This is a genomic window from Ornithinibacillus halotolerans (assembly GCF_014637405.1).
GTDB lineage: Bacteria > Bacillota > Bacilli > Bacillales > Amphibacillaceae > Ornithinibacillus > Ornithinibacillus halotolerans.
In genome coordinates this window covers 1-45,226 of record NZ_BMEY01000025.1, presented here as the reverse complement: position 1 = coordinate 45,226, position 45,226 = coordinate 1, and the positions used below count along the sequence as shown (strand labels likewise).

Below are 45,226 nucleotides of genomic sequence, written 5' to 3'. Positions count from 1 at the left end.
TGAAATGAAGTTGATGCGCGTTCTCGAGTTTAATTTGCTGAGAAAAATGCATGAAATGAAGTTGATGCGCGTTCTCGAGTTTAATTTGCTGAGAAAAATGCATGAAATGAAGTTGATGCGCGTTCTCAAGTTTAATTTGCTGAGAAAAATGTTTGAAATGAAGTTGATACACGTTTTCAAGTTCATTTCACCAGAAAAAATGCATGAAATGAAGTTGATACACACTCTCAAAATTATTACATCAAGAATACAACAAGAAATACAGTTGGCTCGCATGGGAAGGAGTTTAATTAAACTATGGACATTAATTGGTTAGAATGGTTAGGGTATTTAGCTTCCTTAATAGTCCTTATTTCTTTATTAATGAGCTCTATTTTAAAACTTAGATGGATCAATATGATTGGATCTGGTCTGTTCTCGTTATATGGTTTTTTAATTGGGGCATTACCAGTTGGGATTATGAACTTAGGTATTGTTTTCATTAACCTCTATTATCTTGTGAAATTATATCGTGCTAAGTCCGATGAAGCTCTACAGTAAAAAGAAGTACTTGATTATCTTCCACTTGTACGAAAAAATACATAACAATGAAAATGACTACCAAAACAAAATGGTAGTCATTTTCATTGTTAAGTCAACTCAATCTTATATACCCCACGCTCTGTAGTAATAAATAATTTCTCCCCATCAAATTCATACATCGTATTATTTTCTAGAGGAATTTCGTAAACAGATGAGGGTAATGGTTGATTACTCATTGCAGCTAATGTTTCAATTTGTCCGTCCCCATGTAATAGCAAATTGTGCATCGGAACATAATCATCAATTCGTCTAGTGTTTTGTTCATAGGACACTTGATTTAACGTCATTTCCGTTTGGTCCACATCATCCATTTCATGCTTGGTTACTTTAATTCGTCTTCCGCTCCATGACTGAATTAGTTCGTTAAAATCCTCAATTGCCAAGAATCGGTGGCTCATAGCATCCCTCCTCCCTTTAAATTTTCCTATTTCAGATGGAATTATTCGAAGATAATCATGCTAATTGACATAGCTAATAGAAATATGATATTTATTTGTTAGAAAAATTAGCACTCTCATGCTTAGAGTGCTAAAATAAAAATGTCCTTTTAATAATCCCTATTAAAATTTAAAAAGGAGATGTTCAGAATGGGAAAAAAAGAGTTTAAAGCAGAATCCAAACGATTATTAGAACTAATGATTAACTCCATCTACTCACAACGCGAAGTTTTTCTTCGGGAATTAATTTCGAATGCAAGTGATGCGATTGATAAGATTTACTATAAAGCACTGACGGATGAGAATTTAACATTTAATCAAAGTGATTACTATATAAAGCTAGAAGCGGATAAAGAATCTCGTACATTGAAGATTGTGGATACGGGGATTGGGATGACAGAAGAAGAGCTAGAAACAAATCTAGGTACTATCGCCAAAAGTGGATCTCTAGCATTTAAAACTGAAAATGAAATTAAAGATGGCCATGATATTATTGGTCAATTTGGTGTTGGTTTTTATGCTGCATTTATGGTTGCTGATAATGTAACGGTAATAAGTAAGGCGCTTGGGTCAGACCAAGCTTATAAATGGGAATCTACTGGAACAGAAGGATATACAATTGAACCTACTGAAAAAGAAAAAGTTGGTACAGAAATCATCCTGAAGCTAAAAGAAAATACGGAAGATGAAAATTATGATGAGTACTTAGAAGAATATCGCTTAAAACAAATTATCAAGAAGTATTCTGACTTCATCCGTTATCCAATTAAAATGGATGTAACGAAAAGTAAAAAAGAAGATGATAGTGACGAATATGTGGAGTATACAGAAGAAGAAACCATCAATAGTATGGTTCCTATTTGGAAGAAAAATAAAAGCGAATTAAAAGATGAAGACTATGAAAACTTTTATCGTGAAAAGCATTATGGCTTTGACAAACCATTAAAACATATTCACATTAGTGTTGATGGAACCATTCGCTATAATTCCATTTTATTTATTCCAGAGAATCGTCCATTTGATTATTACTCCCAAGAGTATGAAAAAGGTTTGGAGCTATATTCTAACGGCGTATTAATCATGGAGAAATGTGCAGACTTAATTCCAGATCATTTTAGTTTTGTTAAAGGACTAGTTGATTCAGAGGATCTGTCACTTAATATATCTCGTGAAATGCTACAGCATGATAGACAGCTAAAGCTTATTGAGAAAAACCTAAATAAGAAAATTAAGCAACAACTAATAAGTTTACAAAGAGATGACCGTGAAAAATATGAGAAGTTCTTTGACGCATTTGGTCGCCAGTTAAAATTTGGTGTTTATAATGAATTCGGTGCAAATAAAGATACATTAAAAGATTTACTCCTATTCTATTCATCGAAAGAGAAGAAGCTAGTTACGCTTAAAGAGTATGTATCTAGAATGCCAGAAGAACAAAAATACATTTACTATGCGACAGGTGAATCCATCGAGCGCATTGATAAGCTTCCGCAAACAGAACTTGTTGCGGATAAAGGATATGAAATTCTTTATTTCACAGAGGAAATTGATGAATTTGCTATCCGTGTGTTAATGAGCTATGAAGAAAAGGAATTCAAATCTGTATCTAGCAATGATCTTGGAATTGATTCTGAAGAGGAAAAAGCCTCCGAAGAAGAAACAGCTCAGAATAAAGACCTATTTGATTATATGAAAGATAAATTAGCTGGGAAAGTAAAAGAAGTCCGAGTTTCCAAACGCTTAAGGTCTCACCCTGTTTGTTTAACAGCAGATGGCGAAATTTCTATTGAGATGGAAAAAGTAATTAATGCCATGCCTGATAATCAAAATATTAAGGCAGAAAAAGTATTAGAAATTAATCCGAACCATGAAGTATTCCAAACGTTGAAGGAAGCTTTTGACAATGATAAGGAAAAACTTGACCTATATACAAATATACTGTTTAATCAAGCTCTCCTAATTGAAGGACTACCTGTTGAGGACCCAGTTGAGCTAGCGAATAATATGTGTAAAGTGATGGTTAGTTCTAAATAGATGGGGAATAAAAACACTTGGCGATTTCAAATGCCAAGTGTTTTTAATACTTTTTGATTTTCATATTAAAATAGGTCATTCGTGTTTATTCTAAAACCAATAAATAGCTTCGAGGTAACAACTTCACCAAGGTTAACCAGACTAAATTGAATTTCCATACCTTCGTCCAAGAAATAAACCATAATTCGATTATCTATTGGGTCTACTATCCAGTATTCTTTAACACCGAAATTCATATATAAATTCAACTTCGTAACCATATCGTACGACTTATTAGAAGGACTCAAGATTTCAATAATAAAATCAGGGGCGCCAATATATTCATTTTCAGTAAAGTTATCTGGGTTACAGGCTACAAATAGATCAGGTATAACCCTCTTTTTTTCATCCTTACTTTCATTGTTAAAGACGACATCTGTGGGTGCTGCAAATACTTTACATTTACTGCCCTTAAAGTAATTGTATAGCTGCCCGTGCAGGTATGATGATATCTCTTGATGTTTGATGTTAGGGGATGGGGACATATATATAATTCCATCGATAAACTCTAGTCTCTTATCCGTCTTTTTTCGTTCTAATTCAAATTCTTCATAAGTGCTAAACCCTTCATTTAGTAAACTCAAGTTAATCACCACCTTACATAAATTATATTTGAATCATTGCCAAAAAGGAAGATTCTTAGCCAGATTCATCAAAGACTATCTTCTAAATTAGCAATAGTGTTCATGATTATTAGATTAAAATTACTTGTTCATCATTTTCACTCCCTCCTCATAAACTGTATAAAGCACATATGGAGGGATCATCATTGACGGATTCAAAAGAGCTTCATAAAGCGATTGCAGAAATTACAGAGATTGCAGAGGGATTTGGCCTAGACTTCTATCCGATGCGTTATGAGATTTGCCCAGCAGAAATTATCTATACATTTGGTGCATATGGAATGCCGACACGATTCTCTCATTGGAGTTTTGGAAAACAATTTCATCGGATGAAGTTACAATATGATTTAGGACTAAGTCAAATTTACGAGCTTGTCATTAATTCGGACCCTTGCTATGCCTTTTTACTAAATACCAATAGTCTAATCCAAAATAAACTAATCATTGCCCATGTTCTAGCTCATTGTGATTTCTTCAAAAATAATGTTCGCTTCTCCAATACGAGAAGGGATATGGTCGAAAGTATGACAGCTACAGCGGAACGGATTGCGCAATATGAATTGATACATGGTAAGGACGAGGTAGAAAAATTTCTAGACGCAGTTCTAGCGATCCAAGAGCATATTGATCCATCTATTGTTCGTCCGAAGTTACCAGAATATAAATGGGAAGAAGAGGAATCGCCAGTTAAAAAAACAAAATCGCCGTACGATGACCTATGGGATTTAGATGAGTCTTCGGAGGAAATTAAACCGAGAGTGAAGCGGAGAAAGAAATTTCCGCCTAAACCAGAAAAGGACTTACTGTTGTTTATTGAGGAATACAGTACAGAACTAGAGGACTGGCAGCGAGATATACTTACGATGATGCGTGAAGAAATGCTTTATTTCTGGCCACAACTGGAAACGAAAATCATGAACGAAGGCTGGGCTTCCTACTGGCATCAACGCATCATGCGAGAACTAGACTTAACCTCCGATGAGACAATCGAATTTGCCAAACTAAACTCCGCCGTCGTACAGCCATCCAAACAACAAATTAATCCATATTATCTTGGACTAAAAATATTCGAGGATATAGAAGAACGCTACAATAACCCAACAGATGAAATGAAAGAACGTGGTGTAAAAGTAGGCTCGGGTCGAGAGAAAATCTTTGAAGTGCGTGAAATTGAATCCGATATATCCTTTATCCGTAACTACCTTACGAAGGATTTGGTTGAAAGAGAAGATTTGTATCTATTTGAAAAACAAGGTCCATATTACCGGATTTCAGATAAGGATTATGAAAATATCCGTGACCAGTTAGTCTCGATGCGGGTAAATGGTGGGTTTCCATATATTACGGTTGTAGATGGAGATTATATGCGAAATGGCGAATTATACTTGGTGCATGGCTATGAGGGGACAGAACTTGATCTTCACTACCTTGAAAATGTACTACCATATATACACCAATTGTGGGGTCGGAAGGTTTATATGGAAACGTATGTGGATGATAAGTTGACGGTGTATTCGTATGACGGGGATCGGGTGTTTAAAAGATAATACTTCATTATTAATTATTGAGGTTCCTATCTGTATAAATGAAAAAATTCCATTTATAACGTGTTAAACTAAAAATAGTTTAACACGTTTTTTAATGTTTAAAAGTTTTTGAAACTTTTCATATGAGAACTCTATCTAATGGACAGGAAGGTGAGGAAGCATGCACAATTTAAAACTTGTCAAGAAGGCAAAGTCAAATGATATAGAAGCATTCGAGGAACTTCTAACATTACATAGTGAGCAATTATATCGTACAGCATTTCTTTATGTTGGTAATCGAGAAGATGCTTTAGATATTGTCCAAGAGACTAGTTATAAAGCATTTTTAGCAATCAAGACATTAAAAAAGAATAAATATTTTTCTACTTGGCTAACTAAAATTCTTATCAATACTGCTTATGAGTTCTTAAATAAAAGAAAAAGGGAAGTTCCCCTTGAAAATATAGATCAATACCTAGCAAAACAAGATGAATTTAATGTAGAACAAATTGATCTATTAAGAGCGGTTAATAACTTAAAAGGTACATATCGGGATGCTATTATTTTGTTTTACTTTCGTGACCTTCCAATAAAAGAAATAGCTATTATTATGGGCGTTCCGGAAAATACGGTGAAAACATATCTACATAGGGGAAAAGAGCAGTTGAAAAAGAAATTGAAGGAGGCTGAGTTAAGTGAAGGAAAAATACTTTCAGGATTTATATGAGCAAATTGATATTCCACATGAAGATGTCCAACAATCGATTCGCACTGGATTACAAAAGGCAGGGATAAAAGAGAAAAAGAAAACTCACTTTTTTAGAAATGTATCAGTTGTTGCAATTATAGTTATCTCTGCGATTACTACATTAAGTTTTTCTTTTCCTTCATTTGCAACAAACTTACCTTTTGTAGGAAGTATTTATGAGTTATTTAAAAATAATAGCCAGGAATCAGTATTTGAACGATATGGAGATCACTCTACTCTTATCGGTCAAACGAAGGAGAGTAACGGGATAACAATAACCTTAATAGATGCTGTATATGACGGAGAGGATATTACTGTTGCCTATTTGATTGATAGTACAAAGGATTTAGGTAAAAGACCCGTTTTAGGTGGAGATTTTGCTGTTGAGGGATTAAATGACAAATATAAAAACTTATATTCATCAGACTATATTGTAGAAAAGATAAATGCCCATCAGTATGCTGTTGTATCCATATATCAATTTATGGATGGACCTAAGCCAAGTGAGCTTCGTGTTAACTGGGAAGGGGTGTCCATTACAGATTTATATAATGCTAACAATACAACTACAGGCAACTGGTCTTTTGAGTTTTCATTAAGTGAACTTGAGCAGGAGTCCAAACTTTTTGCTAATAAAAATGTAAATACGGAGGAAGAAGGTATTAAAATATCTGCTGTAAAGATGACGGAAACGCCTATTTCTACAACCTATTATTTATCCGAAAAGATAGATATACGTACGATTTCTATGGAGGAAGAGGAGTGGCGTGGTGTACAGGTGGATTATATAGTAGCTGATAATTTAGGGAATGAGTACGAAACAATTCTTCATAGGGAGGGCGTACATAGTACAGATTTCGACGAGAGGGGACGTAGCAAAACTAGGATAACAACTACAGTTATCCATAAAGAGGCAACATCAATTATAATCACACCAATAATTAATATTTATAGAATGGCAAACAGTGATGGTTGGTTAGAACTTGTTAAACAACCTTATACAATCAAACCAATTGAAGTACCATTATCTAACTAATTTTTGCATAAATAGTAAAAGGCTATGAATCTAAAAGAGGGGGATACTTTTGTCAATTTTATCTATAAGTAATCTTTCAAAGAGCTATAAAAAGCAGAAAGTATTAAATAGAATTAGCCTTACAATTGATACTCCAGGAATATGGGCATTGGTGGGCCCAAATGGCGTGGGAAAAACAACCTTTTTAAATGTACTTACCAATCTAATACCAGCAGATTCAGGAGATGTAGAGCTTTTAGGAAATTCAAATAAGAGTTTTCAAGTGTTTAAAGAAATAGCATATCTTCAGGATAATACTATTCTATTTGACTACTTAACTGGTTATGATCATCTTAAATACCTCTGTGATATACATAAACTAAGTAAAAAAAGAGTACCGGAAGTAGCTGGGTATGTTGGGATGGAGAATTACTTGAAGAAAACAGTAGGGAGTTACTCGTTAGGAATGAAGCAACATCTATTGTTAGCGATGGCTATGGTAAATAAGCCAAAACTAATATTCCTTGATGAACCTTTAAATGGCTTGGATCCAACTAGTGCAATTTTAATCCGTAAGATTTTGTTAGAGTTGGCAGAGCAAGGAACAACCATTATTCTTTCCTCCCATAATTTAGCAGAAATCGACCGGGTAACGAAGCGGATTTTATTCTTAAAGAATGGCAAGTTAATTGAAGTCGATATGAACGATCATGAATTAGTAAATTATCATTTAGTTTTATCCGAACCTAGTAAGGCTATTACAATTCTCAATGAGAAAGGCTTTCAAGTAGAGGAGTTAGACAATGGAATAAAAGTTCGGTTGCAAAACCAATCATTGAATAATCTTATTGATTCTATTAAAGAACATGCTATTGAGATAGTAGATATCCAAAAAGTCATATCTGGTTCGGAGAAGTTATATGAATCATTATATGAAGTGTGAGGTTTCCCAAAATGAAGCAACTACTATTTGAAATGAAAAAGCTAACCAGGACAAGAACCTTCTTTGTTTTTTTGCTTCTTACTGTATTGTTCATTGGTGGAATGTTTGTAAAGAATGTCGTTCAGCAAGACAAGATAATCACACAGAAAGTAGAACATTTTTCGAAATATTTACGTGATGTATCCCAAGAAATTGAGGGTGATCGGGAGCAACTAAAAAAAGCAGATGATCCTGAGTTAGAAGCTAAAGTGGAAGTAGGGGTAGAACTGTATCGCCAATTAAGTGAGTTGATTCATTTCATTCGTAATAATAATTGGAAAGCTGAACTAGAAGCGGAAATTGCTGTTTATAATGTGGGGATGCGTTACAAAGAGATGAAGGGTAGCTTTAATATGGGTATTTCGGATATGCAGGATACGATTAAGTTAAATGAGCGATTACTAGCCTTAGAATTACCCAAAGAGAATATGGACCTGTCGATACAAACATCTATTTTTATGAAAAAAACGATTACTACGATACTGAATACCTTTGGGTTTCTATTTATCCTGCTTGTACTTGGAACAGTCATCACCAAAGAGTTTGAGGATAAGAATATGCAGTTGGTCTATACGTTACCAATTTCAAGGAGTAGCTATATTATAGTAAAGTTTATTAGTTTATTATTTTCCGGAATAGTATGGCTAGCTACAGTGTTTTTGATCTCTTATATTCTACCAACTTTATTTGGGAAAAATAAGGGTGATATATTTACCTATCCACTATTTACTGATCAAGAAATGTTTATTAGTACTGATATTTACATAAAGGAGTCGATACTTTATAGCTTATCTTTCATGATTTTCTCTATTGCTCTAGTGGTATTTTGGGGGTTTTTATTAAGAAGTACAATTCTAACTTATTTAGTTGTACTATTATTATTTATTAGTAGTTTTATCTTGATAACGAATGGATTTACTTTATTCGAAAACCCTTTTACCTATCAATCTATTGATTTAGTCATTTTAAAAGAACAACTCTATTTTCCTACTGGGATAATCGTTCCATTCTTGTCAGCTGTGTTACTTATCGTTATAACCATGGCTATCAATAAGAGGCGGGGGATCTAATATGATGGCTACATTATTATTCGAATGTAAGAAATACATGAAAAAAAGGACAACATGGGCAGCATTGTTTTTATCACTAATTGCTTCCATAGCATTATATTATTTTAATGTCTCCGTCGCGGAAGATATCCATCGAGGAAACATTACTAAAGTTGAAAATAATATTGCAGACTTTGCAGGTTATGTTAGCGAACTTGAGGTTGAAATAGAAAAAACCGAGGGAGGAAAAAACAGTGAAAAGGTAGAAGAAATCGCTGCTGAGGTTGACTATTTTAAAGAGAGGTTAAATAATTATGAAGTGCTAAAAAATCTTTACGTAAACGAGAGTTGGAATGCAATTTTGCAAAAAGAAATAGATTCACTAACATATCTTGTTGAAAATCCCGATATTAGCTCCTATTCCATAGAAGAACAAGCAATATCGCATTTTACTATACGGGCTAGTTTTGAGGAGAAACAGCTTTTAATGGAAAATGAGATTGTTCCTTTTATCCAAAATGACATTCATGTTGGGTTTCTTCCAACTGTTTATGATAATTTTACTGGAAATTCACTAGAACAGTGGGAATCAATGACTAGGCGTTATGGGACAACTGGTTTGTCATTCTTATATCAACTCATACAGATCCTTTATATACCTATCGTTGTACTAAACGGATGCTTTATTTTTGGAAATAATATTTCAACAGAAACGACTAATAAGAAAAAGGGTATTAATTTTTATTTAACATTGCCCAACCAGAAATGGAAATTGTTCACTGCGAAATATTTTAGTGGATTATTATTAACACTTGGATATTCCGTGTTCATGCTATTAATTCCTTTCCTTTGTGGCGTAATTACAAAAGGAATGGGAAGTTTAAAATATCCTGTTCTCGTATATGAAGGCTCCGAGCCAAATCCTTATGGGAGCGAGTATAACGAATTAAATCCAATGGAGGATCTATTTCATTTCATTGAATTACAAGATTACTTGGTAAAGGTATTATTGTTTTCTGTTGTCTTTGTTATATTTTTATATTCCTTCTATTATTTTTTATCTTTACTTATTAAAAATCCAGGAGTTTCCCTGTTCCTATTAGGTGCAATAACATATGCGGGAATGAATTTCTTGCAGAGCCCTTATAATCCATTTGCTTATGTAGATATTCATAAAGTAGTTACTAGAGAGACTGCAACATTGCTCTTCAATCCTTCTATACAACTACAGACAGGTATGGTCGTATTATTAGCTGCCAGTGGATTGATGGTATCGTTGAGTTTCTTGAAGTTTAGATTTAGTAATATAAGTGGATAGATTATATAGAGTCCATTTGTACGAAGGTGTTTACAGCGTTTATTTTTATCTAGAGGAATATTAGTTGGTTTTTACAAGTTGATTTTAAGATTTACATGCAAGTACCACGAGCGTGATGGGCTATCAGTAAACCCGTCACGCTTCCCTTTTTTCTATGATACAATGTTTACCTTAAAGTTATTAATCAATGTCCCGTTTTAATGGATTTTCATAAAAGAAGAAAATTAAAAACTGTACAATGAGATTATTTTACATTCATAAGCAAATAGTTATATACTTATAAAGCGATTATTGAGGTGGTGAATAAAATTGCTAAAAACAACTATGAAAATAGATGATACAGTAACTATTTTGAAACTATTAGGTGACAAAACTCGCCTTACTATGATGAAAATTATGGATCATTATGATTGCTGTGTGTGTGAACTTGTGGAAATCTTTAAAGTAAGTCAGCCAGCTATTAGTCAACACCTACGAAAGTTAAGAGACTTAGGACTGGTAAAAGAAGAACGTAGAGGACAATGGATATTTTACTCGATAAACAAGACACATGAATATTATCCGTTCATTGAACAAATTCTTCAACAACTACCAAGTCAAGCCGATAAATTAAAAGCGTTAGAAGAACAAGGAACCCGAATTTCTTGTTGTTAGCATTTAAGGGGGAACAACTTTGACAGCAACGATTTTACTAGCAATTCTTATCTTTTTGGCCACCATTGTATTAGTCATTTGGCAGCCGAAAGGATTAAATATCGGTTGGTCTGCCTGTGGTGGAGCAATCTTGGCACTATTAGTTGGTGTTGTTGATTTTCATGATGTTATGGAAGTAACAAGTATTGTCTGGAACGCAACATTGGCTTTTGTAGCTATTATACTTATTTCTTTAATATTAGATGAGATTGGATTTTTCGAATGGGCATCACTCCATATGGCTAGGGCTGCAAAAGGTAATGGCATCAAGATGTTTATTTATGTAAGTTTACTAGGTGCTATCGTTGCAGCATTCTTTGCTAATGACGGTGCAGCACTAATTCTTACACCAATCGTTCTAGCGATGGTTCGTAATTTAAACTTTAAAGAAAAAATGGTCCTTCCATTTATTATGGCAAGTGGATTCATAGCAGATACTACTTCGTTACCACTTGTCGTGAGTAACTTAGTAAACATTGTATCAGCAGACTTCTTCAATATTGGATTTGTAGAATATGCGATGAGAATGATTCTACCGAATATCTTCTCTCTAGTTGCAACAATTACGGTACTATTAATCTATTTTAGAAAAAGTATTCCGAGGAGTTATGATACTTCCCAATTGAAACACCCATCAGAAGCAATCCGGGATAAAAAGCTCTTCCATATCTCATGGTATGTATTAGGAGTCTTATTAGTAGGCTACTTCGTGAGTGAATTTATTAATCTCCCTGTTTCCATCGTTGCAGGAGTAATAGCCATTGTTTTCTTGGTTGTTGCTAGAAGAAGTGAAGAAGTGAATACGAGGGCAGTCATTAAAGGTGCGCCATGGAATATCGTATTCTTCTCGATTGGAATGTATGTCGTTGTCTTTGGATTGAGAAATGCAGGGTTAACGGATTTATTAGCAGATGTTATTCAATTGGCTGCGGAGCAAGGGTTATTTGTTGCAACTATTTCTATGGGATTCATTGCAGCAATTCTATCATCCATTATGAATAACATGCCAACTGTGATGATTGATGCAATTGCGATTGCAGAAACTAATACAACCGGGGTAATTAGAGAAGCGTTAATTTATGCAAATGTAATTGGTTCAGATTTAGGTCCGAAAATCACTCCAATAGGTTCCCTGGCTACTTTGTTATGGCTTCATGTCCTATCTAAAAAGGGAGTAAAAATCTCCTGGGGAACTTATTTTAAAACAGGTATTATCTTAACTATTCCAATCTTATTCATTACTTTATTAGGTCTATATCTAACACTAATTACAATCTAAAAAGGAGACGGAAAATGACTAAAAAGACAATTTACTTTTTATGTACTGGTAACTCTTGCAGAAGCCAAATGGCGGAAGGATGGGCAAAAAAAATTCTCGGTGACGAGTGGGAAGTAAAGAGTGCAGGTATTGAAGCACATGGTCTAAATCCGAATGCTGTAAAAGCAATGCAAGAAGTAGGGATTGATATCTCTAATCAAGCATCTGAAATCATTGATAATGACTATTTAAACAATGCAACAATGGCAGTTACACTATGTGGGGATGCATCAGATCGTTGCCCAATGACACCATCGCATGTAAGAAGAGAACATTGGGGATTTGATGATCCAGCAAAAGCAGAAGGAACCGATGAGGAAAAATGGTTAGTGTTCCAACGTGTTCGTGATGAAATAGGGGAACGGATAAAGAGATTTGCGGAGACTGGCGAATAATGATAAGGCCATGGAGAGTATCCATGGTCTTTTTTTATGGGTAAGAGCTTCTCATGAACATTGTAAGGAGAATTTGATTAAAAGAGTATATGAGAGAGGTTGTCATGAACATTTCAGTCAGATAAAGCGTTGAAAAGTATATGAGAGAGCTTCTCATGAACAAATCATTCAGAAAACGCTATGAAAAGTATATGAGAAAGGCTCTCATGAACATATTGAAAATAAAACGAGCAGAAAAGTACATGAGTATAGAATCCAAGTAAAGCTGCTTTGCTCTTCTCTTTTACCTTGTATTAACTCACTTCACCTTTACTTCCAAATAATGATGCACTGTTCCATTGTCATACTTCCCATAGATCTCAAACATATAAGTCCCCGACTTATTAGGGGCATTAAACGTATTCTTAGTTAGACTAACTTCTTCCATCCTTTCAAGATCCTTATCTAGGAAATACACTTCCAGATGCTCAGGAACCTTATTGATATAATCAAGCATAATGTCTCCATTACTAGTTACCTCTAACGTATCAAGATATTCATCAATCTCTCCAAAAAAGTCTCCATGTGTCATTCGTATTTGCCCATTTTCATTTTCAATTTCAAGCACTGATGTACCACTAAATACTCTTACAGCATGATTAGCAGTTACCGCGTTGATACATGGATCATCCGTGTCTGGACAGTCATCTTTTGAAAAAACATCCTTTTGTTTCTTTCCATAATTAACCGTAAACTCAAGCTTGGAAATCAATTGTTTTTCTGGCTCATAGTAATCTTCTTGACTAGTTATTTCATCTAGCAAAATTAAGGTGCTAATTAAGTATTCTCCTTGACCAGTATTAATAGTTTGCTGACTTGCTTGGTCTATTAGTTCCTTATTCCAGTAAAATTTCTGTTCAATCGTTTCATTAACAGCTAATGTTACTTTAACATAGTCATAGAAGGAACGCCCTTGTATATTCGGTAATGCTTCATTTGAATGAGGCGGTAGGATACGCCATAGCAATTGCTCTTTCTTTTCGACCATCACAGCGGAAATAGTATCTTCTACATCAATTGGAGTGGGTACATAAACTACTCTTTCGGTGTCATTGTGGTTGGTTATCTTAACTGTTGCAATAAACTCTTCATCCAAAGAATATGTTTTCTTTTCAAGAGATATTTCCAACTCAATTCCGTCCATCATATTAGATGCTGACTGAGGAGTTGCTTGCTGAAATTCCGGGCTCAATACGTCATACAAAAACCACCCAACCACTAATAAGACAATTACCGTGGAAAAAGCAGCCATAGTTTTACTGAAATAGAAGCGGACCTTTTCTCGATTCTTATCTTTTCGTACTCTTGTTTGTATTGCTTGAAAGGATTCAGAGGTTTCTTGTTCAGACAGTTTGAAATCACGTAAGCTACGTAAATCTTTATCCAAGTGATTGTCATCATACGGTTTCATTAGTGTATCCCTCCTTTACTAATTCCTTTCGTAGTGCTTCAAGCCCACGATGAAGCATCGTTTTCACACGACTTTCTTTCCAATTTAAAATCGATGCAGTCTCTTTTATAGAAAACTCATTGACTTTGCGTAGTACAATTACATCCCTATATCCTTTCTTTAACTTGAAAAGCGCTAAATATAAATACTCTACGTTCTCTTTCTTTTGAAGAACTTCGTCAGGTGTAGGTTGCTTAGAGAGAATAGGTGAATAATAGTCTAAATAATAGGCGACGGGCTTTTTCTTTCGCAGGTAGTCAATCGACACATTACGAGCAATTTGATATAGCCAAGTTTTAGGACTGGCATCTCCTCTAAAACGATCATGATTCATAAATGCCTTTACAAATGTATCTTGCATTAAATCCCTTGCTTGTTGCCAGTCACCAATCATGATGAAAATATAGCTGAAAATTTCATGATGGTGTTGTTCATATAGCTCTTTTATCTGTTTTTCCAAGTCCATGAAGCACACCCCCTTTGGAACATTTAGATTTAGACGGAAAACTTTTATAAAAGTTTCAAAAAAATGAAAATTCATTTGTTAATTCTTAATGTAAACTTTCAAATAAAATGAAACAATAAAAATCCCCTATCTAAGAGTAAAGATAGGGGATTTTATTAGAATTTCTTTTCTTCATCTGTTATTTCATACAACTTAAAGGACTCGGCAACTTTTATTATTTCCTCTAATGAGATTGGATTATCTTCTGGTGATAGCGTAGTAATAGTTATATGATATCCTTCCTCTATCCAAGAAAAGTGAGATACTTCGTTAGATGGAGTGTAATATTCTGCTTGTAATCCATTTTCAAATTCTACAATCTCATTATATTCTCCTTCACCGATATCCTCATATAAATGGTCGTGATCTGTACTTGTTAAATAAACAGTCATTAATTTATTGTCAGGATTGTCACTGGAAAAGTAAGTAATCTGAGGTAAGAGGAATTCTGCTTTAGCCTCTAAAATATCATCAATCCCATTAACAAAAAGTTCCTGATAATATACCTCTCCCACGGTGAACGGTGCATACGTAGGAAGCTGAATCATCCCACTAAACTTCCACAACTTTTGAATACTTGCCAGCTCCTCCTCTGCCACGTATTCAGCTTGTGGCGTAGTTGTATCGAAGTTCGGAATTACGATAATCCATACTAACATCGCAACGACAATGGTTCCGCCAATTGGAGCTAGCCAGCCAAACCAATTTTTCTTGCCTTGTGGTTGTTTACTTTCCCTCTGCTGTATAATTGTTTGCAACATTTTATCTTTCTTTTCATGGGATAGTTTTGTTTGTGGCATGGTCTCCAGCTTCCTTTCAATACTATCTTTATTCATGGAGATGGCCCCCTAACTTATTCTTTAATGCCTTTTTAGACCGGTGATAAGTAGAACGTACTTTGTTCTCTGTCCAACCTAGTATTTCAGCTGTTTCAGCAACGGAAAAAAGTTTGATGCCTCGTAAAATGAGAACTTCTTTATATCCAGATTTTAAAGATAAGATGGCATCATATAGTTCTTTGTTTTCTTCATTCAAATTAAGTAATTTCTCTGGTGTGGCATCGGTACTCGGTTCGTGAAAAGATTGAAATGGTATAATTGATTTCCACTTTTTTCGATTTCTCCTCCGTATTTCATCAATGGCCATATTTTTAGCAATACTATATAACCAAGTTTTCGGACTAGCATTCTCTTGGAACTGGTCCATTCCGTTCATTGCTCGTATGAAAACTTCTTGTACTAAGTCCTCGACATCTGCCGTGCCAAGGCGGTAAATCAAGAAGTTATATATGTCATCACTATATTGATAAAACCATTCAGTGATGATTTTCTCTTTATCCATAGCGCTTTAATCCCCTTTGTTTTGTCTCTATCTATTTAGACGATGTACCTATTAACATTATCGCACTTTATGTGGGAAAATTTATAAAAAGGGTTCTAGATAACAGAAATTTGATATATAAAAAGCCGACTGATATAAAACCAGTCGGCTAGATTCTTCATATTTATTATTATGCATTTGCTGTTTTTCTTGCTTGACTTGCATGTAATTGTTTCATCGCGAATCGTGCGATAGGTTGAGCAATCAATACTTCTACCCAAAAGGCAATGAAAAAGTTACGGGGCCAAGCATAAAAGAAATTGCGAATAGGATCCATACTAATTTCACCCATGCCAATCCAAGAACCAATTACAGTTAAAAGAATGGATAAGATTGTTACACTAAACAAGATGGTAAATAACACTCTTGCATTAAAACCATCTGTTGGTTGAACAAACTTCGGAACAAGCTTACTAACGATAGGATTTGCTACTAGTGTTACAAGTAAAATAACACAAATCCAGACGAATGGAAGGATCTGTAAAGTGTCAACGTAAACGTCCTTACTGAATCCAAATTCAAATCCCATAATAATTGGTGCGATAATATTCACTGAAAGAAGGGATATAATCGCTAAAAATAAAGCAAATTCTTTTCCGTTCCGAGGTAATCGAGTTTCCTCATGCATCATGTTTATCTCCAAATAGATATTTCAGATGGCAGACGTATCATGCGACATATATTTTTGGTTTGTAAGGAAACCAATATCTCTACACACTGATTTATATATCCTACCATGTAGGCTATGAATCTTTCAATCGTTTTTGTAAAGGGCTAATAGAAAAGGAGTTAGTATATAAGATTATGCAGAATTAGCTGCTATTTTTTTGTTCTTTAAATAAAAATATCCACCTACCGCAGTTAGGCAAATGATACTCCCAATGATGATGTAAATCGTACGAATATGGACAAATGGAGCTGTAACCGTTGCGAATAATATTCCTAGAGGCATCATTGTTCTCATGATTAGTAAACGTACAGATGTTACTTTGCCCATTAACTGATTCGGGATTACTTGTTGAATGAGTGTGATGTTGTAAATATTAAAAATCGCAATAACTATACCAGCTATAATTTCGGTGCCAACAGCCAATGTGTACCATGGCGTAAAGCCTAGTGAAAGGTATGTGCATCCACCAATGAAGAGAGAACTGAATAGTATCCCTAGTCCTTGAATGTTTCCAAGTCTTTGCTTAATAAATGCACCAATTAGATAACCAACAGGAAATCCAGCTAAAAACACCCCAAATGCAGTTCTAGACTGGTAGAGTACTTCTGTAATAAAGGGAAGTGTCGTTACGATCGTCACTCCAACACCAAATTGAACAAAACCAAAAAATACTCCAAGCCATACAAGTATTCTATGATGGAAGTAGGTTTGCATCCCCTCTCGAAATTCTTGTATCCACGGTTTTCTAATCTTTTTTCTTTTATAATCTTCTTGAACGGTTAATAGCATGATAGCACTAATGAGAAAAGCAATAGCAATAATGACTAGTACCCATTCAACAGCTACAAAATCAGCGAATAGACCTGAAATAATTGGCCCCATAATCACCATGACTTGTCTAACACTATCAAGTGATGCGTTTGCTTTTACAAGTTGATCCTTTTCCAATATTGTCGGTAGAATTGCTTGATTGGCTGGAGCAAATATAGGCATAACCACCCCGATGATAATTTGAACAATGTAAATAAAAGCTAACGAGAAACTATCTAAAAATAGTGTAATAACAAGAAGAGAAATGATACTCATTCTAGTAAGTTGGCAATAAATCATCGTCCATTTTCGACTCCACCTGTCGATGTATGGACCAATGAAAAGTTGCATGAAGAAGGAGGAAATATAATAAATTAGCCAGACTAATCCGAGTGCTGTTGTCGAACCAGTTAATTGATAGATTAATATCGAGTTACAGGCAGTAAAAAGCGCACCACCAAGTTCGGATGTGGCGTTACTGAGCCAGATCGAGCGATAGCTGGAATTATTCATTATTTTTAAACCCCTTCAGGTAGAGATGGTAAAGATTATAATAAGTTTATACTTGTTTGAATAATTAAACAACTATTGGTTGTGGTATATTATTCTGTTTTTTATAGTGGTGGGAGTTGGATCACGGTAATAAGTGAGTGGGATTTGAGTGATAACTACTGAGAGAAATCTTCTTACGGAAGAAAAGAGTAAAGCCCCGAGTAATACTACCGAGAGGAGTCGTCTCACGGAAGAAAAGAGTAGAGCCCCGAGCAATAACTACCGAGAGGAGTCGTCTCACGGAAGAAAAGAGTAGAGCCCCGAGTAATAACTACCGAGAGAAGCCGTCTCACGGAAGATAAGATTGAAACCCCAAGTAACATCTACCAAGAGAAGCCATATCACGGTTAAAAATGTAGATTCCAAACATTAACTACCTTGAAGCAGATATATCACGATCGACTAATAGAGCTCCCAAGTACCTAACACGAGAGCATTCATTCTAACGAGAATAAAAAAAATGCACCTAAAAAGATGCTTTTAGGTACACTAGTCACTTAATTGGATAATAGTTTCTAACTCCTCCACATAATCAAGAGGAGTTAACTCAGCCGTGCCTATAAAATACTCCTCTATCTTGTCTTTTATAGTAAAGGTCAGCTGAAATGTCCCTTTGCTAAGCTGTTTTGGCGGGAAGTTTTCTGGTAAGTGGTCTCCAGCACGATTCTCAACCCACAATGTTGCAGCTTGTTGGAAATTTTGCTCTCCACTCACTTCATAAGTAACTGTAAGTAGGTTATCGTTCACACTGACATTTTGAATGGTTAAGGTTCCTGCCTCCCCTTGGGATAAGGTAAAGCTTTTTCCTTTCCATTGTTTACGTACAGTGTGAGGTTTGTAAGTATTAAACTGACGTTCATATGGATTTAGATGAAGGGAATCTGGAATAGTTTCGAATGGTTCAAAGTAATATCTAGAAACAATTTTTATTTTGCCGTTGACGATTGGTTCCCCAGTACTACTTCCTTTTAGTGGCTGAAGGAGGTAGCCATTTTCATCCGTTACTTTCAAACCGATATTCAAATGTTTATCTCTCTCATCCACTAAAGTCTCCGTTCGTATTTCTGTTATTGTTGGGTAAAATGTAATTTCTTGAAAGGAGAATGGTTTTCCATTCCATTCTTTCGACTGATTGATTGGAAAAGTTTTGCTTTCTCCCTTTAACTCAATTGGAATGTTTATATCAATAGACTTATCTTTACTGGACTGGATACCTAACATAAATGATGTGGGAATCGGTTCGTGAAAACTAATATCAATGATTTCTGCATAGACCCCATCATCTATAAAGTCTCCACTAGCACTCATGCCGCTGACCATTAATGGTTCGCCGTTTTTAGTAAAGATAACATCGTCTACTAGTCGATTGGAAAAAGATTGTCCCTTTTTTCGAGTAGTCTCAATTATATAGGCTAGACGTATGCTAGAACCATCATAAAGACTTTCTGTAAATAGAATTGTTTCATTTTCTAGCTTTATTGATTGATTCACGGGAGTAGTTAATTCAAGTTTATTAGCCCTTTTTTCTCCTATATCTCCAACCTGTTCAAAAATGGAATTTTCACCTAGATAATCTTCTTTTGCGGATGTTGTATTCGTTATCAAGAGTAGAGTAAAGAGAAAGAGCATCGTTAAAGATAGTTTAATAATAAATTTCATGTACTTCCCTCCATAAACGGGGTTATACATGTTAGTTTTTACCAAATGTCAGGAAATTATGTAAGGATGTGATTTTTTAATTTTCCATTTCGATATATTCTCTGACCAATTTCCATTTATCATTTTCTAATCGCCAGACATACATGCATTTGGCTGAATGGATAGCTCCTGTGATCTTACTAGTTTCTGTTCCAATAATTAAAAAGTTTTTGCCTTCTTTCCGCTCAATTTTAGAAATAACATTAAATTCTTTAATTGTATTTCCGTCATATTGATTTAACACATTGATAATATCATAATGATAGTCATATACTTCAGGCTTTTCAATGTCTGAGAATGCCCAATATCCTGTAAAGCTACTAGACATAAAACTTCTAATTTTACTATCATCCTTCGTTTTGAAACCATCATTCCAACTTTGATAGTACTCTTTTAATATTTCCTCTATTAGTCTCATATTTCATCATCCCCCCTAGGTTATTTAAATCTACCTATTTTTCTCGTTTCGATAATAAAATATCTAGCTTTTCTTCAATTCTATCAAGTTGTTCCTTGTTCTTTTTGGATGAGGAGCGGAATAATCGAATAACTAGTGTAATGATAAATAAAATAAGTAAGAAAAAGAATAATTGGAAAAACATATCCCCGATATTTAACCTAACTGTTCCTAATATAAGTTCCAATAGAATCCCCCCAAGACTAATTGTTATTAAAAGTGTATCACTCTATTTATTAGATTGGAATATGTTGGTAAATTATAGTGGTTTATTAGAAACGCTGGCCAGGTTATTTAAGTAGATTGGCTTGAAAATAATGGTGCATCAAAAAATGGCGTAATTTTGACTCCTTTTTGACTTATTGGCTATCATGAATGTTTTAGTGACATTTTTAACAAGCAAAAAACCTTCCCACATATAAAATGATGGCAAAATTAGTTAATCGGGAGGTTAGTAGATTGGATTATATTAAGCCAAATGAAGTTATTCAATCAGTTGCAAAAGCTGGAGAAAAGAAATCGTCTTTATCTGTCGTACATATTTTACTTAAAGGAATATTATCAGGAGCCTTTTTAGGATATGCAACAACCCTTGCGTATCAAGCATCTACACAAACAGGAATGGATATTGTTGGCGCCATTATCTTTCCAACTGGGTTTGTCATGATATTGCTGTTGAACTTAGAATTAGTAACTGGATCATTTGCTATGCTTCCGATTGCAAAATTCCGTGGGCTTGTCACAACACCAAAGATATTGCGTAATTTTACGTGGGCTTTTACTGGGAATTTAATTGGAAGTATCTTTTATGCCATACTCTTCACGATTGCGATAACAAAGTTTGGTCATCTTTCAGAATCACTTGTCATTGATAAAATTATCGCAGTTGCTGAAAGTAAGACAGTAGACTATAAAGCAATAGGAGCCGGTGGGTATGTCGTTGTTTTCGTAAAAGCACTACTATGTAACTGGATGGTTACGATGGGGGCAATTATGGCATTTACGTCCCATTCAACAATCGGAAAAATTGCAGCGATGTGGATACCTGTATTTATCTTCTTTGGGCAAGGATTTGAACATGCTGTTGTCAATATGTTCGTTATTCCAGCAGCGATGATGCTTGGGGCAGATATTACAGTTGGTGACTGGTGGTTGTGGAATCAAATACCTGTAACAATCGGTAACTTCATTGCAGGTTTTGTTTTCACTGCAATTTGTTTCCATATTATTACGAAGGAGAAATCTCCGTCGATAGAGTTAGTAACAAAGGATAAAGCATCATAATATAAGTAATCCCGCAAATTATCATTGCGGGATTATATTTACTCTTTATTAAGTTCAAACCATACCGATTGATTATTAACCTTCACTAGATAGGATAAATTTTCAACGGTAATATCAATTCTTTCCGAGGATTGTACAAAACTCTTTATTAGTTGCAGTGCATAGGAAGAATCTTCGTATATACTTCTAGTACCGAAAATGTCAGAACCATCAGAGGGTTCTCCTAGTTCATTTACAACTGTTATTAAATTAGGTATATCTTGACCTATATTACCTTGATAAGTATTGATAGAACCAGGTATGAGTTGGATTGATTGGTTTTTATTTTTAGGTTCAAATAAAATGAAAAATCTTAATCCATCTTCATCAACATATAATTTATCTAGGAAGATAGAAGTATCTTTAATTTCCGTTATTTTTTCATGAACTTTTATATCTTGGTTTTCGTAATTCTTAAAATATCCGTAATCCGCCAAATCTATGGAAAACTTAAAGGCATCTTGCCCATATAAACTTAGACTATTAATTTTTACATTAACTTCTTCAGGCACATGATTAAATGCATCTGTTTCCATCACGATAGCGGTGGAATCTGGATCTTCCTTATAAAAGTACAGGTATAAAGGATCCTCTGTACCAATATCAATTGTCCCATCACCATACATCAGATGTATCCCTTCATCCAAATAAATATCTCCGTGAATATAATTTTTAGAAACTCCCATCTCAAACTGATCGACTACTATTCTTCCCCCTGGGAATATAAACGTTTCATTGATAGGGGTAGTTATTACGGTTTCCTTTATTTTATCCTCATTGTATTTTAATGGGATTTCTATTTCCTCTAAATCATAATAGTCCTTGTATGCCAGTTCTGTTGTAACCTGAATGGATACAAACTCCTCTATTTGATCAATAGATTCAAAGTTATGATTTTCAAGAGGAGATAATGATATATGGTTGTAAATACGCTTGTTAAATATTGGTATACTTTCGTTAATCCCAGATGGTCCAGATTCTTGTGAAAGGAAACGGCCATCTTCGTCTCCTAAGATTTTAAGATTAGAAATCGCTGGAATCGAATTTTGATAGACGGTCTTTATTTCCGGAATACCAATACTATAGTAAACATGAATGTTTTCAGAGTTGTACCATATTTTGTCTATATGCAAATCGTAACCTTCTTTAATGGCGAGTGTTTTATCTACCTCTGTTACTAGTCCTAAATCTTCTGCTCTCCCTAATCCAGGCGTCAATTGGTAGTAGTATTCTTTTATTTTTTCTAATGAGTCTACCTCGGTGAGTTCGATTCTCGTCTCAGGCCCCACATTGTCATTAGAAGAAAGAAATACTGTATTTTGAATGAAGTTGGCACCTACAATAAAGATTCCCAAAATGAAAGCTACTGTTAATAGTTGAGGAATAAGGTGCTTTCGGCGTTTCGTTTTACCTGACTGATTAAAGAATCGTTCTTTATCTTCTTCGGTATAGAAAGAGTCCTTTCCAATGTATTTATCAAAATCCCTTTTTGAAAGATTATTCATGAAGAAAATCCTCCTTTAACAAAAGCTTCAACTTTTCTTTTGCCCGCATAATTCGCGTTTTAATCGTTGATGGATTTGTCTTTAATAAGTCACTCATTTCTTGAATACTAAATTCCATATAATATTGTAATATCAACACTTCACGATATTTAACTGGTAGTTCTAATATAGCCTCAATCACAGCTCGTTTTCTTTCATCCAAAAGGTACTCTCTTTCAGGTGTAGAATCCGTCCCTTTTTCTAGCAAATCTTCTTTCCAAATAAATAGTCGATGAAAAGGGGAACGCAAATAGTCTTTACACTTATTTGCTGTAATCTGGTAAAGCCAATTTTTAAGTAATGCCCGACCTTCATAGGTATCGAGTTTTTGATAGACTACAAGAAGAATATCTTGAAATAAGTCATCTGTCTGTGTTCGATTTTTTACATACATATATATGAATCGTTTTAGACCTTCTCCGTACTCATCCATAATCCACTCGATTGCCTCGTCGCGACTCAAGGAGTGGATAGAGATGGGCATTTCTAAATTTCCGTCCAAGGCTTTCACCTCTCTTAATCTCTTACAATCGATTGTACTAGTAATGACGATTGTAAATCAAAAAAGTCCCAAATATTTTAAAGGAAATAAAAAAACAGCCAGTGACGAACTGGCTGTCGAGTTATTATTTTAATTTAGTAATTAACTTCACTAAAGTTTCCTGATTTAAAAATGGGGCGAGATTTGCTAAGCCCTGAGGCTTTATATTTGTTAAATCAGTATCTTCTATAAGTTTCCCTAATTCTTCACCCCCGAGAAAAGGCGCAACTCCCATGATGCTTTGACTATCTAAAGGGATTGCCTTTACAAGTTCACCTAAAGTCCATTTACTTACAAATGGCGCGATAGCAGTTAAATGATGGGATAATGCTTCATCCTTGCTTACACGTAATGCAAGATTATCAGTTGTTTCTTGGTCTAAAAATGGTGCAATCGCCACCACCTTATTAAAGGATAATTCACTATCTAGCGCTTTTTCTACTAGGTGTTGAAGTGTTTCAAGTTCAACAAAAGGTGCAAGACCGACAATGAAATTCCAAGGAACATCCTTTATGTCCATCTCCTTAATTAATGTGTTGATTTCTTCGCCAATAAATGGCCCAAGGTGAGCAATGTCTCCAATACTGATGGAATCACGCTTTTCCATTAATAAATTGGTAAGATGTTCACTTTTTAAAAATGGTGCGAGATGAACAATATCCCGAACGGAATAATCGTTATCATCCTTTACTTTAGTGAAAAGTACTTCTAAAGACTCTTCATCTAAAAACGGTGCTAGCTGAACAATATGTGAGAATGCTAGTTTTTGATCATCTATATTTTTAGTTATATCTCCTAATGAACTTGATTTAAGAACAGGTGCGATCGATATAAGTTCATCAATACTGGAATCCCCTTGATTTAACGCTTCTGCTGCCTTCGTTGTATTTTGTTTAACGACGTTATGAATGATTGGCCCAACATTATGAAAGGATTTTACTTCTTTTTTTCCACCATTTAATAAATCATCTACTGATACTTGAAATTCCTCTGCTAGTAAAATAAGTGTTCCGACGTCCGGAATGGAGTCTCCCTTTTCCCATTTGGAAACTGCCTGGTGGCTGACGTTAATTTTTTCTGCAAGTTCAACTTGTGTATAGTCTTTCTCTTTTCTTAGTTTAGAAATATAAGAACCAATAACGATACTATTTAACATAATGATGTACCCTCCAATATAAATTAAACAGTGCGCTCTGTTAATTTGAGAATAGCATAGGTTCGCCTAGAAACCTATCAACCATTAGTTGAATGGAGGGATAATCTATATTCAACTGCTAATAGAACTAAGTATAATAATGGCGCATTCTTATACATTATCCCACTGGTCGGGTGTTTTCAAAATGAAAAATGGCGCACCCTCATACATCATTCCACCCAATATTCTAGAACAAAATGAAAAATGAACAAAATTCAACTCACTGACACCATCAAAAGACATTAAAAAGGTGCCATTCACCAGTGATGGCACCCTAACTAAACTTCTATTTACGAATAAACATCTGTGTCCATTGTCTTCCTTCTGGATTATATCCAACCCCAATATGAGTAAAGTTGCCATTTAGAATGTTCTCACGGTGGCCTTGGCTGTTCATCCATGCTTGTACTACTTCTGCTGGTGTTTGTTGTCCGGCTGCAATATTTTCACCTGCAGATTGATAAGTAATCCCGAAATCACGCATCATATCGAACGGTGAACCATATGTTGGGCTTGTGTGAGAGAAGTAATTATTTCGATGCATATCATTCGACTTCTCTCGAGCAACATTGCTTAGGGCAGTATCTACTTCAAGTGGTGCTAATCCAGCCTGTGTTCTTTCTCGATTTGTTAATGTAACAACCTCACTTTCGAATTCACTTAAACCATGATTTTCTGCCTGCTGAGTTGGTTGTTGTTGCTGAGTTTGTGGCTGTTGATTATTTTGTGGTGCCCGAAGTGGTTCGTTAGCAATGTTGTTTGTATTGGGTACTCGGTCACCATTAGGTAAATTCTCTTTGCCTTCAGGTACAGGCTTAAAATCATATTTTGCTTCTTGCTTTTTAATTGGTTGGGTATGCGGATAATCTTTACTTGATGTATCCGTGCTAATACTTGAAATATTGTCATTCGTGTTACCAGTACCTGTATTTGTATTTCCTGTGTCGCCAGCATTATCATTATCATTTCCACATGCGGTTAGAATGGTAGCAACGAACAGGATACCAACCATAAACTTCATTAACTTTCCTAACATATAAACACCCCTTTATATTATTTGGACATAGTATTTGTTTTTATATGGAAAAATATTGATGATAAATTATGTTTTTTTAAAGGAGTTAGTAATTTACGCTAGAGGTTTACTAAGCTAAACTAACAGTAGATACTATATGGGAAGTGAGTAGGCGATGAATACGATATTAGTTGTTGATGATGATGCACATATTCGAAAATTAATTCGATTATATTTGGAGAATAGTCAATATCAAGTAGTGGAGGCGGAAGATGGCCAAGTTGCTATAGATTTATTAGGGAAGCACCCTATAGATTTAGCTATCATTGATGTTATGATGCCCCATGTAGACGGTTATGAACTAACACAAGATATACGTAATTATTTAGATATACCGATCTTAATGGTTACCGCTAAAGGAGAGTCACAAGATAAAGTAAAAGGTTTTCGCTCAGGCACGGATGACTATTTAGTTAAACCATTTGATCCCGTTGAATTAATTCTCCGTGTAGAAGCTTTATTAAAGCGATATAACATTCGTGTGGAGGATAAGATCAATATCGGATCCGTTACTATAGATAAAGAGCGATTAACAGTACACAATGAAGTTCATTCCGTCTTACTAAAAAAGAAAGAAAGTGAACTTTTATTTGTTTTAGCGAGTTCCCCGGGGAAGATATTTACACGTAATCAATTAATCGAAAAAATATGGGGATACGATTATCAAGGAGACGAACGAACTGTTGATGTTCACATTAAACGTCTCAGAGAACAATTAGCTGAATTTGATGAAATTAATATTACTACTGTACGAGGGCTTGGATATCGTTTGGAGGAAGTAAATGGTTAGAAGCTTGTACTTAAAAATCGTTGGTACATTTATTGGAGTGGTATTAGTTAGTATCTGTTTATCGTACTTATTAACTCCATATTCGTTAGACAAAGAAAAAATCTTTAAAGAAGAACTATCGAAGATTTCAATTGTCCTGGCAGAAGTCATTCAGATGTCTGGACCAGAAAATATCTCTAATTTAATCGAGGAATTTGATGATCTTGATTTTGAAGTACTCATTACCGACGGAGATCATATTATTTATAAAATGGAGGGAGACTCCTCTATTCCAATTCATCAAGCGGATATTGATGAGATCTTAGAACACTCTTTTGATGATCCGGTAGTTCGCGTCGATCAAAACAATCCTTCTGCACGAATAATTGGTATTCCAATCGATGTTTCAGGGGAGAATTATGCTTTAATAACAAGAATAGATTATGAAGATGAATTTGAAGATCTTCAACAAGGGATATTTGTCTCTCTTGTAATCGTGTTATTGATAGGTAGTTTATTAATCTTCTTAGCTTCTACTTATTTAGTTAAACCAATTCGAAAAATGACACATGCGGCAAGGAAAATAGCAAAAGGAGATTTCTCTGTTCGAATTGAGAAAAAGAATCGGAGAAACCAAGATGAAGTAGGCGAGTTAATTGATAGCTTTAACCACATGACTGCTGAGTTAGAAAAAATTGATGCGATGCGAGCTGATTTTGTAAGTAATGTGTCCCATGAAATACAATCTCCGCTAACATCCATCAAAGGATTTACAAAGGCGATTATGGATGACGTTGTTCCGAGAGAAAACCAAAAAGAATACTTGCAAATCATTTATCAAGAGATCGAACGCATGTCGCGGTTAAGTGATAACTTACTCAGGATTGCCTCCCTTGATTCAGAACATCATCCATATAATCCAAGTTCCTATCGATTAGATGAACAAATTAGAAATTCCATTTTAACAACAGAACCACAATGGAATAGTAAGAATATTGATATTCAGTTAGATTTAGAACCAGTGGAAATATATGCGGATAAGGATTTAATGGATCAGGTTTGGTTGAATCTCATTACGAATGCAATAAAGTATTCTAATGAAAATGAAATTATACAAATCGGTATTAGTATTCAAAGTGGCCAAATTAAAGTAGCTGTTAGAGACTATGGTATAGGTATTCCGAAGGATGAGCTCGCAAGTGTATTTGGCAGATTTTATAAAGTTGACCGTTCAAGAAATCGGTCTATAGATGGAAATGGCCTCGGTTTATCCATCGTGAAGAAAATACTAACCATCCACAAATTTAGCATTGATGTGGAAAGTGAAGAAGACGTAGGTTCTACCTTCACTGTCAATATTCCAATAAATCAATAAGACATGAAAAAGGACTATGAACAAAAAAATTGTTTATAGTCCTTTTTAGTTCATATTCAGTTCATATTCTTTTTTTATACTTATGTCATAACCCAGAAATGTAAAAATATTTTCTAATATGTGCAACAAAATACAAAGTTATCTCGTATATATTATGAGAAGGTATAAATCTGGGAGGATATTGTCAAGTCTTTATAAAGAATTGCTACATCAGGAGGATATGACATGTTCTTTCATCCAATGGATATTTTAATTATTATTGCTTTCGGACTTGCAATGTGGGCACAAACAAACGTGCAAGGGACTTTTCGAAAGGGAACAAAATATAGAGCATCATCTGCATTGACAGGTTTAGAAGTAGCTAGAAAAATCTTGGACAGTGAGGGGCTTTCTCATGTGAGAATTGAGTTATCACGAAAAGGAGCATTATCTGACCATTATGATCCTACAGCTAAGGTAATTCGTTTATCAGAAACTGTATATCGTGGAAATTCCATATCATCTCTTGCAGTAGCGGCTCATGAGGTCGGTCACGCCATTCAACATGCTAATCATTATTCTATGTTAGTGATGCGGCATAAACTGTTTCCATTAGCAAATATCGGATCACAAATGGCACCGTTTTTATTAATAACTGGATTTATCTTACGAGCAACTAATTTAATAGGAATTGGAATCGTTTTATTCTCGTTAGCTGTTTTATTCCAACTAATAACGTTACCAGTAGAATTCGATGCTTCAAGGCGTGCAAAAAATAAACTAGTTGAACTTGGTATGATTACAAATGAAGAAGAACGTGGTGTTGGGAAGGTATTGAATGCTGCAGCATTAACCTATGTCGCAAGCACTCTCATCGCCGTACTGGAATTAATAAAATATATTATGATTTTCCGTGAAAGACAATCTTAGTGTAAAGGTGGAATATTGATGAATTTACCCATGACAAATATGCCAAGCTTTATTAAAAAGGAAGTGGATAAATTGAATGAAACAATTTCTCCTTTCCTGAAAAAAGTATCTAAATATTCTTTCTGGTCATTTCCGTTAATTGCTTTCTCTCTTATCAATTTATTTTTTGAGTTAGTCATCATGCCTGAAACGAGAACAATAATTACACTAATTTTATACGCAGTATTGGGTGCTTTTGGTTTTGCCTTATCTAAGGAGGCAAAACATCAGCGCAAAGAAATTTTAAAGATGAGTGAAGAATTTATCGTAAAACGAATTAAGAAAAGCAATGTCATCGGAGACCTTGCGAAAGACCGATACATTAAAAAAGTTAGAGAACAACCAGCATTTGCAATGAATCACTTTATTCGTTTCTTAGAAGAAGAGAATAGATTAATGGATTAAAAAGCAGGAGGATTTTATGATACTTGCAGAACAGGAATATGTAAAGGTTGAAAGAACTGTTAACAGCCTGGAACAAGTAGATGTAGAACATAAACGGATCCTTACTTTGTATGACGATAAGATTACAAGTAAGCACCGTGAGTTTCCGATAAAAGAAGTGATGGATATTTCTTATCGTGAAATTGGTGGTAAAGGAGCTGGGCTTCTTTATTTACATACCACTCATGGTGTCTATTCCTATACTGTAAAATCATCTCCTAAACATTTTATTCATGTATATAAACAGTTAACTAATAAGTAAAGATAGATGTAGTTTAGAATTGGAGGAATGGTATATGACTGTAATGATATACGGAGCATCTTGTTCATCAACTAGAAAGGCAAAAGAATGGTTTAGAAAGAATAATATCGCTTTTATTGAACGCAATATTTTAAAAGAGCCATTAACAGTGAAGGAATTACAACAAATATTAAGTAGAACGGTAGAAGGAACGGAAGAGATTATATCTACTCGATCCAAAGTTTATAAAGAACTTGATGTCGATATTGATTCACTACCTTTACAAGCGTTGCTTGAATTAATTCATAAGCATCCAAGGTTGTTAAGAAGTCCGATTATGTTAGATGAGAAGCGTCTACAAGTTGGTTTCCATATAGATGATATTCGACAATTTCTTCCGAGAAAAACAAGGGAAAGACAATGGTTACAATGGCGCATGAATTACCTTCCTATGACAGAAATTGTGAAGTAGTCTTTCTACTATGTAGTCTGGGGTACTCCAGAGCATATTAAATAAGGAGTGCCCTATAATAAAATTGAATATGCAAGTTTAGCGTTCCCACCAGGGTGCGTTTTTTTCTTCTTTACAAAATTATTCAAATTTATACCAAACTAGTTTATTATTAATTTATATGCTAGATAAAAGGAAGGTAAAAAATGTCGGAAGAGAATATATCCCGTTTACAAATAGACGGAAAAGAAATTATCTTAATAGGAACTGCACACGTATCCAAACATAGTGCTGAACAAGTAAAAGAAGTAATTACTTCCGAGAATCCAGATTCTGTCTGTATTGAATTAGATGAAGGACGGTATAAATCAATTACAGAAGGGAATAAATGGAAGGAAACAGATATCTTTCAGGTCATTAAAGATAAAAAAGCAAGTTTACTACTTATGAATTTGGCAATCTCTTCATTTCAAAAAAGAATGGCAAACCAGTTTGGTATTAACCCTGGGCAAGAAATGATTCAGGGAATTGAATCAGCGGAAGAAGTCGGCGCTAGTTTAGTACTTGCTGATCGAAATATCCAAACGACATTCTCGCGTATATGGAGCAGTATTGGGTTAAAAGGTAAATTAATGTTACTGACACAAGTTATCTTCAGTATCTTTACAAGGGAATCGATTACAGAAGAAGAGCTTGAAAAGATGAAATCACAAGATATGATTGACTCGATGTTAGATGAATTTACAGAAACTTTTCCGAAATTAAAAACACCTCTAATCGATGAAAGAGACCAATACCTTGCGCAAAAAATTAAAGAAGCTCCAGGAGAAAAAGTAGTTGCTGTTCTTGGTGCTGCCCATGTTCCTGGAATAAAAAAACAGATTTATAATGACCATAATATTGAGAAGTTGTCGCAGGTCCCACCTAAGTCGAAAATTCCCAAAATTATCGGTTGGACTATTCCGATATTTATTATTGCATTAATTGTATTCACCTTCGTAACGAACAAAGATGCTGCACTCGCTCAAGTAATGAGTTGGATACTGTGGAACGGGTCACTAGCTGCACTCGGTACTTTAATTGCATTTGGTCACCCACTTGCAGTTCTCACTGCATTTGTGGCAGCCCCTATAACCTCTTTAGAGCCATTTCTGGCTGCCGGTTGGTTTGCTGGTTTTGTACAAGCTTATTTTAAACGGCCAAGTGTAGAGGACTTTGAGAAGCTTTCTGATGATGTTCATAGTATTAAAGGCTTTTGGAATAACAGGGTTACTCGAGTATTATTAGTTGTCATTTTTGCCAATATTGGTAGTTCATTGGGTACCTTTATTGGTGGAGCCGATGTTATTCGTTTATTCTTTGAAAATTTATAATATGATATAAGTTGTTCTAAATAAAATATTGGATAAGTAATTATTTATAAATAGGGATTGTATTTTTAAGGGGGAACTTTCTTGTGATCATTGCGATCATCATTTTATTGTTTGTATCCTTCTTCTTTTCAGGAAGTGAAACTGCACTTACCGCAGCGAATAAGATGAAGTTACAAACAAAAGCAAGTAATAATGATAAAAAATCAGAAAAATTATTGGATTTAGTTTCAAAACCAAGTGAGTTTATAACTGCGATTCTTATTGGAAACAATATTGCAAACATTTTACTTCCTACACTAGTGACAATGCTCGCTTATCAGTATGGATTTAATGTTGCAATTGGATCTGCGGTCTTAACAGTCACCATAATAGTCTTTTCAGAAGTATTACCAAAGTCTATTGCTGCAGCCTTTCCAGATAGAATTGCTTATGTTGTTTATCCAGTAATACGATTTTTTACTATTATTTTCAAACCATTAACATTCTTGTTAAACAGATTAACAGGTTTAATTATTAAAGTATTATCTAAGAATGATAATGAAGATGTATCTATCTCTAAAGAGGACTTACGTGCCATGGTTGATATTGCTGGAACAGAAGGGACATTTAAACGGGAAGAATCGTACCGAATAAAAGGTGTTCTTGACTTCCAAGATTTAAACGTAAAGGATGTATTGAAAACACCTCGTATTGATATTGTTGCTGTTCCACATGATGCTACGTATGAAGAAGTGCGAGATATTGTTATACAAAATCAATATACAAGATATCCTGTTTATGAGGGAGATATAGATAACATTATAGGTGTGTTTCATTCGAAATATTTGTTAAGTTGGTCCATTGAACCAGAGAAAAAATTAGAAGAATATTGTGACCTCGACCCTATGGTATTCTTTGAGTTTCATTCTATTGAACTTGTCTTTCGTCAAATGACACGTGAGAGGAAACACCTTGCAATTGTTTTAGATGAATATGGTGGAACAGAGGGTGTCGTTACACATGAAGATATTATCGAGGCGATGATTGGTTTAGAAATCGAAGATGAGATGGATTTAGAAAGTGAAAAGTTAGTAGAAAAATTAACTGATACAGAAATTATTTGTGATGGAAAAATTACACTCCATCGATTAAATTCAATTTTTAACACAGACATTCCAGAAGAAGAAGACGTGCTTTCTGGATATTTATTAACTGAATTCAATCAATTTCCACAACAAGGGGACGTACTAGAGAAAGATAATCTTATGTTTAAGATTTTAGAAGTCGATGGAAGAACTTTAAAACAAGTACAGATCGTAAAAGAAGACCTAGTTGAAGTTGAGGAGTGATTATCAGATGAACTGTCCAGTTTGTGATAATGTAAGGATGAAGGAAGTTCAAAAAGAGAACGTTCTAATCGACATTTGCCCTAACTGTAAAGGAGTATGGTTAGATCGTGGAGAATTAGAAAAGATTACGACTGGTTTGAAAGAAGACCGTAAATATTATGAAGAAACCTTTGATTCCTATGAAAAGGAATTCCGTAAATATCCTGATTACAAAAAGGAATATCACAAAGGATACGATGGATATAAGAAAAAGAAAAAGAAAACAATGCTAGATTTATTTGATTTATTTTAGTTAATAAGTGGAGCGCTTTGCCTATAGCAGAGCGCTTCTTTTTATGTATAATTTTTCCATATCTATACACATGAAACATAATATAAAAGGGAATACTAAATAAAAAATGTTAAGGAGGGTTTGCCTTGGAAGATACTTCAGCATTTGTGACAAAATTTAATGAACGAAAACGAAAAGATGAACAAATTAGAAAGCGACAAGGTGGTGGAAATAAAGCGAACTTACCGAGTAAACGACATTAATTCTGTCATATAAATACAAAAAAGGTGCAGCATACGATAAGTATGTTGCACCTTTTACAATTATTATCTTAGTTCTTTAAAAGCACGACCCCAAGTAATAACTTGATTTAACATTTCATTAGCATTATCAGCATGGTAATCTGCTGGTTTAAATACACTCATGTTCTCAAAGTCAGAAATAAGTGAGAAAGTAACAGCAGTACGAACATCAGCAACTTGAAGCTCACCTAGGATTAGACGAAGGTTTTCATGTGCACGAGTACCGCCAAGACTTCCGTATCCAACAAATCCCGCTACTTTATTATTCACTTCAGGATTCAAGTAATCTAATGCATTTTTCAATGCGCCCCCAATTGCATGGTTATACTCTGGAGTTACAAAAATATAGCCATCATATGAAGCCATTTTTTCAGACCAAGCTTTAGCATTTGCTTGTGCTTCTTCTGTTTGAGATTTTTTTGAACCTAAGAATGCAATATTGTAGTTAGCTAAGTCGACTAATTCGTAAACTACACTTTCATCATTACGGTTTTTAGCAAAGTTAAGCATCCAGTTAGCAACTGCTGCACCGTTGCGCCCTTCGCGAACACTACCAAGTACGACTGCAACCTTTAATGGTTCAACAACTGGTTTAACCGCATCTTCCTGTGTTGATTTTCCGAATAAATTTTTCCAAAATCCCATATTTATTTACCTCTATTCTAATTAGCGAACTGTTTTAAGAGCACGGCTCCATGCAATAACTTGATCTAACATTCCGTTAGCATTGTCAGCATGGTAATCAGCTGGTTTGAAAACAGAGAAGTTTTCGAAGTCAGCCATTAATGAGAAAGTAACAGCCGTACGAACGTCAGCAACTTGTAATTCACCTAAGATTAAACGAAGGTTTTCATGTGCACGAGTACCACCAAGGCTACCGTAACCAACAAAACCAGCAGCTTTATTGTTAACTTCTGGGTTTAAATAATCTAAAGCATTTTTTAATGCGCCACCTACAGCGTGGTTGTATTCTGGAGTGATGAATACATAGCCATCAAATGAAGCCATTTTTTCAGACCATGCTTTTGCAGCAGCCCCTGCTTCTTCTGTTTGAGATTCTTTAGAACCTAAGAAAGCAAGATCGTAATCAGCTAGGTCTACTAGTTCATATTCTACACCTTCATCATTACGATTTTTTGCGAAGTTTAATGTCCAGTCTGCAACTGCAGCACCATTACGACCTTCACGTACACTACCTTGAACAATACCAATTCTTAACATAATTAATTTCCTCCTCTTGGATGTGTTTTTATTATTTGAATTAAAGGAAGTATGAATTAATTTATCTTTAATTCAATATATTTGAATTCAACATTAATAATCTTAACATGCATATAAATTAATTGCAACTATAAAGAATGATTATTTATTATTTAGTTACAAATAGTAATTATAGAAATGTAGAGTGGCATAAAGTGACGAATTTTTCTATCTTTAAGAAAATGAATAACCAATGTTAGTGCACATAACTCGCCCCGGAAATATACTGCGCTTTCACTTTCGAGTACAGGGGCGACATCCGCTCGAAAGAACCATCGCGGTGTCTACCTTGCCGTGGGCGGCTGGTGAGCCAGGCTACTACTTGAAAAAGCTTCCTCGCTGCCTTGCACCGAGGAAGCTTTCTTCATAGCATGACTTGCAGACGCAGGTGCATCTGCGGGGTCTCACCTATGCCTTTTCTCCCACTGGAGTCTTCGTATATTTCCGGGGCTAATGTGGAGTTTGTTCATTTATCAAATACATTTTAAATAGCATCCAAAACGATATATTAAAATTCATGTTTGGCTAATTCGGTTGCTATTGCATCTTCAATGGCCCTTATGGCGCTGGAGGATCCTAAAAAGTTGTTTACCATGATGGAGAAGGTAAGTTTTTCACCATCTTTAGTCGTTACATAACCTGATAAAGTGGAGACTCCTGTTAGAGATCCTGTTTTTGCAAGTACATTATTTGCTGCAGGAGTGTCTGCCATTCGATAACGTAATGTTCCACCGACAAGACGTTCTGGATGACCAGCAACTGGTAGTGAATTCTCAAAAGCTGGATACCATTCTTCACCTTGAACTTCAAACAGTAATTGTGAAAGTTCATTCGCAGGAATCATATTTTTATGTGACATCCCAGAGCCATCTCGCAGTAGAATGGTATTGTTATTAACACCGAATTGAGAGATAACATCTTCCATTACATCCAAGCCTTTATCCCAGCTTCCTTCATCATGGACAACTCTGCCCATTTCTTTAGTTAATGTTTCTCCATGTCCATTATTACTTAACTTCATAAATGGAATAAGTAGTTCTTCTAATTTCATCGATTCTTTTGAAGTTAATAAGGTAGCATCAGATGGCGTAGGACCAGTAGATGTTCGGGTATTTTCAATAAGCTTAATTTCATTAGCTTCTAGTGCCTTCTTAAATACATCTACGGCATATCCTGTTGGTTCCCATACCGAAACCCATGACCTAGCATTCGACCCCCCTATTGGTATAACTCCTTCAATGACAATATCGTTGGAGCCGTGTTCTCTTTCAATGGTAATAGTACGGCTATGGTCGGATTGAGTAGTTTCTGCTTTATTAATGATATTTACATAGTCTGTATGTGGAGTAAGTTTAACAATTGGTTTGTCCCCAATTTCTTCAGCAGGAAATACCTCTACAATTACAGTACTTGCGTCATAATCTTCATTTGGCGAAAGGGTAAGAGCTGAAATTGGTGCACCTGTATAAAATGGTTCATCTGACCAATTTAAATCTTGGGATAGACGTACATCATCGTACCAAGTGTCATCACCAATTATTCCACCACGAATTAGTTGGATTCCCTGTTGCTTTAAGTCTATAGCAAACTGCTCTAAATCTTCTTTCATGAGAGTAGGGTCACCTTTTCCTTTTAAATAGAGGTTTCCTTGAAGCACACTTCCTGTTAATTTTCCGTCCGTTAATACTTCCGTGGAAAAGCGGTAATCTGGCCCTAATGTGTCTAGTGCTGCAATAGTAGTTAATATTTTCATATTAGAGGCAGGATGCAGTCTGTGATCTCCGTAATAAGAAAATAGTAGTTCACCTGAATCTGCATGACGTACACTGACCCCTGTTGTTGTGCCATCAAGTGCCTGATTATTTAGTATTTGATTCAGTTTATCAGCAAGTGATTGAGCAGCAACTTCAGTCGATGCATTCACAGGTTGAGATTGATCTTGTGAAACAAAAAGTAAGACAGCTGTAAGTATGACAAACAAAGTAGCAATAAGTCCACTCTTCCAATATTTAGATGGATGCATGTTTTCACACTCCTATTCATTTTTTACATATATATGAAATGTTTAAGTAGCTTATCCTAGGTCTTTTCTAGTATTTACCAGTAGAAGGGTGGACATTGCTTTTAAGTTTTAGCTAATCTTGTTAACAGCAATGCATATATTAGATTCCCCGTTTTTATTCCAAACTTCCATATCATATCCTAAAGGAACACATCGATTTTGATGCAACCAGTTATTATACAAATAATCGTATGTTTTATAAATATCCGTTCTATTACCTCTATGCTTACATTTAACATACATATTTTCTTCAATGGTGTAAAGGTTTGTATTTTGGGGGATTTGATCTAATTTACTTACTTCAAATCCGATAATAAGCCTTTCTTTCTTTATAAAAGGATTAAACTGCTCCATTTGTGGATAAATTTGAAGAACTAATATGTCATCACGGACTTTATTTGGTATTTCCCCCTCAACTGATTTCAATTGCATAATCGACTGATTGATGACTTCCCTTTCCTCTTCGTCATGTAAGTTTGTAGGTAGGCTATATCCAATAAGGTGAAAAGACTCCTTTTTAATGATGTTAGGACTCATTGACATACCTCCATATATTTTTCCTCAATCATATTCCGTTATGATTATAAATATGTATTATTTTCTCCTAACTGTTTGTCCTATTTTTGGAATGATGTCCTCCACTTTCACATAGTTATAGATAAAAGGGAAATATTGGAGGGGAGAATATGAAAGAAGTAATAGACATAACAGAAGAAGAAATAAAACGATATTTTGACTTGAATAAACAGAAAAAGGAAATAGAAACAACAATGAATGAACTAAAGAAAAAGTTTCACGACGTGTTGGATAACTCTTTTGGTAAAAAGGAAAAGGGAGAAATACAACGTGGGCGGTATAAATTGCAGCGTCAAATACGTTCAAGCGTAAATTACGATGAAGAAGGTACTGTAAAAAAATTAGAAGAACTTAACTTAAAAGAGTTTATCGTGGAAAGAAAAGTTCCAGATACAGATAAATTGGAATCTGCTTTGAAATTAGGTCTTGTTGAAGAAAACGATTTTATAGAGCAGAAGAAAGTAAGGATTACCCAATCTATCGTTGTGAAAGAGACATTCTCAAGTGAAGGCTAATCAAAACAACTAGCTAGACTACTGGCTAGTTGTTTTTTTATGTCTAAAAAGCGTATATAGGATAGATGAATTTACAGAAAGTTCACACTAAATTTGTATTAAATTAATCTTCCTACTTTACACTGATGGTAGAAGTATTCTTTGTAGGGAGGTGGAAGAATGAAACTTGTTAGTAAAGTGATTGTCTCTCTTAGTGTAATTTTACTTTATCTTACCTTTTAAAAGACGGAAGGTGGTATTAAACAGTGAGATATGTTGAAACAATGTATGCCTTAGATTGCAAATCCTTTCATTATATAAATAGTTATTTTGACCACAAAATCTTAAATCGTTTTTTTCGTAATATAACTCATTTGGGTGGAGCAACTACAACTATCATGACCGTCTTAATATTTATTGTATTAACAACAGGTTTCATTCGCCAAACCGCAATTGCAAGTGGTTTGTCTCTATTATGTAGTCATCTTCCAGTTGCATTAGTGAAGAAATTATTACCGCGCAAAAGACCTTATTTAGTCCTCGAAAACAGTCAAGTATTGGAGAATCCTTTAACAGATTGCTCTTTTCCCTCTGGACATACAACAGCAATATTCTCGATTATTATTCCATTTATTCTTTTGTATCCAATACTTGGATTAATTTTACTGCCGATCGGATTTAGCGTCGCCATCTCACGTGTATACCTAGGATTGCATTACCCTTCTGATATTTTGGTCGGGAGTTTACTTGGTACGTTTACTGGAAATTTATTTTATCAACTATTAATGAATGGTTTATTCCTTTAAATGACATTGATGGAGGGTCAAACATGAAAATAGCTATATTTACGGATACATTTGCTCCTGACGTTAACGGTGTGGCAAAAACATTGAAACGATTTACCAACTACTTGGAACAAAAGGGACATGAATATAGAGTATATGCCCCAACTAGTTCAATTGGAAGTCTGTATTCTAATGATGTTCATCGGTTTAAAAGCTTACCCTTCTTCTTATATCCTGAATGTAGGCTAGCACTGCCGAATATGTTACAAGTTAAAGAAGAGTTAATCCAATTTCAGCCGGATATGATCCATGTGGCAACACCTTTTAATGTAGGGCTTTGTGGGCTACATTATGCCAAAAAGCTAAATATTCCACTAGTAGGTTCTTATCATACTGATTTTGATAAGTATTTGGAATATTATGATTTACAATTTTTAACGAAAATATTATGGCGTTATATGCGCTGGTTTCATCGTCCCATGCAAAAGATATTTGTACCCTCCATAGATACAAAGGAACATTTAAGTAGAAGAGGATTTACTAAACTTGATATTTGGCCAAGAGGTATTGATTGTTCCTTATTTCACCCGAACTATAATAAACAATTGGTACGAGATACGTATCACATTAAGGAAGATTATATTCTTTTATATGTAGGGCGTTTAGCTCCTGAGAAGGATGTCCTGCTTCTACCAGAAATTCACGCCCAACTACCTGAGAGAATGAAGAGTCAAGTGCATTGGTTAGTTGTTGGAGAAGGACCTGAACAAGAAAAGTTGAGAAAAAAAGCACCCAAACAAATGACTTTTACTGGTTTTTTAACAGGCACAGAGTTAGCGCATGTCTATGTAGCAGCAGATTTATTTGTTTTCCCATCACCAACAGAAACTTTCGGGAATGTCGTTTTAGAATCTTTAGCTAGTAGTACTCCAGCCATTTGTGCGAATTCTGGTGGTGTTCGAACGATAGTTATAGATCAAGAAACAGGAATATTGTGTGAAAAGAATAATAGTACAGACTTTGCGAAAGCAATTGAATCGTTAATAACTAATGAAGTAAAACGTAAACAGATGGGGGTAAAAGGTAGGCAATATGCTGTAACACAATCGTGGGATCGAATATTCGATGAGTTAATAATTAACTATGAAGCTGTCTTAAAGAAAAAGCAAATGGTTTTAGCTTAATTTACGTCTATTCCTTATTGAAATGGTAATTAATTTCAAAATCACCCAATATACCCTTACATAAATCAATATGAAATGTGAAAAATATAGGTGCAATGAGGAATAGGAGGAGAGTAATTTGGATCTTCATCGAGCAGAACAAATCATTAATTCAGATGTATTTGTTAATGTCCATTATCATGGTATCCCAGTATATATTCAAAAAGTAAATGAAGATAAAGCACAAATCTTTCCACTTGATGCAATGAATCAAGAGCAAGAAGTTGATTTAAAAGGATTAAATGAAACAGGTCCAATCTTTATTTAATGGAGGATAATTCGATGCATCGTTTGCGAGTAGAAGAAATAGCACAATCTCCCGATATGAAAAATGTTATTTATAATGGAAAACAAGTATATATACAACAAGTGAATGAAAATAATACGGCTAGAATTTTTCCACTTGATGACCCACAACAAGAAATGGAAGTACAGCTAACGAATTTATATGAGCAACAATAAAAAACCTCCTAATACTAGGAGGTTTTTTTAGCTACGACATCCATTTTGGTGGGGTGTTTTTATCCCAATAAATCTCACCTAGTAGATGATGTGCTTCAAAATTATCTTCTTTTAAGTGGTAATGAAAGTTAAACCAGAATCCATCTTGTGGTCGATTGTCACGTCTAACATGGAATTTCGCAATATCTTCTTTAGTAAGTTCATTATATACATTAAAGATTCTTTCCCCATAACCTTTAGCAGGTTGCTCTGTAATGGAAACATACATAAGGTCGGAGTCTTCAAGGATTGAATGAAGTGCTTTTTCTATATTAGGTAAGATAATCTGATTAAATTCATTTTCAACTTTTTTAGTTATTTTCGGACCGAATTTAGCAAAGCTTTGTTCCTTTGCCTTCTCAGTTAGGAATTCTATACTGTTCGATTCTTCTTCTGATTCAGAATGTACTTCAACAGCAACAATTTCTTGGTTATCATTTTCTTTAGGAGTGATAACTTCATTATTTTCTTCATCAGCTATTAAATAAGTAGGCGTATATAAACCTAACGTTAAAATAGCTATTAATGCAACGGCTAGTTTTCTCATCCACAGGTTCATAATAATAATTCCCCTTTTTATTTCTTATATAAAGTTTATCATGACATTTTGAATCATGTCCACTGAATTTAAGGTGCTTACATACAAAATAGGAGAAAAGACTTAATATTAAAACATTTTTAATCAAGCTTAAATTTACAAACCCTTTACATTTTCAACATATCTGCTTAATATTCATCTCCTATACTTAGAAATGTGAGAGGGGATAGCCCTTCAAAATATAAATTGACACTTTGGGGAGGACAATTTAGATGAAATTCAAAAAGTACTTAATGTTTCTAGTAGTTGCAGCTTTAGCAGTAGTGCTAGTTGCATGTGGCGGAGACAAGGAAGAAAACAATGATGCATCTGGTAACAATGGTTCAGATGTAGAGAATACAAATAACGGTTCAGATAACAATGCTAATGAAGGTGATTCTCAAGAATTAGAAGGTGAAGTTGCAATTGATGGATCAGGTACTGTTTATCCATTAATGTCAAGAATTGCTGAAGAGTATATGACTAATGAACAAGAAGGAGTTTCAGTTACAGTGGCTCGTGCAGGAACTTCTGCTGGATTTGAAAAGTTCTTACAAGAAAACGGTACAGACTTTAACGATGCTTCTCGTTACATCAAAGATGAAGAACAAGCAAAAGCAGACGAGCTTGGAATTGAAGTTAAAGAATTAAAAGTAGCACTTGATGGATTAACTATCGTAACACATCCTGATAATGATTGGGCTACTGAATTAACACCTGAACAAGTTATCTCTATTTTCAAAGGTGACTATGTAAACTGGTCTGACATAAATGCTGACTGGCCAAATGAAAAAATTCAAACTTATGGTCCAAACGAAAACCACGGAACATATGAATTCTTCTACGAAACAATCATGGAAGAGCAAGATTTAGTAAGTGATATTAACCTACAACAAGAATATTCTACTCTAGTAACACTTGTAGGTGAAGATGTTAATTCTATCGGTTTCTTCGGATTCGGATACTATGACAGCAACAAAGAAAAGCTTAACGCTGTATCTATTGACTTTGGCGATGGTCCAGTTGAACCATCTCTTGACACAATCGCTGAAGATGGTGACTATGCAGGCTTCACTCGTCCTGTATTCACTTACCTAAACGTGAACAATGCAAAAGAAAAACCAGAAGTTCTTGACTTTGCTATCTATGTAATGGAGAACAATAACAGACTCGCTGGGGAAACTGGATTTGCTCCAATTCCTGAGGAAGAAGCAAAATCACTTGCTGATGAGTTAAAAGCATTACAATAATTGAATAAACTAACATAGAATTTTTCAGGATCAATATATCATAAGATGAGGGCACAACTTTTGCTCTCATCTTATTGTGACTTTATGATTTGGAAGGAGAGCTGCAGATTATGGCAGCAAACAGTAAACTAAACCGTGAGACGTTAGATGTCAAAGGGATGATACAGAAGAATAAACAGTCGAAAAGTTTATCATCTATTACTGAAAAGCTTATACCGATGCTATTGTTTTTGTTTGCAATTATTACTATCTTAACAACTGTTGGAATTGTGTTAACTTTATTGTCTGAGACGATCGAATTCTTTAAACGAGTTCCTATATGGGAATTCTTTACTGGTACTGTACTAAAACCAATGAGTCAGAATCCAGAGTTTGGTGTATTACCTCTAATTAATGGAACGATTATATCTTCTGTAATTGCGATGTTGGTGGCAGGACCAATTGGACTGATGGCGGCAATTTATTTAAGTGAATATGCGTCGGATCGTGTCCGAAAAGTATTGAAACCAATGCTAGAAATTTTAGCGGGTATTCCTACGATTGTTTACGGATTCTTTGCTTTTACTTTTGTTACTCCATTAATTCGCTCTATATGGCCGGATGTTGCGGCAACGAATATCTTAAGCCCAGGTATTGTGATGGGAATTATGATTATTCCAATGATTGCATCACTTTCTGAAGATGCAATGTCATCTGTTCCTAAGTCCATCCGTGAAGGTGCATTAGGATTAGGTGCGACTAAGTTAGAAACCACTTTTAAAGTTGTTATGCCAGCAGCGTTATCTGGAATTATTGCTTCTTTTGTACTAGGAATTTCTAGAGCAATTGGAGAAACGATGATTGTTACGATTGCTAGTGGTAGTTCCAAAAACTTTACATTCGATATTACACAGTCCATGCAGACAATGACAGCATATATTGTTGAGGTTTCTGGTGGAGAAGCTGCAGCAGGAACAACAATCTATTATAGTCTGTATGCAGTAGCGATGACATTATTTGTATTTACGTTAATTATGAATCTACTTGCAAGATATGTCTCTCGTAAGTTTAGGGAGGAATACTAAAATGAAATATATTGATACGGAGCAAGTTTCCAAACGAATGGGGACGCGAATTGCTAAAAATAATATTCTAAAGTCATTATTCCTTGCAGCAACTTTATTTGGACTAATTGTTTTAGTAGTTTTAATATATCGTGTTGTTGTTGATAGTGTTGGATGGATTGATTGGAACTTCTTAACTGGTAAGCTATCGACTAGTGCTGAACGTGCAGGGATTATGGGTGCTATTTTAGGTACGGTTTGGATGATGCTTGTTGTTGCACCTGTAACGCTAATATTAGGTATTGGTACGGCTATTTATTTAGAACTTTACGCGAAGAAAGGTCGTTTTCAATCTATTATTCAAACTAATATTTCAAACCTAGCCGGTGTACCATCTATTGTTTATGGAATCTTAGGTTTAACTATATTTGTTCGTGCGATGGAAATGGGAAATATTATTTTAGCTGGAGGGTTAACATTATCTCTACTAATCTTACCGATTGTAATTGTAGCGGCTCAAGAAGCAATTCGAGCAGTTCCAGGCTATTTGAGTGAAGCATCTTACGGTATGGGAGCTACGAAGTGGCAAACGATTAAGAATGTAATATTACCTGCGGCGTTGCCGGGAATGTTAACTGGTGCAATACTAGCATTATCCCGTGCTATTGGTGAAACTGCCCCATTAACCGTTATCGGAATTCCTGCGCTGATTATTCCATTTCCTGAAGGGATATTTGATAAATTTACAGCACTTCCAATGCAAATTTATTATTGGACATTAGATTCATCTTTAGTGGCAGAATACGCAAACCTTGCAGCAGCAACAATTGTTGTGTTATTAGTCTTGTTATTTGTATTGAATTCCGCTGCAATCTTTATCCGAAATAAGTTCCAACAACGTTTCTAATCGGAGGAGGAAAAAGTTTTGAGTCTTTTAACAGTTAAGGAGAATATAAGTATGGTAAATAATGATACAAGTGTAGTATCTGCTGCACGTAGAGATGAACAAATTGTATTTGATACGAAAGATTTAAATTTATGGTATGGTGAAACACATGCATTAAAGGATATTAATCTTAAAATAAATGAAAAAGAAGTCACAGCGATTATCGGTCCATCTGGTTGTGGGAAATCTACCTATTTAAAAACATTAAACCGCATGGTAGAATTAGTTCCAATTGTACGTACAACAGGTGAAATTATGTACAAAGGACGTAGTATTCTAGATAAATCATTTAAAGTAGAAGATCTACGTACACATGTAGGGATGGTTTTCCAAAAGCCAAATCCATTTCCAAAGTCTATTTATGATAATATTGCCTATGGTCCAAGAATCCATGGAATTCGTAATAAAAAAGTTCTTGATGAGATTGTAGAAAAGAGCCTTCGTGGAGCTTATATTTGGGATGAGGTAAAGGATCGACTTAAAGAGAATGCATATGGTTTATCTGGTGGGCAGCAGCAACGTTTATGTATTGCCCGTACGTTAGCAATAGAACCAGACGTTATCTTAATGGACGAACCTACTTCAGCATTAGATCCGAAATCAACATTGAAAATTGAAGATCTTGTACAAGAATTAAAGAAAGATTACTCAATTATTATTGTTACGCATAATATGCAACAAGCTGCTCGTATATCAGATCGTACAGCTTTCTTCCTAAATGGAGAAGTAGTTGAATTTGATAAAACGGATAAAATCTTTACAAAACCAGAAGATAACCGTACGGAAGATTATATTTCTGGTCGATTTGGATAAACTATATATTGAATTTCATCTTCCCCCCTTGATGAATATAGAAAGACTGGCTAATAGGCCAGTCTTTTAATTATGTCATTTGAAAACCCCTGGCTATGCCGGGGGTTCCGGAGAGCTTATAGCGTGGTATTAAAATTAAAAAAGGCCTCTCTTCGTGATAAGATATAGTTGGTTTCCCGACCACTACATCAAATAA

51 protein-coding genes are annotated in these 45,226 nt (G+C 34.9%); 31 read left to right on the top strand and 20 right to left on the bottom strand.

Translation table 11 applies throughout. From position 1 onward, the window contains the following. The first annotated feature begins 297 nt into the window (after positions 1-297). Positions 298-540, top strand: coding sequence for a YgjV family protein (locus IEV35_RS17940; protein WP_188386031.1), 243 nt, complete (start codon positions 298-300; stop codon positions 538-540). An 89-nt stretch (positions 541-629) separates the two neighbouring features. Here IEV35_RS17940 and ymzB read toward each other — a convergent pair whose 3' ends face one another. Beyond that, positions 630-980 (bottom strand): protein YmzB, encoded by a 351-nt coding sequence (ymzB, locus tag IEV35_RS17935; protein ID WP_188386030.1) that lies wholly within the window; start codon positions 978-980, stop codon positions 630-632. A gap of 189 nt (positions 981-1,169) precedes the next feature. On the opposite strand from ymzB, the gene htpG reads away from it, so the two are divergent. Then, positions 1,170-3,053 carry a molecular chaperone HtpG gene (gene htpG / locus IEV35_RS17930; protein WP_188386029.1) on the top strand — a complete coding sequence of 628 codons (1,884 nt, stop codon included), beginning with the start codon at positions 1,170-1,172 and terminating at the stop codon, positions 3,051-3,053. Between the two features lie 65 nt (positions 3,054-3,118). Here htpG and IEV35_RS17925 read toward each other — a convergent pair whose 3' ends face one another. Continuing rightward, entirely contained in the window at positions 3,119-3,676 is a 558-nt protein-coding gene (locus tag IEV35_RS17925; protein WP_188386028.1) for a Uma2 family endonuclease, read from the bottom strand. A 170-nt stretch (positions 3,677-3,846) separates the two neighbouring features. On the opposite strand from IEV35_RS17925, the gene IEV35_RS17920 reads away from it, so the two are divergent. The 9 genes from IEV35_RS17920 (at position 3,847) to arsC (ending at position 12,759) form a co-directional block, all read left to right on the top strand. Further along, complete coding sequence (locus IEV35_RS17920) at positions 3,847-5,262, top strand: SpoVR family protein (RefSeq protein ID WP_188386027.1); 1,416 nt, start codon at positions 3,847-3,849, stop codon at positions 5,260-5,262. A gap of 160 nt (positions 5,263-5,422) precedes the next feature. Then, positions 5,423-5,968 carry a sigma-70 family RNA polymerase sigma factor gene (locus tag IEV35_RS17915; RefSeq protein WP_188386026.1) on the top strand — a complete coding sequence of 182 codons (546 nt, stop codon included), beginning with the start codon at positions 5,423-5,425 and terminating at the stop codon, positions 5,966-5,968. Beyond that, positions 5,937-7,025, top strand: coding sequence for a DUF4179 domain-containing protein (locus IEV35_RS17910; RefSeq protein WP_188386025.1), 1,089 nt, complete (start codon positions 5,937-5,939; stop codon positions 7,023-7,025). Before IEV35_RS17915 ends, IEV35_RS17910 begins: the two co-directional genes overlap by 32 nt. A gap of 49 nt (positions 7,026-7,074) precedes the next feature. Further along, a complete protein-coding gene (locus IEV35_RS17905) occupies positions 7,075-7,947 on the top strand; it encodes an ABC transporter ATP-binding protein (protein WP_188386024.1) in 873 nt (290 codons plus the stop codon). Positions 7,948-7,958: 11 nt separating this feature from the next. Then, a complete protein-coding gene (locus tag IEV35_RS17900) occupies positions 7,959-9,056 on the top strand; it encodes an ABC transporter permease (protein WP_188386023.1) in 1,098 nt (365 codons plus the stop codon). Positions 9,057-9,060: 4 nt separating this feature from the next. After that, positions 9,061-10,353 (top strand): ABC-2 family transporter permease, encoded by a 1,293-nt coding sequence (locus IEV35_RS17895; RefSeq protein ID WP_188386022.1) that lies wholly within the window; start codon positions 9,061-9,063, stop codon positions 10,351-10,353. Positions 10,354-10,677: 324 nt separating this feature from the next. Beyond that, positions 10,678-11,007, top strand: coding sequence for an ArsR/SmtB family transcription factor (locus IEV35_RS17890; RefSeq protein WP_373284785.1), 330 nt, complete (start codon positions 10,678-10,680; stop codon positions 11,005-11,007). A 19-nt stretch (positions 11,008-11,026) separates the two neighbouring features. Then, entirely contained in the window at positions 11,027-12,325 is a 1,299-nt protein-coding gene (locus IEV35_RS17885; protein WP_308419805.1) for an arsenic transporter, read from the top strand. A gap of 14 nt (positions 12,326-12,339) precedes the next feature. After that, the gene (arsC, locus tag IEV35_RS17880) at positions 12,340-12,759 is read left to right on the top strand and encodes an arsenate reductase (thioredoxin) (protein ID WP_188386020.1); all 420 of its coding nucleotides are present in this window, start codon (positions 12,340-12,342) and stop codon (positions 12,757-12,759) included. Positions 12,760-13,057: 298 nt separating this feature from the next. Here the strand turns inward: arsC and IEV35_RS17875 are convergent, their stop codons facing one another. From IEV35_RS17875 to IEV35_RS17835, 9 genes are all read right to left on the bottom strand, one after another. After that, positions 13,058-14,209 carry a hypothetical protein gene (locus tag IEV35_RS17875; RefSeq protein ID WP_188386019.1) on the bottom strand — a complete coding sequence of 384 codons (1,152 nt, stop codon included), beginning with the start codon at positions 14,207-14,209 and terminating at the stop codon, positions 13,058-13,060. After that, positions 14,196-14,714: an RNA polymerase sigma factor gene (locus IEV35_RS17870; protein WP_188386018.1), complete on the bottom strand. Its 519-nt coding sequence runs from the start codon at positions 14,712-14,714 to the stop codon at positions 14,196-14,198. The genes IEV35_RS17875 and IEV35_RS17870 overlap by 14 nt, the downstream gene beginning before the upstream one ends. 155 nt (positions 14,715-14,869) lie before the next feature. Then, entirely contained in the window at positions 14,870-15,589 is a 720-nt protein-coding gene (locus tag IEV35_RS17865; RefSeq protein ID WP_188386017.1) for a hypothetical protein, read from the bottom strand. Then, positions 15,582-16,094, bottom strand: coding sequence for an RNA polymerase sigma factor (locus tag IEV35_RS17860; RefSeq protein ID WP_188386016.1), 513 nt, complete (start codon positions 16,092-16,094; stop codon positions 15,582-15,584). Before IEV35_RS17860 ends, IEV35_RS17865 begins: the two co-directional genes overlap by 8 nt. Positions 16,095-16,263: 169 nt before the next feature. Continuing rightward, positions 16,264-16,761, bottom strand: a complete 498-nt coding sequence (locus tag IEV35_RS17855) for a DUF2798 domain-containing protein (protein WP_188386015.1) — start codon at positions 16,759-16,761, stop codon at positions 16,264-16,266. Between the two features lie 174 nt (positions 16,762-16,935). Continuing rightward, a complete protein-coding gene (locus IEV35_RS17850; protein WP_188386014.1) occupies positions 16,936-18,126 on the bottom strand; it encodes an MFS transporter in 1,191 nt (396 codons plus the stop codon). 528 nt (positions 18,127-18,654) lie between these two features. Then, positions 18,655-19,824 (bottom strand): DUF5643 domain-containing protein, encoded by a 1,170-nt coding sequence (locus tag IEV35_RS17845; protein WP_188386013.1) that lies wholly within the window; start codon positions 19,822-19,824, stop codon positions 18,655-18,657. 76 nt (positions 19,825-19,900) lie between these two features. After that, positions 19,901-20,281 carry a DUF4440 domain-containing protein gene (locus IEV35_RS17840; protein WP_188386012.1) on the bottom strand — a complete coding sequence of 127 codons (381 nt, stop codon included), beginning with the start codon at positions 20,279-20,281 and terminating at the stop codon, positions 19,901-19,903. A gap of 34 nt (positions 20,282-20,315) precedes the next feature. Next, complete coding sequence (locus IEV35_RS17835) at positions 20,316-20,507, bottom strand: DUF4083 family protein (RefSeq protein ID WP_229740796.1); 192 nt, start codon at positions 20,505-20,507, stop codon at positions 20,316-20,318. 272 nt (positions 20,508-20,779) lie between these two features. Between IEV35_RS17835 and IEV35_RS17830 the strand changes: the two genes are divergently transcribed. After that, positions 20,780-21,604 (top strand): formate/nitrite transporter family protein, encoded by an 825-nt coding sequence (locus IEV35_RS17830; protein ID WP_188386011.1) that lies wholly within the window; start codon positions 20,780-20,782, stop codon positions 21,602-21,604. A gap of 38 nt (positions 21,605-21,642) precedes the next feature. On the opposite strand, the gene IEV35_RS17825 is transcribed toward IEV35_RS17830, so the two are convergent. The 4 genes from IEV35_RS17825 to IEV35_RS17810 all read right to left on the bottom strand — a co-directional run bounded on the left by IEV35_RS17825 (position 21,643) and on the right by IEV35_RS17810 (position 25,959). Further along, entirely contained in the window at positions 21,643-23,148 is a 1,506-nt protein-coding gene (locus IEV35_RS17825; RefSeq protein ID WP_188386010.1) for a hypothetical protein, read from the bottom strand. Then, a complete protein-coding gene (locus IEV35_RS17820; RefSeq protein ID WP_229740795.1) occupies positions 23,141-23,698 on the bottom strand; it encodes a sigma-70 family RNA polymerase sigma factor in 558 nt (185 codons plus the stop codon). Before IEV35_RS17820 ends, IEV35_RS17825 begins: the two co-directional genes overlap by 8 nt. A gap of 115 nt (positions 23,699-23,813) precedes the next feature. Continuing rightward, positions 23,814-24,884, bottom strand: coding sequence for a helix-turn-helix domain-containing protein (locus IEV35_RS17815; RefSeq protein ID WP_188386008.1), 1,071 nt, complete (start codon positions 24,882-24,884; stop codon positions 23,814-23,816). Between the two features lie 325 nt (positions 24,885-25,209). Continuing rightward, complete coding sequence (locus tag IEV35_RS17810) at positions 25,210-25,959, bottom strand: CAP domain-containing protein (RefSeq protein WP_188386007.1); 750 nt, start codon at positions 25,957-25,959, stop codon at positions 25,210-25,212. A 154-nt stretch (positions 25,960-26,113) separates the two neighbouring features. On the opposite strand from IEV35_RS17810, the gene IEV35_RS17805 reads away from it, so the two are divergent. The 10 genes from IEV35_RS17805 to IEV35_RS17760 all read left to right on the top strand — a co-directional run bounded on the left by IEV35_RS17805 (position 26,114) and on the right by IEV35_RS17760 (position 33,461). After that, entirely contained in the window at positions 26,114-26,788 is a 675-nt protein-coding gene (locus tag IEV35_RS17805; RefSeq protein ID WP_188386006.1) for a response regulator transcription factor, read from the top strand. Beyond that, positions 26,781-28,142 (top strand): sensor histidine kinase, encoded by a 1,362-nt coding sequence (locus IEV35_RS17800; protein ID WP_188386005.1) that lies wholly within the window; start codon positions 26,781-26,783, stop codon positions 28,140-28,142. Before IEV35_RS17805 ends, IEV35_RS17800 begins: the two co-directional genes overlap by 8 nt. 225 nt (positions 28,143-28,367) lie before the next feature. Further along, positions 28,368-29,051, top strand: coding sequence for a zinc metallopeptidase (locus tag IEV35_RS17795; RefSeq protein ID WP_188386004.1), 684 nt, complete (start codon positions 28,368-28,370; stop codon positions 29,049-29,051). A gap of 18 nt (positions 29,052-29,069) precedes the next feature. Then, on the top strand, positions 29,070-29,495 hold the full coding sequence (locus IEV35_RS17790) for a DUF5392 family protein (protein WP_188386003.1): 426 nt from the start codon (positions 29,070-29,072) through the stop codon (positions 29,493-29,495). Between the two features lie 16 nt (positions 29,496-29,511). Continuing rightward, a complete protein-coding gene (locus IEV35_RS17785) occupies positions 29,512-29,796 on the top strand; it encodes a hypothetical protein (RefSeq protein WP_188386002.1) in 285 nt (94 codons plus the stop codon). Positions 29,797-29,830: 34 nt separating this feature from the next. Continuing rightward, complete coding sequence (locus IEV35_RS17780) at positions 29,831-30,247, top strand: Spx/MgsR family RNA polymerase-binding regulatory protein (RefSeq protein ID WP_188386001.1); 417 nt, start codon at positions 29,831-29,833, stop codon at positions 30,245-30,247. 185 nt (positions 30,248-30,432) lie between these two features. After that, positions 30,433-31,599 carry a TraB/GumN family protein gene (locus IEV35_RS17775; RefSeq protein ID WP_188386000.1) on the top strand — a complete coding sequence of 389 codons (1,167 nt, stop codon included), beginning with the start codon at positions 30,433-30,435 and terminating at the stop codon, positions 31,597-31,599. An 83-nt stretch (positions 31,600-31,682) separates the two neighbouring features. Continuing rightward, positions 31,683-32,927 carry a hemolysin family protein gene (locus tag IEV35_RS17770; protein ID WP_188385999.1) on the top strand — a complete coding sequence of 415 codons (1,245 nt, stop codon included), beginning with the start codon at positions 31,683-31,685 and terminating at the stop codon, positions 32,925-32,927. A 7-nt stretch (positions 32,928-32,934) separates the two neighbouring features. Then, positions 32,935-33,219 carry a TFIIB-type zinc ribbon-containing protein gene (locus IEV35_RS17765; protein WP_188385998.1) on the top strand — a complete coding sequence of 95 codons (285 nt, stop codon included), beginning with the start codon at positions 32,935-32,937 and terminating at the stop codon, positions 33,217-33,219. A gap of 125 nt (positions 33,220-33,344) precedes the next feature. After that, a complete protein-coding gene (locus IEV35_RS17760; RefSeq protein WP_188385997.1) occupies positions 33,345-33,461 on the top strand; it encodes a DUF4023 family protein in 117 nt (38 codons plus the stop codon). A gap of 63 nt (positions 33,462-33,524) precedes the next feature. Here IEV35_RS17760 and IEV35_RS17755 read toward each other — a convergent pair whose 3' ends face one another. From IEV35_RS17755 to IEV35_RS17740, 4 genes are all read right to left on the bottom strand, one after another. Beyond that, positions 33,525-34,145, bottom strand: coding sequence for an NADPH-dependent FMN reductase (locus IEV35_RS17755; protein WP_188385996.1), 621 nt, complete (start codon positions 34,143-34,145; stop codon positions 33,525-33,527). A 21-nt stretch (positions 34,146-34,166) separates the two neighbouring features. Beyond that, the gene (locus IEV35_RS17750) at positions 34,167-34,721 is read right to left on the bottom strand and encodes an NADPH-dependent FMN reductase (protein WP_188385995.1); all 555 of its coding nucleotides are present in this window, start codon (positions 34,719-34,721) and stop codon (positions 34,167-34,169) included. Between the two features lie 547 nt (positions 34,722-35,268). Further along, positions 35,269-36,783, bottom strand: a complete 1,515-nt coding sequence (dacB, locus tag IEV35_RS17745; protein WP_188385994.1) for a D-alanyl-D-alanine carboxypeptidase/D-alanyl-D-alanine endopeptidase — start codon at positions 36,781-36,783, stop codon at positions 35,269-35,271. A gap of 108 nt (positions 36,784-36,891) precedes the next feature. Next, positions 36,892-37,359: a GyrI-like domain-containing protein gene (locus IEV35_RS17740; RefSeq protein WP_188385993.1), complete on the bottom strand. Its 468-nt coding sequence runs from the start codon at positions 37,357-37,359 to the stop codon at positions 36,892-36,894. A gap of 149 nt (positions 37,360-37,508) precedes the next feature. Between IEV35_RS17740 and IEV35_RS17735 the strand changes: the two genes are divergently transcribed. The 5 genes from IEV35_RS17735 to IEV35_RS17715 all read left to right on the top strand — a co-directional run bounded on the left by IEV35_RS17735 (position 37,509) and on the right by IEV35_RS17715 (position 40,362). Beyond that, the gene (locus IEV35_RS17735) at positions 37,509-37,913 is read left to right on the top strand and encodes a hypothetical protein (RefSeq protein WP_188385992.1); all 405 of its coding nucleotides are present in this window, start codon (positions 37,509-37,511) and stop codon (positions 37,911-37,913) included. A 263-nt stretch (positions 37,914-38,176) separates the two neighbouring features. Beyond that, a complete protein-coding gene (locus IEV35_RS17730) occupies positions 38,177-38,698 on the top strand; it encodes a phosphatase PAP2 family protein (RefSeq protein ID WP_188386033.1) in 522 nt (173 codons plus the stop codon). A gap of 23 nt (positions 38,699-38,721) precedes the next feature. Then, positions 38,722-39,861 (top strand): glycosyltransferase family 4 protein, encoded by a 1,140-nt coding sequence (locus IEV35_RS17725; RefSeq protein ID WP_188385991.1) that lies wholly within the window; start codon positions 38,722-38,724, stop codon positions 39,859-39,861. Between the two features lie 118 nt (positions 39,862-39,979). Continuing rightward, positions 39,980-40,168 (top strand): H-type small acid-soluble spore protein, encoded by a 189-nt coding sequence (locus tag IEV35_RS17720; RefSeq protein WP_188385990.1) that lies wholly within the window; start codon positions 39,980-39,982, stop codon positions 40,166-40,168. Between the two features lie 14 nt (positions 40,169-40,182). After that, a complete protein-coding gene (locus IEV35_RS17715) occupies positions 40,183-40,362 on the top strand; it encodes an H-type small acid-soluble spore protein (protein WP_188385989.1) in 180 nt (59 codons plus the stop codon). 31 nt (positions 40,363-40,393) lie between these two features. Here the strand turns inward: IEV35_RS17715 and IEV35_RS17710 are convergent, their stop codons facing one another. Next, positions 40,394-40,960: a YpjP family protein gene (locus IEV35_RS17710; protein ID WP_188385988.1), complete on the bottom strand. Its 567-nt coding sequence runs from the start codon at positions 40,958-40,960 to the stop codon at positions 40,394-40,396. 251 nt (positions 40,961-41,211) lie between these two features. On the opposite strand from IEV35_RS17710, the gene IEV35_RS17705 reads away from it, so the two are divergent. From IEV35_RS17705 to pstB, 4 genes are all read left to right on the top strand, one after another. Further along, positions 41,212-42,228, top strand: coding sequence for a PstS family phosphate ABC transporter substrate-binding protein (locus tag IEV35_RS17705; RefSeq protein ID WP_188385987.1), 1,017 nt, complete (start codon positions 41,212-41,214; stop codon positions 42,226-42,228). A 110-nt stretch (positions 42,229-42,338) separates the two neighbouring features. Continuing rightward, on the top strand, positions 42,339-43,292 hold the full coding sequence (gene pstC / locus IEV35_RS17700; RefSeq protein WP_188385986.1) for a phosphate ABC transporter permease subunit PstC: 954 nt from the start codon (positions 42,339-42,341) through the stop codon (positions 43,290-43,292). Between the two features lies 1 nt (position 43,293). Continuing rightward, complete coding sequence (pstA, locus tag IEV35_RS17695) at positions 43,294-44,178, top strand: phosphate ABC transporter permease PstA (protein WP_188385985.1); 885 nt, start codon at positions 43,294-43,296, stop codon at positions 44,176-44,178. Between the two features lie 51 nt (positions 44,179-44,229). Then, positions 44,230-45,030 carry a phosphate ABC transporter ATP-binding protein PstB gene (pstB, locus tag IEV35_RS17690; protein WP_188386032.1) on the top strand — a complete coding sequence of 267 codons (801 nt, stop codon included), beginning with the start codon at positions 44,230-44,232 and terminating at the stop codon, positions 45,028-45,030. Positions 45,031-45,226: the final 196 nt, after the last annotated feature.

What these genes read in the sequence shown, in the direction of transcription:
- IEV35_RS17845 (WP_188386013.1), bottom strand. Translation starts at nt 19,824, where the DNA reads ATGAAATTTATTATTAAACTATCTTTAACGATGCTCTTTCTCTTTACT.
- IEV35_RS17825 (WP_188386010.1), bottom strand. Translation starts at nt 23,148, where the DNA reads ATGAATAATCTTTCAAAAAGGGATTTTGATAAATACATTGGAAAGGAC.
- IEV35_RS17750 (WP_188385995.1), bottom strand. Translation starts at nt 34,721, where the DNA reads ATGTTAAGAATTGGTATTGTTCAAGGTAGTGTACGTGAAGGTCGTAAT.
- IEV35_RS17765 (WP_188385998.1), top strand. Translation starts at nt 32,935, where the DNA reads ATGAACTGTCCAGTTTGTGATAATGTAAGGATGAAGGAAGTTCAAAAA.
- IEV35_RS17850 (WP_188386014.1), bottom strand. Translation starts at nt 18,126, where the DNA reads ATGAATAATTCCAGCTATCGCTCGATCTGGCTCAGTAACGCCACATCC.
- IEV35_RS17805 (WP_188386006.1), top strand. Translation starts at nt 26,114, where the DNA reads ATGAATACGATATTAGTTGTTGATGATGATGCACATATTCGAAAATTA.
- IEV35_RS17855 (WP_188386015.1), bottom strand. Translation starts at nt 16,761, where the DNA reads ATGCATGAGGAAACTCGATTACCTCGGAACGGAAAAGAATTTGCTTTA.
- IEV35_RS17710 (WP_188385988.1), bottom strand. Translation starts at nt 40,960, where the DNA reads ATGAACCTGTGGATGAGAAAACTAGCCGTTGCATTAATAGCTATTTTA.
- IEV35_RS17775 (WP_188386000.1), top strand. Translation starts at nt 30,433, where the DNA reads ATGTCGGAAGAGAATATATCCCGTTTACAAATAGACGGAAAAGAAATT.
- IEV35_RS17810 (WP_188386007.1), bottom strand. Translation starts at nt 25,959, where the DNA reads ATGTTAGGAAAGTTAATGAAGTTTATGGTTGGTATCCTGTTCGTTGCT.
- pstA (WP_188385985.1), top strand. Translation starts at nt 43,294, where the DNA reads ATGAAATATATTGATACGGAGCAAGTTTCCAAACGAATGGGGACGCGA.
- IEV35_RS17840 (WP_188386012.1), bottom strand. Translation starts at nt 20,281, where the DNA reads ATGAGACTAATAGAGGAAATATTAAAAGAGTACTATCAAAGTTGGAAT.
- IEV35_RS17940 (WP_188386031.1), top strand. Translation starts at nt 298, where the DNA reads ATGGACATTAATTGGTTAGAATGGTTAGGGTATTTAGCTTCCTTAATA.
- IEV35_RS17785 (WP_188386002.1), top strand. Translation starts at nt 29,512, where the DNA reads ATGATACTTGCAGAACAGGAATATGTAAAGGTTGAAAGAACTGTTAAC.
- IEV35_RS17755 (WP_188385996.1), bottom strand. Translation starts at nt 34,145, where the DNA reads ATGGGATTTTGGAAAAATTTATTCGGAAAATCAACACAGGAAGATGCG.
- IEV35_RS17730 (WP_188386033.1), top strand. Translation starts at nt 38,177, where the DNA reads ATGTATGCCTTAGATTGCAAATCCTTTCATTATATAAATAGTTATTTT.
- dacB (WP_188385994.1), bottom strand. Translation starts at nt 36,783, where the DNA reads ATGCATCCATCTAAATATTGGAAGAGTGGACTTATTGCTACTTTGTTT.
- IEV35_RS17740 (WP_188385993.1), bottom strand. Translation starts at nt 37,359, where the DNA reads ATGAGTCCTAACATCATTAAAAAGGAGTCTTTTCACCTTATTGGATAT.
- IEV35_RS17795 (WP_188386004.1), top strand. Translation starts at nt 28,368, where the DNA reads ATGTTCTTTCATCCAATGGATATTTTAATTATTATTGCTTTCGGACTT.
- IEV35_RS17870 (WP_188386018.1), bottom strand. Translation starts at nt 14,714, where the DNA reads ATGGACTTGGAAAAACAGATAAAAGAGCTATATGAACAACACCATCAT.
- IEV35_RS17725 (WP_188385991.1), top strand. Translation starts at nt 38,722, where the DNA reads ATGAAAATAGCTATATTTACGGATACATTTGCTCCTGACGTTAACGGT.
- IEV35_RS17780 (WP_188386001.1), top strand. Translation starts at nt 29,831, where the DNA reads ATGACTGTAATGATATACGGAGCATCTTGTTCATCAACTAGAAAGGCA.
- IEV35_RS17715 (WP_188385989.1), top strand. Translation starts at nt 40,183, where the DNA reads ATGCATCGTTTGCGAGTAGAAGAAATAGCACAATCTCCCGATATGAAA.
- IEV35_RS17920 (WP_188386027.1), top strand. Translation starts at nt 3,847, where the DNA reads ATGGAGGGATCATCATTGACGGATTCAAAAGAGCTTCATAAAGCGATT.
- IEV35_RS17705 (WP_188385987.1), top strand. Translation starts at nt 41,212, where the DNA reads ATGAAATTCAAAAAGTACTTAATGTTTCTAGTAGTTGCAGCTTTAGCA.
- IEV35_RS17790 (WP_188386003.1), top strand. Translation starts at nt 29,070, where the DNA reads ATGAATTTACCCATGACAAATATGCCAAGCTTTATTAAAAAGGAAGTG.
- arsC (WP_188386020.1), top strand. Translation starts at nt 12,340, where the DNA reads ATGACTAAAAAGACAATTTACTTTTTATGTACTGGTAACTCTTGCAGA.
- htpG (WP_188386029.1), top strand. Translation starts at nt 1,170, where the DNA reads ATGGGAAAAAAAGAGTTTAAAGCAGAATCCAAACGATTATTAGAACTA.
- IEV35_RS17815 (WP_188386008.1), bottom strand. Translation starts at nt 24,884, where the DNA reads ATGTTAAATAGTATCGTTATTGGTTCTTATATTTCTAAACTAAGAAAA.
- IEV35_RS17865 (WP_188386017.1), bottom strand. Translation starts at nt 15,589, where the DNA reads ATGAATAAAGATAGTATTGAAAGGAAGCTGGAGACCATGCCACAAACA.
- pstC (WP_188385986.1), top strand. Translation starts at nt 42,339, where the DNA reads ATGGCAGCAAACAGTAAACTAAACCGTGAGACGTTAGATGTCAAAGGG.
- IEV35_RS17735 (WP_188385992.1), top strand. Translation starts at nt 37,509, where the DNA reads ATGAAAGAAGTAATAGACATAACAGAAGAAGAAATAAAACGATATTTT.
- IEV35_RS17900 (WP_188386023.1), top strand. Translation starts at nt 7,959, where the DNA reads ATGAAGCAACTACTATTTGAAATGAAAAAGCTAACCAGGACAAGAACC.
- IEV35_RS17800 (WP_188386005.1), top strand. Translation starts at nt 26,781, where the DNA reads ATGGTTAGAAGCTTGTACTTAAAAATCGTTGGTACATTTATTGGAGTG.
- ymzB (WP_188386030.1), bottom strand. Translation starts at nt 980, where the DNA reads ATGAGCCACCGATTCTTGGCAATTGAGGATTTTAACGAACTAATTCAG.
- IEV35_RS17860 (WP_188386016.1), bottom strand. Translation starts at nt 16,094, where the DNA reads ATGGATAAAGAGAAAATCATCACTGAATGGTTTTATCAATATAGTGAT.
- IEV35_RS17890 (WP_373284785.1), top strand. Translation starts at nt 10,678, where the DNA reads ATGAAAATAGATGATACAGTAACTATTTTGAAACTATTAGGTGACAAA.
- IEV35_RS17915 (WP_188386026.1), top strand. Translation starts at nt 5,423, where the DNA reads ATGCACAATTTAAAACTTGTCAAGAAGGCAAAGTCAAATGATATAGAA.
- IEV35_RS17895 (WP_188386022.1), top strand. Translation starts at nt 9,061, where the DNA reads ATGGCTACATTATTATTCGAATGTAAGAAATACATGAAAAAAAGGACA.
- pstB (WP_188386032.1), top strand. Translation starts at nt 44,230, where the DNA reads ATGGTAAATAATGATACAAGTGTAGTATCTGCTGCACGTAGAGATGAA.
- IEV35_RS17875 (WP_188386019.1), bottom strand. Translation starts at nt 14,209, where the DNA reads ATGAAACCGTATGATGACAATCACTTGGATAAAGATTTACGTAGCTTA.